Annotated in this window: 38 protein-coding genes (2 of these 38 running past the window's edge); 10 read left to right on the plus strand and 28 right to left on the minus strand. The window is 58.6% G+C overall.

Features of this window, described 5'->3' with window-relative positions:
• From ccoN (AC3IUA_RS09975) to ccoN (AC3IUA_RS09995), 5 genes are all read right to left on the minus strand, one after another.
• Positions 1–921 carry the 5' portion of a cytochrome-c oxidase, cbb3-type subunit I gene (ccoN, locus tag AC3IUA_RS09975; RefSeq protein WP_489360461.1) on the minus strand. The gene continues 522 nt to the left of window position 1, outside the view, so the window shows 921 of its 1,443 coding nt (coding positions 1–921); it begins with the start codon at positions 919–921; its stop codon lies beyond the left edge, outside the window.
• Between the two features lie 483 nt (positions 922–1,404).
• Positions 1,405–2,358, minus strand: a complete 954-nt coding sequence (gene ccoP, locus AC3IUA_RS09980) for a cytochrome-c oxidase, cbb3-type subunit III (RefSeq protein ID WP_489360463.1) — start codon at positions 2,356–2,358, stop codon at positions 1,405–1,407.
• Positions 2,355–2,564: a cbb3-type cytochrome oxidase subunit 3 gene (locus AC3IUA_RS09985; protein WP_489360465.1), complete on the minus strand. Its 210-nt coding sequence runs from the start codon at positions 2,562–2,564 to the stop codon at positions 2,355–2,357. The genes ccoP and AC3IUA_RS09985 overlap by 4 nt, the downstream gene beginning before the upstream one ends.
• Positions 2,565–2,567: 3 nt before the next feature.
• Positions 2,568–3,176 carry a cytochrome-c oxidase, cbb3-type subunit II gene (gene ccoO / locus AC3IUA_RS09990; RefSeq protein WP_489360467.1) on the minus strand — a complete coding sequence of 203 codons (609 nt, stop codon included), beginning with the start codon at positions 3,174–3,176 and terminating at the stop codon, positions 2,568–2,570.
• Positions 3,177–3,186: 10 nt separating this feature from the next.
• Positions 3,187–4,611, minus strand: coding sequence for a cytochrome-c oxidase, cbb3-type subunit I (ccoN, locus tag AC3IUA_RS09995; RefSeq protein WP_489360469.1), 1,425 nt, complete (start codon positions 4,609–4,611; stop codon positions 3,187–3,189).
• A gap of 100 nt (positions 4,612–4,711) precedes the next feature.
• Between ccoN (AC3IUA_RS09995) and AC3IUA_RS10000 the strand changes: the two genes are divergently transcribed.
• Positions 4,712–5,401, plus strand: coding sequence for an alpha/beta family hydrolase (locus AC3IUA_RS10000; RefSeq protein WP_489360471.1), 690 nt, complete (start codon positions 4,712–4,714; stop codon positions 5,399–5,401).
• 569 nt (positions 5,402–5,970) lie between these two features.
• Here AC3IUA_RS10000 and AC3IUA_RS10005 read toward each other — a convergent pair.
• Positions 5,971–7,536, minus strand: a complete 1,566-nt coding sequence (locus AC3IUA_RS10005) for a methyl-accepting chemotaxis protein (protein ID WP_489360473.1) — start codon at positions 7,534–7,536, stop codon at positions 5,971–5,973.
• Between the two features lie 594 nt (positions 7,537–8,130).
• On the opposite strand from AC3IUA_RS10005, the gene AC3IUA_RS10010 reads away from it, so the two are divergent.
• The 3 genes from AC3IUA_RS10010 (at position 8,131) to AC3IUA_RS10020 (ending at position 17,995) form a co-directional block, all read left to right on the plus strand.
• A complete protein-coding gene (locus AC3IUA_RS10010; protein WP_489360475.1) occupies positions 8,131–15,705 on the plus strand; it encodes an SDR family NAD(P)-dependent oxidoreductase in 7,575 nt (2,524 codons plus the stop codon).
• Positions 15,706–15,713: 8 nt separating this feature from the next.
• The gene (locus AC3IUA_RS10015) at positions 15,714–17,063 is read left to right on the plus strand and encodes an aminotransferase class I/II-fold pyridoxal phosphate-dependent enzyme (protein ID WP_489360477.1); all 1,350 of its coding nucleotides are present in this window, start codon (positions 15,714–15,716) and stop codon (positions 17,061–17,063) included.
• A 473-nt stretch (positions 17,064–17,536) separates the two neighbouring features.
• The gene (locus AC3IUA_RS10020; RefSeq protein WP_489360479.1) at positions 17,537–17,995 is read left to right on the plus strand and encodes an REP-associated tyrosine transposase; all 459 of its coding nucleotides are present in this window, start codon (positions 17,537–17,539) and stop codon (positions 17,993–17,995) included.
• Between the two features lie 976 nt (positions 17,996–18,971).
• Here the strand turns inward: AC3IUA_RS10020 and AC3IUA_RS10025 are convergent.
• From AC3IUA_RS10025 to AC3IUA_RS10055, 7 genes are all read right to left on the minus strand, one after another.
• A complete protein-coding gene (locus AC3IUA_RS10025) occupies positions 18,972–20,993 on the minus strand; it encodes a capsule polysaccharide biogenesis protein (RefSeq protein WP_489360481.1) in 2,022 nt (673 codons plus the stop codon).
• 11 nt (positions 20,994–21,004) lie between these two features.
• On the minus strand, positions 21,005–21,616 hold the full coding sequence (locus AC3IUA_RS10030; RefSeq protein WP_489360483.1) for a GNAT family N-acetyltransferase: 612 nt from the start codon (positions 21,614–21,616) through the stop codon (positions 21,005–21,007).
• Positions 21,609–23,108, minus strand: coding sequence for an LTA synthase family protein (locus tag AC3IUA_RS10035; RefSeq protein ID WP_489362295.1), 1,500 nt, complete (start codon positions 23,106–23,108; stop codon positions 21,609–21,611). The genes AC3IUA_RS10030 and AC3IUA_RS10035 overlap by 8 nt, the downstream gene beginning before the upstream one ends.
• A gap of 58 nt (positions 23,109–23,166) precedes the next feature.
• Positions 23,167–23,943 (minus strand): SDR family NAD(P)-dependent oxidoreductase, encoded by a 777-nt coding sequence (locus tag AC3IUA_RS10040; protein WP_489360485.1) that lies wholly within the window; start codon positions 23,941–23,943, stop codon positions 23,167–23,169.
• Complete coding sequence (locus AC3IUA_RS10045; RefSeq protein WP_489362297.1) at positions 23,940–25,163, minus strand: capsule polysaccharide biogenesis protein; 1,224 nt, start codon at positions 25,161–25,163, stop codon at positions 23,940–23,942. Before AC3IUA_RS10045 ends, AC3IUA_RS10040 begins: the two co-directional genes overlap by 4 nt.
• A 35-nt stretch (positions 25,164–25,198) precedes the next feature.
• Complete coding sequence (locus AC3IUA_RS10050) at positions 25,199–27,232, minus strand: capsule polysaccharide biogenesis protein (RefSeq protein WP_489360487.1); 2,034 nt, start codon at positions 27,230–27,232, stop codon at positions 25,199–25,201.
• 296 nt (positions 27,233–27,528) lie between these two features.
• The gene (locus AC3IUA_RS10055; RefSeq protein WP_489360489.1) at positions 27,529–28,584 is read right to left on the minus strand and encodes a phosphotransferase family protein; all 1,056 of its coding nucleotides are present in this window, start codon (positions 28,582–28,584) and stop codon (positions 27,529–27,531) included.
• A gap of 270 nt (positions 28,585–28,854) precedes the next feature.
• Here AC3IUA_RS10055 and AC3IUA_RS10060 point away from each other — a divergent pair, with 270 nt between their 5' ends.
• On the plus strand, positions 28,855–29,790 hold the full coding sequence (locus AC3IUA_RS10060; protein WP_489360491.1) for a KpsF/GutQ family sugar-phosphate isomerase: 936 nt from the start codon (positions 28,855–28,857) through the stop codon (positions 29,788–29,790).
• A gap of 148 nt (positions 29,791–29,938) precedes the next feature.
• On the opposite strand, the gene AC3IUA_RS10065 is transcribed toward AC3IUA_RS10060, so the two are convergent.
• From AC3IUA_RS10065 to acnA, 11 genes are all read right to left on the minus strand, one after another.
• Positions 29,939–31,504, minus strand: a complete 1,566-nt coding sequence (locus AC3IUA_RS10065) for a hypothetical protein (RefSeq protein WP_489360493.1) — start codon at positions 31,502–31,504, stop codon at positions 29,939–29,941.
• The gene (locus AC3IUA_RS10070; RefSeq protein WP_489360495.1) at positions 31,501–31,872 is read right to left on the minus strand and encodes an HAD-IIIC family phosphatase; all 372 of its coding nucleotides are present in this window, start codon (positions 31,870–31,872) and stop codon (positions 31,501–31,503) included. Before AC3IUA_RS10070 ends, AC3IUA_RS10065 begins: the two co-directional genes overlap by 4 nt.
• Before the next feature lie 30 nt (positions 31,873–31,902).
• Complete coding sequence (locus AC3IUA_RS10075; protein ID WP_489360496.1) at positions 31,903–32,619, minus strand: glycosyltransferase family 2 protein; 717 nt, start codon at positions 32,617–32,619, stop codon at positions 31,903–31,905.
• A gap of 15 nt (positions 32,620–32,634) precedes the next feature.
• Entirely contained in the window at positions 32,635–34,680 is a 2,046-nt protein-coding gene (locus tag AC3IUA_RS10080) for a hypothetical protein (RefSeq protein ID WP_489360498.1), read from the minus strand.
• A gap of 13 nt (positions 34,681–34,693) precedes the next feature.
• Complete coding sequence (locus tag AC3IUA_RS10085) at positions 34,694–38,143, minus strand: HAD family hydrolase (protein ID WP_489360500.1); 3,450 nt, start codon at positions 38,141–38,143, stop codon at positions 34,694–34,696.
• 203 nt (positions 38,144–38,346) lie between these two features.
• Positions 38,347–39,423: a polysaccharide biosynthesis/export family protein gene (locus AC3IUA_RS10090; protein WP_489362299.1), complete on the minus strand. Its 1,077-nt coding sequence runs from the start codon at positions 39,421–39,423 to the stop codon at positions 38,347–38,349.
• A gap of 40 nt (positions 39,424–39,463) precedes the next feature.
• The gene (locus AC3IUA_RS10095) at positions 39,464–40,570 is read right to left on the minus strand and encodes a KpsE/RkpR family capsule polysaccharide export protein (protein WP_489360502.1); all 1,107 of its coding nucleotides are present in this window, start codon (positions 40,568–40,570) and stop codon (positions 39,464–39,466) included.
• Between the two features lie 47 nt (positions 40,571–40,617).
• Entirely contained in the window at positions 40,618–41,271 is a 654-nt protein-coding gene (locus AC3IUA_RS10100) for an ABC transporter ATP-binding protein (RefSeq protein ID WP_489360504.1), read from the minus strand.
• Between the two features lie 13 nt (positions 41,272–41,284).
• Entirely contained in the window at positions 41,285–42,079 is a 795-nt protein-coding gene (locus tag AC3IUA_RS10105) for an ABC transporter permease (protein WP_489360506.1), read from the minus strand.
• A 291-nt stretch (positions 42,080–42,370) separates the two neighbouring features.
• Positions 42,371–43,162 carry a CPBP family glutamic-type intramembrane protease gene (locus tag AC3IUA_RS10110; protein ID WP_489360508.1) on the minus strand — a complete coding sequence of 264 codons (792 nt, stop codon included), beginning with the start codon at positions 43,160–43,162 and terminating at the stop codon, positions 42,371–42,373.
• A gap of 373 nt (positions 43,163–43,535) precedes the next feature.
• Positions 43,536–46,277, minus strand: a complete 2,742-nt coding sequence (gene acnA, locus AC3IUA_RS10115) for an aconitate hydratase AcnA (protein ID WP_489360510.1) — start codon at positions 46,275–46,277, stop codon at positions 43,536–43,538.
• A gap of 217 nt (positions 46,278–46,494) precedes the next feature.
• Between acnA and rlmM the strand changes: the two genes are divergently transcribed.
• Together rlmM and tusA are read left to right on the plus strand one after the other, a co-directional pair.
• Positions 46,495–47,568: a 23S rRNA (cytidine(2498)-2'-O)-methyltransferase RlmM gene (gene rlmM / locus AC3IUA_RS10120; protein WP_489360512.1), complete on the plus strand. Its 1,074-nt coding sequence runs from the start codon at positions 46,495–46,497 to the stop codon at positions 47,566–47,568.
• A gap of 271 nt (positions 47,569–47,839) precedes the next feature.
• Complete coding sequence (tusA, locus tag AC3IUA_RS10125) at positions 47,840–48,091, plus strand: sulfurtransferase TusA (RefSeq protein ID WP_489360514.1); 252 nt, start codon at positions 47,840–47,842, stop codon at positions 48,089–48,091.
• Here the strand turns inward: tusA and AC3IUA_RS10130 are convergent.
• Positions 48,088–49,497 (minus strand): MATE family efflux transporter, encoded by a 1,410-nt coding sequence (locus tag AC3IUA_RS10130; RefSeq protein ID WP_489360516.1) that lies wholly within the window; start codon positions 49,495–49,497, stop codon positions 48,088–48,090. The two genes, tusA and AC3IUA_RS10130, sit on opposite strands and share 4 nt — an antisense overlap.
• Positions 49,498–49,893: 396 nt before the next feature.
• On the opposite strand from AC3IUA_RS10130, the gene pdxB reads away from it, so the two are divergent.
• Positions 49,894–51,036, plus strand: a complete 1,143-nt coding sequence (gene pdxB / locus AC3IUA_RS10135) for a 4-phosphoerythronate dehydrogenase PdxB (protein ID WP_489360518.1) — start codon at positions 49,894–49,896, stop codon at positions 51,034–51,036.
• A gap of 207 nt (positions 51,037–51,243) precedes the next feature.
• Here the strand turns inward: pdxB and AC3IUA_RS10140 are convergent, their stop codons facing one another.
• Positions 51,244–51,423 (minus strand): PA1571 family protein, encoded by a 180-nt coding sequence (locus AC3IUA_RS10140; RefSeq protein ID WP_489360520.1) that lies wholly within the window; start codon positions 51,421–51,423, stop codon positions 51,244–51,246.
• Between the two features lie 258 nt (positions 51,424–51,681).
• On the opposite strand from AC3IUA_RS10140, the gene AC3IUA_RS10145 reads away from it, so the two are divergent.
• Both AC3IUA_RS10145 and AC3IUA_RS10150 read left to right on the plus strand, forming a co-directional pair.
• The gene (locus AC3IUA_RS10145; protein WP_489360522.1) at positions 51,682–53,469 is read left to right on the plus strand and encodes an ABC transporter transmembrane domain-containing protein; all 1,788 of its coding nucleotides are present in this window, start codon (positions 51,682–51,684) and stop codon (positions 53,467–53,469) included.
• A 301-nt stretch (positions 53,470–53,770) separates the two neighbouring features.
• Positions 53,771–54,826, plus strand: coding sequence for a Fic family protein (locus AC3IUA_RS10150; protein WP_489360524.1), 1,056 nt, complete (start codon positions 53,771–53,773; stop codon positions 54,824–54,826).
• A 194-nt stretch (positions 54,827–55,020) separates the two neighbouring features.
• Here the strand turns inward: AC3IUA_RS10150 and AC3IUA_RS10155 are convergent, their stop codons facing one another.
• Positions 55,021–55,992, minus strand: a complete 972-nt coding sequence (locus AC3IUA_RS10155) for an IS110 family RNA-guided transposase (protein WP_489355766.1) — start codon at positions 55,990–55,992, stop codon at positions 55,021–55,023.
• A 749-nt stretch (positions 55,993–56,741) separates the two neighbouring features.
• On the minus strand, positions 56,742–57,671 hold the 3' end of the coding sequence (locus tag AC3IUA_RS10160; RefSeq protein ID WP_489360525.1) for a transglycosylase SLT domain-containing protein. It continues 999 nt past the right edge of the window; 930 of the gene's 1,929 nt are visible here — the last part of the coding sequence; the start codon falls outside the window, past its right edge; the stop codon is at positions 56,742–56,744.

Below are 57,671 nucleotides of genomic sequence, written 5' to 3' on the forward strand. Positions count from 1 at the left end.
GATCGGGTCGGTGCGCAGCTTATGCCAGGCGCCCGACAGGGTCATCATGCCGTTGATCATGCCGCCCCAGCTTGGCGCCAGCAGGATGATCGACATCGCCATGCCCAGCGACTGAGCCCAGTCCGGCAGCGCGGTGTAGTGCAGGTGGTGCGGACCGGCCCAGATGTACAGGGTGATCAGCGCCCAGAAGTGCACGATCGACAGGCGATAGGAGTAGATCGGACGCTCGGCCTGTTTCGGCACGAAGTAGTACATCATCCCCAGGAAGCCGGTGGTCAGGAAGAAGCCCACGGCGTTGTGGCCGTACCACCACTGGATCATCGCATCGGTCGCACCGGCATAGGCCGAGTAGGACTTGAAGAAGCTGACCGGCAGCGACGCATGGTTGACGATGTGCAGCATGGCCGTCACGACGATGAAGGCACCGTAGAACCAGTTACCCACATAGATGTGCTTGGTCTTGCGCTTGACGATGGTGCCGAAGAACACCAGACCGTAGGTGACCCAGACGATGGCCAGCAGAATAGCCAGAGGCCATTCCAGTTCCGCGTATTCCTTGGTGGTGGTGTAACCCAGCGGCAAGGTAACGATCGCGCCGACGATCACCGCTTGCCAACCCCAGAAGGTGAAGGCGGCGAGGCTGTCGGAAATCAGTCGCGTTTGGCAGGTTCGCTGCACGACATAATAAGAAGTGGCAAACAGAGCACAACCACCGAAGGCGAAAATCACCAGGTTGGTGTGCAACGGGCGTAAGCGTCCAAAAGTCGTCCACGGCAGGCCAAAATTCAATTCCGGCCATACAAGCTGTGAGGCGATGAAGACACCGAGCCCCATGCCAAGGATCCCCCAGACCACCGTCATGATGGCGAACTGGCGGACTACCTTATAGTTATAAGCAGTCGGACTGATTGCTGTGCTCATTCTAAGGTTCCACGGTTTGGGTGTTTTATTAGGAGTAAAAAATCGGTCGCAAGTATGGAGAAAGCAGGGTGTCATTGCAACGCGCCATGACCTCGGTCAATTCTTTCCGGCGCTGATTCTGCGGCCTTTCCATGCTCCGCGTAAGGACAAAATTGTCCTTGGACAATTGTCGCAGTGGATGAAAAAAGACCAAGGCTACGGGGTAGATGTAACCGGGTGTGTTGAAGCCAGGGAGTAGCTGACAGGTGGCAACCTGCACGGTAGCCGGTATAAACCGGCCTTTACGGCCTGTCATCGAGCAGAATCGTTGAACGCAGCGGTGACAGTTGGGCTGTGACCGGCGCGTGCGAGTCCACCAACGGGAAAGCTTAGACCCGAATCCTGAGACTGGGAAGGCGGACTATCGGAGGGTGCGACACTTGGTCGCGTAGAGGCAGGGAACTGCCGCATCCTGAGCGGATGCGGCAGCAAAGCAATTGACCCTTACTGGATTTTACCCTGGGCAAGTTTCTGTTCGTCGGTAGCGTCGCTAGACAGGCTGTACACGTAGGCTGCCAGCAGTTGCACCTTGTCGTTACCGAGCAGCTCGGTCTGTGCTGGCATATGGCCTTGACGACCATGGCGAATGGTCTGTTGCAGCTGTGCCAGGCTGGTGCCATAGATAAAGCCCGCGGGCTGCGTCAGGTTCGGCGCGCCCATGGCCTGGACACCTTGCCCGGCAGGGCCGTGGCACGCGACGCAGGTGCTGCTGAACGCTTGCTGTCCGGCGTGCAGATCGGCGCTGCTGTCGGCCGGCAATGGCAGGCCGGCCAGTTCATGGCGCACATAAGCCGCGACATTCTTCACGCCGTTTTCACCGAGGATTTCGCCCCAGGCCGGCATCGCCGCCATGCGTCCACCCATGATGGTCTCCTTGATGGTGTCGGCACTGCCGCCCCAGCGCCAGTTGCTGTCGGCGAGATTCGGGAAGCCGAACGCGCCCTTGGCATCCGAGCCGTGGCAAACCGCGCAATTGGAAGCAAACAGACGACCGCCCATTTTCAGCGCTTGCGGGTCTTTGGCCACCTCTTCCACGGGCATGGCCGCGAATTTGGCGAAGATCGGCCCGAACCTGGCGTCGGCCTTGTCCATTTCCTTTTCCCACTCATGGGCGCCGGTCCAGCCGTTTTCATAGCCCGGCAGGATGCCTTTCCAGTTGCCCAGGCCGGGATAAAGCACCAGATAACCCACGGCAAACACCAGGGTTCCGGCGAACAGCATGAACCACCACTGCGGCAACGGGTTGTCGTACTCCTCGATGCCGTCGAAGCTGTGGCCCATGGTCTGGTCGACGCTGCCCTTGGTCTCGCCCTTGCGTGTGCCGATCAGCAGCCAGGTCAGACCGATCAGGCTGCCGATGGTCAGTACGCAGATCCACGTACTCCAGAAGGTGGTCATGGCCGAATGCTCCTTGTTGCAGGTTGGGCTTCATCAGGTTGAAGGGCGCTCGCCAGAGGTTCGTCGGCAAACGGCAGCAGCCGCGCCTGGGCGAACCCGGGGTTGCGTTTGGCGTTGAACACCCAGAGCGACAGGCCGATGAAGGCGATCATCACCACCAGCGTGCCAAGGCCGCGGATCATTCCAGTATCGAGTTCAAAACCCATGGCTCACCTCTTGCTCTTGATCGCAGTGCCAAGCACTTGCAGATAAGCGACCAGTGCGTCCATCTCGGTCTTGCCCTTGAGCGTGTCATTGGCACCGGCAATGTCGGCATCGGTGTACGGCACGCCCAGGGTGCGCATCACCCGCAGCTTGGTTTCGGTGTGGCTGCTGTCGACCGCTGCCGTGACCAGCCATGGGTAGGCGGGCATCTTCGATTCCGGCACGACGTTGCGCGGGTTGTACAAGTGCGCGCGGTGCCAGTCATCCGAGTAGCGGGCGCCGACCCTGGCCAGGTCCGGACCGGTACGCTTGGAACCCCAGAGGAACGGGTGATCCCAGACGCTTTCCCCGGCGACCGAGTAGTGCCCGTAGCGCTCGGTCTCGGCGCGGAACGGACGGATCATCTGCGAGTGGCACTGGACGCAGCCTTCGCGGATATAGATGTCGCGGCCTTCAAGCTGCAGCGCGGTGTAGGGCTTCATGCCTTCGACCGGCTTGTTGGTCACGTCCTGAAAGAACAGCGGGACGATCTGGGTCAGGCCGCCGATGCTCACGGCCAGCACCATCAATAACAGCAGCAGGCCGACGTTTTTCTCGATTGTTTCGTGTTTCATGGCGGACTCCTCAGGCCATCTGCGCCGCAGCGGCGACTTCGGCAGGCTGGGCTGCGCGCACGGTGCGCCAGGTGTTGTAAGCCATCAGCAACATGCCGCTCAAGAAGACCGCGCCGCCCACCAGCCGCACGACGAAGCCCGGGTGGCTGGCCACCAGGGTTTCGACGAAGGAGTAGGTCAGCGTGCCGTCTTCGTTGACGGCGCGCCACATCAGGCCCTGGGCGATACCGTTGACCCACATCGAAGCGATGTAGAGCACAGTGCCGATGGTCGCGAGCCAGAAGTGCGCGTTGATCAGGCCGAGGCTGTGCATGGCCGGGCGGCCGAAGATTTTCGGGATCATGTGGTACAGCGCGCCGATCGAGATCATCGCCACCCAACCGAGAGCGCCGGCGTGTACGTGGCCGATGGTCCAGTCGGTGTAGTGGGAGAGGGCATTGACCGTCTTGATCGCCATCATCGGCCCTTCGAAGGTCGACATGCCGTAGAACGCCAGGGAGACCACGAGGAAGCGCAGGATCGGGTCGCTGCGCAACTTATGCCAGGCGCCCGACAGGGTCATCATGCCGTTGATCATCCCGCCCCAGCTCGGCGCCAGCAGAATCAGCGACATCACCATGCCCAGCGACTGTGCCCAGTCCGGCAGCGCGGTGTAGTGCAGGTGGTGCGGACCGGCCCAGATATACAGGGTGATCAGTGCCCAGAAGTGCACGATCGACAGGCGATAGGAGTACACCGGACGCTCGGCCTGTTTCGGCACGAAGTAATACATCATCCCGAGGAAGCCCGCGGTGAGGAAGAAGCCCACCGCGTTGTGGCCGTACCACCACTGGACCATGGCATCGGTCGCACCGGCATACGCCGAGTAGGACTTGGTCAGGCTGACCGGCAGTTCGGCGTTGTTGACGATATGCAGGATCGCCACGGTGATGATGAATCCACCGAAGAACCAGTTACCGACATAGATGTGCTTGGTCTTGCGCTTCATCAAGGTGCCGAAGAACACCACCGCGTAGGCGACCCAGACGATGGTGATCAGGATATCGATCGGCCATTCCAGCTCGGCATATTCCTTGGAACTGGTGTAACCCAGCGGCAGGCTGATGGCCGCCAGCAGGATCACCAGTTGCCAGCCCCAGAAGGTGAACGCGGCGAGTTTCGGCGCAAACAGTTGCGTCTGGCAGGTGCGTTGGACCGAGTAGAAGGACGCGGCGAACAGTGCGCAGCCGCCGAAGGCGAAGATCACTGCGTTGGTGTGCAACGGACGCAGACGGCCGAAGCTGGTCCACGGCAAATTGAAGTTGAGTTCGGGCCAGACCAATTGAGCAGCGAGAAAAACCCCGAGCCCCATGCCGACGATGCCCCACACCACCGTCATAATGGCGAATTGGCGGACCACCTTATAGTTGTAGGCGGTACTGATAGAAGTGTTCATGGTTCCCCATCCACGGTTCAGCTGAAGTGAGAGCGATGGCGCACGGCAATGGCGCGCTCACTTCTTCTGGAGTTATAGGCAGACTAAAAGCGAGGCAAGCATGGACAAAGAGCACAAGGCCAGTATTGACGGGGATCAATGGCTGCGGTGTGTGACGGACCACGGCTGGCTGTGGAACGCCGCGCAATCAGCGGCTGCGACAGGCGAGCCGCGCACGCTGATCCTCGCCCACGGTGCCGGTGCGCCGATGGACAGTGACTTCATGAACGACATGGCTGCACGCCTTGCCGCGCAGGGGGTCAGCGTGTTGCGTTTCGAGTTTCCCTACATGGCGCAAAGACGCCTGGACGGCGGCAAGCGCCCACCCAATCCGGCGCCGAAACTGCTGGAATGCTGGCGGGAGGTTTATGCCCGGGTGCGGCGTCATGTCGCTGGGCGCCTGGCCATCGGCGGCAAGTCCATGGGCGGGCGCATGGCGAGTTTACTGGCGGACGAATTGAAGGCGGATGCGCTGGTATGCCTGGGGTATCCGTTCTATGCGGTGGGTAAACCCGAGAAGCCGCGAGTGGCGCATCTGGCCGAACTCAAGACCCCGACCTTGATCGTGCAGGGCGAGCGGGATGCGTTGGGGAATCGTGCAGCGGTAGAAGGATATGAATTGGCGCCGAGTATCGAGGTGTATTGGCTGGTGGCGGCTGATCATGATTTGAAGCCATTGAAGGCATCGAGTTTTACCCATGAGCAGCATTTGACGTCGACGGCCAATAGGGTGTCCGGATTTCTCCTGTGAGATCCCGCATCGCGAGCAGCCATCGCAGATCAAGATCAAAAGATCGCAGGCTGCGCCAGCTCCTACGCCGACCGGGTGCACCCGCCATGGGGTGGGTTTACACAAACCCCCCGTAGGAGCTGCCGAAGGCTGCGATCTTTTGATCCTGATCTTCGGCGGTCTTCAAATCGTCAAAAGATCGCAGGCTGCGCCAGCTCCTACGCCGACCGGGTACACCCGCAATATCTGGGTGAATGTCGAACCCTCGGCTGCACGCACACGAATTTCACGGATTCACCCAATCCCCCGGGTAGGAGCTGCCGAAGGCTGCGATCTTTTGATCTTGCTTCTGGCAATCTCCAGAACCGTCAAAAGATCGCAGGCTGCGCCAGCTCCTACGCCAACCGGGTGCACCCGCAATATCCGGGTGAATGTCGAACCCTCGGCTGCGCGCACACGAATTTCACGGATTCACCCCATCCCCCGGGTAGGAGCTGCCGAAGGCTGCGATCTTTTGATCCTGGAGGATGCCCACAAAAAAACCGGAAGTTTAACGTTCCGGTTTTTTCTATTAACACCTGACCACCCTGTTACCGATTAAACCGCTCCACCAACGAATACTGGGTATTCGACGTGCGCGTCAGTTCTTCGCTCAGCAGTGCAGAGCTTTGTGCCTGTTCCGAAGTCTGATCGGCCAACAGCGCAATGGTGCTGATGTTGCGGCTGATTTCTTCGGCCACTGCGCTTTGCTCTTCGGTGGCGGCGGCGATCTGGGTGGTCATGTCGGTGATGTGGGCCACCGCTTCGCTGATCCCCACCAGGGCCTGGTCGGCCTCGAGTACCCGGGCGACGCCTTCTTCGGCCTGGCGATGGCCGGCGTCCATGGTTTGCACGGCGGTGCTCGCGGTCTGTTGCAGCTTGGCGATCAGGCTGTGGATCTGCCCGGTCGACTCGCTGGTGCGTTGCGCCAGTTGCCGCACTTCATCGGCGACCACCGCAAAGCCGCGGCCCATTTCGCCGGCGCGGGCGGCTTCAATAGCCGCGTTCAGCGCCAGCAGGTTGGTCTGGTCGGCGATGCCTTTGATCACATCGACCACGCCGCCGATTTCGTTGCTGTCCTTGGCCAGTTGAGTCACGGTGTCGCCGGTTTCACCGACCACCACCGACAGGCGCTGGATGGCTTCGCGGGTTTCGCCGGCAATGTCGCGACCGCGACTGGTCAGGCGGTTGGCTTCCTGAGTGGCGTCGGCGGTGCGCTGTACGTGGCTGGCAACTTCCTGGGTGGTGGCCGCCATCTGGTTGACGGCGGTCGCCACTTGCTCGGTCTCGACCCGCTGGCGCTCAAGCCCGGAAGAGCTCTTGTGCGCCAGAGCATCGGATTGCCGTGCCTGGTCGTTCAGGTGCTCGGCAGTGTCCTGCAGCCGGGTCAGGCAGGTTTTCAGGCGGGCTTCCTGGCTGAGGATCGACATCTCCAGGCGTGCCTGGGCACCGCGGCTGTCGGTGTACATCTGGGCGATCAGCGGGTCCGAGGTGGTCTGTTCGGCCAGGCGCAGCAAGCGCTTGAGGCCGCGCTGCTGCCAGCTCAGGCCGATCAGGCCCAACGGCACCGAAAGCCCCGCCGCGAGGGCGAAGCCCCAGTGCGAGTCGAGCCAGATACCAATCAGGAAGCCCAGCTGGCTGACCAGAATGAACGGCAACCAGTCTTGCAGCACCGGCAGCCATTTGTCGCTCTGCGGGACCGCCGACTTGCCCTGGTTGATGCGTTGGTAGAGCGCTTCGGCGCGGCGGATCTGTTCGGCGCTGGGTTTGACCCGTACCGATTCGTAACCGACTACCTGTTTGCCATCGAAAACCGGTGTGACATAAGCGTTGACCCAATAGTGGTCACCGCTTTTGCAGCGATTCTTCACAATGCCCATCCATGGCAAGCCTTGCTTCAGCGTACTCCACATGTGAGTGAACACTGCGGCCGGGACGTCAGGGTGGCGTACCAGGTTATGCGGCGCGCGGACCAGTTCCTCGCGGGTAAAGCCACTGATTTCAACGAACGCATCGTTGCAGTAGGTGATCACGCCTTTAGCATCGGTAGTGGAAATCAACCGTTGCTGAGTGGGGAAGGTGCGTTCACGCTGGGTAATGGGCTGGTTGTTACGCATGTTTTTATCAATCCGCAAGGTTTTGTTAGGTTGTCGGCAGTGACAGGGTTTTATTGAGAATATTTTTCAGTCGTCGCCGGGGGGAGCGCGCGCTGAAGTGCACGGGGAACTTGCAGCTCGCCGGGTAAAACGCCGCTGGGGCGATCATGCACTGTGTGCGGCTGATTAGATTGATCAATATTTGATCGCTCGCTGTTCAGCGAGTATATAGAGGCAACCTCGGCACTGAGTTGGACTCAATCAGTGCTTGCATTTTTCGCCGCGTTTGCACCTCGCGAAATTCCACGACCCGGACATCGTGAGAAGGCCGGTTTTGTCCAGCTCCACGGCTTTTCAGGGTTCCCCTTTACGGGCTTGACAGCGTATGATTGCGTCAATCAAATCAATACTATAGACCCTGAAAACAGCAGGTGGGTATTTTTGCGGGTCTGAAGAAATATTGTTTGTCCAGTGTTTATTAGAATCATCAGAGTCAAAACTTATTAAATGTAGATAACTTTCCCAGCCATCGGGTCAATGGATGTTGACTGTCGTTCAGCCATCATACGAAGTGATGGTCTTATCGCCGGGAATTTAAAAAGGGTGGATTTAGCAATGCACAAGAAAGTTGCAATTATAGGGGCTTCGTTCCGTTTTCCAGGCTCCACTTCTGCAACTTTTTGGCCGGATTTGCTGGCGGGGCGAAATTTCATTACCGAGGTGGATTTTTCTCGTTGGTCCAAAGACGAGTTCTTGCACCCGGACAAAGCCCATCCCGCGACTTCCTATACCTTCGCCTCGGGCTCCCTGGGTGACATCTCCACCTTCGACGCCGGCTTTTTCAATATTTCTCCCCGTGAAGCGGCGGTCATGGATCCGCAGCAGCGCCTGCTGCTGGAACTGGGCTGGGAGGCGTTCGAGAACGCCGGGGTCAAACCCTCGAGCATGCGCGGCAGCGACTGCGGGGTGTACCTGGGGATCGCCAGCACCGATTACGCCTATCGCCTCGCCCACGACCTGGGCACGATTGAAGCGGCTACCGCCACCGGCAGTACCTTAAGCATCGCGGCCAATCGCCTGTCGTTTTATTACGATCTGCAAGGCCCGAGCATGGCCATCGATACGGCCTGTTCTTCTTCGCTGATTGCCTTCCACCAAGCGTGCCAGGCGATTCAGAATGGCGACATCGACCAGGCGATTACCGGCGGCATCAGCCTTCATCTGCACCCGTTCGGCTTCCTGATCTTTTCCAAGGCCTCGATGCTCTCGCGCACCGGGCAATGCCACGTGTTCGACGAGTCCGCCGACGGTTACGTCCGCTCCGAAGGGGCCGGGCTGTTCTTCCTCAAGGATTACGACAAGGCAATCGCCGACGGTAACCAGATCCTCGCCGTGGTTGCCGGCAGCGCGGCCAACACCGACGGCCGAAAGTCCAGCCTGACGGTGCCGAGCGCCGATGCGCAGATTGCCCTGATGACCCAGGCCTATGCCACGGCAGGCATTGCCCCGACCGACATCGATTACCTCGAAGCCCACGGCACCGGTACCCCGGTCGGCGACCCGATCGAAAGCCGGGCCATCGGCGAAGCCCTGGGCCAGCAGCGCCCGGCGGATCAACCACTGCTGATCGGCTCGATCAAAAGCAACATCGGTCACCTGGAGGCGGCCTCCGGGGTCGCCGGTCTGATGAAGGCGCTGTTCTGCGTGATTGAACGCAAGGTCCCCGCGACCATCGGCATCAACAAGCTGAATCCGAAGATCCCGTTTGCCGAGCTCAATCTCAGCGTGGTCACCGAGACTCAAGCGCTCAAGCCGAGTGGCAAGCTGGTGGTCGGGGTCAACTCCTTCGGTTTCGGCGGGGCCAACGCCCACGTCATCCTGCAGAGCCATGAAACCCCGGTCGCTGTCCAGGCACCCGTTGCCAGCGCTCGTTCGGTGCCCTTGATGGTCACTGCCAAGGACAGCGCCGGGTTGGCCGCCACCGCGGAACAACTCGCGCAGTTCATCAGCGAAAGCACCGAGGCAAACCTCTACGACGTCGCCCATCAGGCGCTGTTTGGCCGGGATTTGCATCCGCGGCGGCTGGTGGTTTTCGGCGCCGATGCGCAGGAGAGCGCCCAGGCACTGGTGGATTTCGCCGCGGACCCCGCGGTCTCGGCTTTGTCTTCGGTGGTCGAAAGCGGCACCGCCCTCGAACAACCCAAAGGCCCGGTTTTCGTCTACTCGGGCAATGGTTCGCAGTGGCAGGGCATGGGCAAGTCATTGCTCGCCGACAGCGTGTTCCGCGCCGCGGTTGCCGAAGTCGACGGGATTTTCCAGCCGCTGTCGGGTTACTCGCTGCTCGCCGAACTGGCGGGCGAGAATGGTGACGAACGCTATAGCTTGACCGAGATTGCCCAGCCAGCCTTGTTCGCCCTGCAAGTGGGCGTCACCCGCATGCTCGCCGAAAAAGGTCTGTCGCCGGTGGCTGTCATCGGCCATAGCGTCGGCGAAGTGGCGGCCGCCTGGGCCTGCGGTGCACTGACGCTGCACGACGCGACCCGGGTTATCTACCATCGCAGTCGCCTGCAAGGCTTGACCAAAGGTTGCGGGCAGATGTCCGCGGTGGGCTTGTCCGGTGCGGACACCGCAAACCTGTTGCAAGAGCTCGGCCTCGACAGCGAACTGGTGGTCGCCGGTGAGAACAGTTTCAAAGGCGCTACCGTCGCCGGCGCGGTTGCCGGCCTCGAGCGTCTGGAACAGGCCCTGGGCGAGCGGCAGATCTTCGTCCGGCGCCTGGGCCTGGACTATGCCTTCCACTCGCCAGCGATGAATGTCATTCGCGACCGGGTCATCGATGCGTTGAGCGACATCGCCCCCGTTGCCAGCCATATCCCGATGTATTCGACCGTGACCGGCGGCGTGCTGGCCGGCGAGCGTCTGGACGCCGAGTACTGGTGGCAGAACATCCGTAACCCGGTGCTGTTCCAGTCCGCCAGTGAAGGGCTGACCGAGCTCGGCTACAACGTGTTCGTCGAAGTCGGTCCACACCCGATCCTGCGTTCCTACGTCACCGATGCCCTGGCCCGTCACGAACTGCAAGGCGCGGTCATTGCCACCTTGCTGCGTACCGAGGAATCGCCGCAGTTGATCGATCGCACCGTGGCGAAGGTCTTGATCGCCGGCGTCGAGACCGATTTGCAGTGCCTGTTCCCGCGCAGCGGTCGTTTCGTGCAGCTGCCCAATTACGCCTGGCAACGCGAGCGTCATTGGTACGCCGATACGCCCGAGACTTCCGGCAAGCTGTTCCGCGACCGCGTCCATCCGTTGTTGGGCTATCCGGTGCCGGGGCACGAGCTGACCTGGGAAAACCGTCTGGACACCCAGCTGTTCCCGTCACTGGGCGATCATATGGTCGGCGACGCCGTGTTGTTCCCGGGCGCCGGTTTCACCGAGGTGGCGCTGGCAGCGGCGCTGCAGTACCAACCTGGTGAGTACGTAGAAATCGAAGAGCTGGAAATCCACAGTCCGCTCTTGCTCCATCCGGATTCCAGCAAGAAACTTCGGGTGCAGATCGACAACGCCGATGGCGCCGTTTCCATCGAGTCGCGCAGCACCTCGCAGGTCGAGCAGTGGGTCCAGCACGTCGTCGCCAGACTGCCGGGCGAAGCGCGCGGCGGGATGCTTGCGCGCAGTGCTCCAGAGCTGCCGACCCGCGCCGTCGATTTCACCTCGGCCGAGCACCTGGCGCTGACCCGGGCGGTCGGCCTCAATTACGGTCCGGCGTATCAGGCGATCGACGGCGGCTGGATCGATGGCCATCAAGTGTTGGCGCGGTTGAACTTGCCAAGCGTGATCGAGACCGAACTGCCGACCCTGAATCTGCATCCGGCGCTGCTGGACAGTGCCTTCCAGTTGATCACCCAGCTGCTGAGCAAAGACCTCAGCAACCGCAAAGGCCTGGCCTTTATCCCGGTGAAACTCGGGCGGATCACCTTCGCCGCCGGCAGCCAGCCGCCTTGCCTTGCCGAAGTTCAGCTGGTGCGCCGCTCGGAACATTCACTCCTGGCCGACTTCACCTTGTATGACGCTCAGGGCCAGGCGGTCATCAGCATCAAGGATGCGCGTTTCCGCGGCGTGCGCCTGCAGAGGGACCGCAGTGGCGACCTCAAGCTGGTGGACTTTGTCGGGATTGCCAAACCCTGGTCGGTCGCCGGTCGCGCATTGCCGCTGGCCGATTCGCTGCTGGGCGCAGCGCTGCAACAGCACCTGGCGGCGGTGGCCGATGATCCGGCGCTGCTGCGGTATGCCAATGAAATCGATCCGCTGCTCGACAGCCTGTGTGGCAGTTTCCTGTTGGAAGCCATCGAACAGCTCGGCGGTGAACTGACTTCGCAGCAACGCTCGACCTGGTGCCAGGAAGCGCAAGCGCTGTCCGGTTATCTCGATCACCTGCTCGAACAGGCACTGGAAGATGGCAGCCTGGTCGCGGTCGGTGACGGCTGCTGGCGCGTGGCTGACCAGGGCGAGCGCCCGAGCGCGCAGGAAATCTGGCAGGAGCTGTTCCGCAGCTACCCTGAACACTTCCAGATCATCCATTCGGTAGGCCGGATCGGCACCCATCTGCTGGCACTGCTCAGCGGCCAGGTGAACATTGCACAGCTGCTGCCTCGGGAAACGTCGCCAGCGCTGCTGACCCGCCAGGTGCTCGGCGCCAGTGGTTATCACGCGCTGTTGGCGTCGGTCCGGGCGCACATCGCCCAACGCTTGAGCGTGCTGCCCGAAGGCCAGCGCCTGCGGATTCTCGAACTCGGTTTTGGCGGAGCACCGCTGGCGGTAGATATCTGCGCGAGCCTCGATTTCGACCGGGTCGACTATCAGTACTGCGCGCAAGATCTTGATCAGGTGTCGATGCTCCAGGCCGACTTCCCTGATCTGCAAATACTCAATCTGGCCGAGGCTGCGCAATTGCCCGCGCTGCCGGGCAACAGCTTCGATCTGGTCCTCGCACCGACCGACCTGGCGCCGCTGGAAACCATCAGCGCAGGGCTGCGTCATGGCGCCGCCCGGCTTTGTGCCCAGGGTGAACTGCTGCTGTTGGCGCAACACCCCGCGCTGTGGGCCGATTTCACCTTCGGTGCCGAGCCGGGCTGGTGGCTTGCCGGGCCTGCGCAGCAGGCGCTGTCGGTGCAACAGCGGCCGGATTTCTGGCAACAGGAATTGCGTCGCCACGAGCTGAAAGTCTCCGAGCCTCTGGAGTTCATTCCGCACTCGGCGTCTGGCAGCTATGTGCTGGTGGCCGCGGCGGACCCGGAGAAAACCTTCGAGGCCGAGGTTTTGCCCCGGCAGAACTGGCTGCTGGTCGCCAGCGAGCAAGGCCCGGAAGCGCCATTGGCCCAAGGCCTGGCCTCGGCGCTGCGCGAGCAGGGTCATGAGGTGGCGTTTATCGCTGCGGGTTCGGCAACGTCGCTGGCCGCGCAATTGCGTCAAGGTCCGGCGGCACCGCAACATATCGTGATGCTGTCTGGCTTGTTCGCCACCCAAGGGCTCAATGCCCAGGCCGACCGCTGCATGCTGGCCGCGGCGATCACCCAGGCCTGCGAATCCGTGGGGATAACCCCGGATTGCTGGTTGCTGACTTCTGGCGCCGCCGCCCAGCTGTTGCCGCGCAGCGCTCAGCGCCACGGAAGCGTGCAAGGTTTTGCCGATTCGGCCCTGTGGGGCTTCGGTCGGACCCTGGCCAACGAAGCGGTCGGTTGCCGCGTCCGGCTGCTCGACCTGGCCGAAGGCGCGGGCGTCGAAGCCCTGCTGCCGGCACTGCTGAATGCCGATCAAGAGACCGAATTCGCGATCACTGCCACCGGCGAGCGCTATGTTTCGCGTCTGCGAATCCAGCCCGATGAACTGACAAGCGCTGCCCTTGAAGGAGCGCCGGAGCAGGTCAAACTCGGCTTCGATCTGCCCGGACAACTGCGTAATCTGCGGTGGGAAGCCCGAGCGCCACTGGTGCCGGCAGGCGATGAGCTGGATATCGAAGTCCAGGCCACCGGTCTGAACTTTCGCGATGTGATGTACGCACTGGGCCTGCTCTCCGATGAAGCCATCGAAAACGGCTTCTCCGGTCCGACCCTGGGCTTCGAATTTGCTGGTGTGGTACGCGGCAAGGGCGCTCAGGTCGAAGGCGATTTCCAGCCGGGCGACCGGGTCGTCGGTTTTGGTCCGTCGAGCTTCGCCAACCGCCTGATCACCAATGCCAACGCTGTGGCGCGGATCCCTGAAGGCATGTCCTTCGAAGCGGCCGCGACCATCCCGAGTACCTTCTTCACGGTCTACTACGCGCTGCATTACCTGGCGCGCCTGGAACCCGGCGAGAAGATCCTCATTCACGGCGCGGCGGGGGGCGTCGGCATTGCCGCGATCCAGATCGCCAAATGGGCCGGGGCTGAAATCTACGCCACCGCCGGCAGTGACGAGAAACGCGACTTCCTGCGCCTGCTCGGCGTTCAGCATGTGTTCGACTCGCGCTCGCTGGCGTTTGCCGATGACATCCTGGCGGTCACCGGCGGACGCGGAGTGGACGTGGTCCTCAACTCCCTCGCCGGTGAGGCGATCAACCGCAACCTGCGGGTGCTCAAGCCGTTCGGGCGGTTCCTCGAACTGGGCAAGCGCGACTTCTACCAGAACACCAAGATCGGCCTGCGGCCGTTCCGCAACAACATCAGCTACTTCGGCATCGATGCTGATCAGCTGATGAGCGAGCGTCCGCAGCTGACCCGGCGCCTGTTCGGCGAAATGATGGAGCTGTTCCGCGACGGGATTCTGAGCCCGCTGCCGTATCGCGCCTTCGACGCCAATGACGTCGTCGAAGCCTTCCGCTACATGCAACAGGCACGGCAGATCGGCAAGATCGTCGTCACCTACCGCACGCCGATCCAGCACGTATACACCGCGCCGGCCAGTCAGCCAGAGACCCTGCAGCTGTCTGCCGCAGGGACCTATCTGGTCACCGGTGGCCTCAGCGGCTTTGGCCTGCGCAGTGCGCAATGGCTGGTCGACAAAGGCGCTCGCCACCTGGTGCTGCTTGGCCGCCGTGGCGCGGCGACGCAAGAGGCGCAGCCGATGCTTGCGGCATGGAGCGAGCAGGGCATCGAAGTCCAGGCGCTGGCGTGCGACATCACCGATGCCGCGCAACTGGCGGCGGTCATGGCGCGGATCGAAGCGGGTGGCAACCCGTTGCGAGGCGTGGTGCATGCGGCAACCGTGTTCGATGACGGGCTGATCCGTAACCTGACCCAGGAACAACTGCAACGTGTCTTGGAACCCAAGGCCAAGGGCGCGCAATACCTGCATGAGTTGACCGCGCAGCTGCAACTGGAATTCTTCGTGTTGTTCTCCTCGGCGACCACCTTGTTCGGCAATCCCGGGCAGGCCAACTACGTCGCGGCCAACCATTGGCTGGAAGCCCTGGCGCGCCATCGCCTGGCCCATGGGTTGCCGGCCACCAGCGTGCTCTGGGGCGCGATCGACGACGCCGGTTTCCTCGCGCGCAACCAGGACATCAAGGACGCTTTGCAAAGTCGCATGGGCGGCGCCGCATTGCAGTCGCAAGTGGCCCTCGACACCCTTGAGCGGCTGCTGTTGCAGCAGCGTTCCGGGCTGGGGGTGCTGGAGCTCGACTGGAAAGCCCTGTCGCGCTTCCTGCCGGCCGCCGGATCGCCGAAGTTCAGCGAACTGGCCCGGTTGCATGGCGGCGAGCAGGACGACGAAAGTGACGTGGATGACATCCAGCGCCTGCTGGCGGAAATGGATGACCAGGAGCTGACTGAACTGTTCGGCGAAATGCTCAAGCAGGAAATCAGCGAAATCCTGCGCTTGCCGACCAGCAAGCTGGACATCAACCGCCCGCTTCAGGAACTGGGCCTGGACTCGCTGATGAGCGTCGAGCTGGTAGTGGCCGTCGAGGAACGCTTCGGCATTCGCTTGCCGGTCATGGAATTGAGCGAAACCTCGAGCATTGCCAAATTGACCGGGCGGATTCTCGAGTTGCTTCGCGGCAACCAGGAGCATGACGCGCAACAGGATGCCGGGACCAACCTGCAGTTGCTGGCGGCCGATGCACTGTCGCGCCACGGTGCCGAGCTTTCCGGGGAGGACCTCGCCCAACTGAGCGATGGCCTGCGTGACTTGAAACCTACTCGATTGATTAACTGATCCGGACTATGACCACTAAAACTTCGCCAGGGCTTGCGACTTCGATGAAAGACAAGCTGATCCAGCAAGCCCTGGAAAAGCGCATGCGGCAGACCAGCACTGTCACCCCGGCCGCTTCGCTGCAAGGGGTGAAAGGCGCCCTGCAGGAGGTGCCGGAACAGTTTTATCGCTTCGACAAGCATCCCGGGTACCAGCAGTTGCGCGTCATGCTCGATGGTGCGGCGCGCTTCGGGCTGGCCAATCCGTTTTTCAAGCTGCATGAAGGCCTGGCGGGCGCTGAAACCGTTATTCGAGGCAACAATTATGTGAATTTCGCCAGCTACAACTACCTGGGGTATTCAGGGCATCCGGTTGTGGCTGAAGCAGCCAAGGCGGCCATCGATCAGTACGGGACGTCTGTCTCGGCCAGCCGTCCGGTCTCGGGCGATCGGCCGATCCATCGTGAGCTGGAGCGCGAGCTTGCCCAGCTCTACGAAGTGGAAGAGGCCATTACGTTCGTCAGCGGCCATGCGACCAATGTGACCACCATTGGTTACCTGTTCGGCCCGCGTGACCTGGTGCTGCACGATGAGCTGATTCACAACAGCGTGCTGCAAGGGATTCAGTTATCCGGTGCGCGGCGGTTGAGCTTTGCCCATAACGATTGGGAAGCCGTGGACCGTTTGTTGAGCGATCAACGTCAGCATTTCGAGCGGGTATTGGTCGTGCTCGAAGGCATCTACAGCATGGACGGCGACTATCCCGATCTGCCGCGTTTCGTCGAACTGAGGAAAAAACACCGGGTGTTTTTGATGGTCGATGAAGCTCACTCGCTGGGCGTCATGGGCGAGACCGGCAAAGGTATCCGCGAGCACTTCGGCCTGGCCGGAACGGATGTGGATATCTGGATGGGCACCCTGAGCAAATCCCTGGCCAGCTGTGGCGGCTACATCGCGGGCGAGGCGGCGCTGGTCGAGCACCTGAAATTCCTCGCCCCGGGTTTTCTCTACAGCGTCGGCATGCCGGCCCCGGTTGCCGCCGCCGCGTTGGCGGCCTTGCGTTGCCTGCGTGAGGATGGCGAGCGGGTTGCCACCCTGCAGGCGCGTGGCCGGCAATTCCTGCAACTGGCCAAAGAGGCGGGGCTGGACACCGGAACCAGCACCGGTCTGGCGGTGATTCCGGTCATTACCGGCAGCTCGCTGAAGGCCACCCAGTTGTCTGGCGCATTGTCCCGCCGTGGTATCAATGCCCAGCCGATTCTTCACCCGGCGGTGCCGGAAAAAGCTGCCCGTGTGCGTTTCTTCGTCTCGTGCCAGCACACCGAACAACAAATCGCCGAAACCGTGATTGCAGTGGCCGAGGAGTTGAAGCGATTGTAGGTTTTGATCCTGATCCTGTGGGAGCAGGCTTGCCCGCGACGGCGGCCTGACTCTCACGCATGACACCGATCCCCCGGGTAGGAGCTGCCGAAGGCTGCGATCTTTTGATCCTGATCTTCGGCGGCCTTCAAATCGCCAAAAGATCGCAGCCTGCGGCAGCTCCTACGCCGACCGGGTACACCCGCCATATCTGGCTAACGCCATTCCCCCGACCGGGTACACCCGCCATATCCGGCTAACGCCATTCCCCGACCGCGGCATCCCGAATTTCACGGATGCACCCAATCCCCCGACCGCGTCCCCCGGATTCACGGATTCACCCAACCCCCCCGTAGGAGCTGCCGAAGGCTGCGATCTTTTGATCTGCCGACAATTTCGAATAGATACGACATATCCTGAAAATGGTTTCTCAGACCAACGCTCTAGAACCAGCTAGTTTTGTCCGAGTCATAGACCATCAGGAGGGCAATGGATTGCCTATCGCCGCCAATGGATGTCGTTTGCGTAAAGCACGTCTGTCCGAAGTCAATCGTATTTATCTCCTGACCGCTGTGGTCTATCAGCGTCAACCCGTGTTCAGCGACTGGCGCTCGGGGCGTCTGGTGGTCGATCAATTCAGGCAAGCGGACGAAAGTCAGCTGGCTACGTCGCTGGCGTGGGTGGTGATGCCTGATCACTTTCACTGGTTAGTGCAACTGCATCACGGCACGCTGGCTGAGCTGATGTGCCGGGTAAAGTCGCGCAGCAGTCTTGCGATCAATGCTCTGAATCGATGTAGCGGTCGAGTTTGGCAGCGGGGTTATCACGACAGGGCGCTGCGCCGGGATGAGGATGTGAAAGCGGCGGCCCGCTACATAGTGATGAACCCGCTACGCGCCGGGTTGGTAAACAAGGTGGGTGATTACCCGCTTTGGGATGCCGTGTGGCTTTGAGCGTTGTCCCCCGGGTAGGAGCTGCCGCAGGCTGCGATCTTTTGATCCTGATCTTCGGCGGCCTTCAAATCGTCAAAAGATCGCAGGCTGCGCCAGCTCCTACGCCGACCGGTTACACCCGCCATATTCTGGTGAATGTCGATCCTTCGGTTGCGGGCACACGAATTTCACGGATTCACCCAATCCCGGACTGCGCGCACCCCGAATTTCACGGATTCACCCAATCCCCCGGACTGCGCGCACCCCCGGATCTCACGGATTCACCCACCCCCGTAGGAGCTGCCGCAGGCTGCGATCTTTTGATCCTGATCTTCGGCGGCCTTCAAATTGTCAAAAGATCGCAGGCTGCGCCAGCTCCTACGCCGACCGGTTACACCCGCCATATTCTGGTGAATGTCGATCCTTCGGTTGCGGGCACACGAATTTCACGGATTCACCCAATCCCCCGGACTGCGCGCACCCCCGATCTCACGGACTCACCCAATCCCCCGGACTGCGCGCACCCCCGGATCTCACGGATTCACCCACCCCCGTAGGAGCTGCCGCAGGCTGCGATCTTTTGATCTGATCTTCGGCGGCCTTCAAATCGTCAAAAGATCGCAGGCTGCGCCAGCTCCTACGCCGACCGGGTACACTCGCAATATTCTGGTGAATGTCTATCCTTCGGCTGCGGGCACACGAATTTCACGGATTCACCCAATCCCGGACTGCGCGCACCCCGAATTTCACGGATTCACCCAACCCTCCGGACTGCGCGCACCCCCGGATCTCACGGATTCACCCACCCCCGTAGGAGCTGCCGCAGGCTGCGATCTTTTGATCTTGATCTTCGGCGGCCTTCAAATTGTCAAAAGATCGCAGGCTGCGCCAGCTCCTACGCCGACCGGTTACACCCGCTATATTCTGGTGAATGTCGATCCTTCGGTTGCGGGCACACGAATTTCACGGATTCACCCAATCCCCCGCCGACCGTAGGCTAATCCTGTTGTACCTGGCCAACGGCAAACATCCCTTTGAGGTATCGGCGTACCTGGTGGTAGCGCGCAAAGGAGCTGTCCTGGGCCGTGCTGTGTTCGAGGGCCTGCCAGGCGCTGCAGGGCAGGTTCATGCGTCGGTCGGTGTAGCGCGGGTAACGCAACAGCGCGGCGGCGACCAATTCATCCAGGGTGATCCGGCGGGTGCGGCGGGGCAGGGGGTGGTGGTCTTTGGTCAACCCCCAGCCGGCATAGAACGGCGCGCCATAGGTCACCACTTCGCGTTCATGCAGCAAGGCTTCGAAACCCGCCAGCGAATCCTGCGTATGGACTTCATCAACTTGCGCAAACAGGTGCGCGACATCCCCCTCGGGCACCAGCTGATCGGCAAACTTCATGACCTGCTCGCGAGCCTGGTTACCCAGGCGCTTGCCAGTCGCCGGCTGGTAGGCAATCCAGGCTTGCGGTGCAGCGGCGCGTACCTGTTCAAGTAGCTGCAGGTCGCTGAGCAACGGGTCTTCAAGCTGACCCGCAACCAGAATTCGTCGCTGCCCTGACGAGGCTGTAACCTGCTCAGCCATCGGCTCGACCCTGGCAACAATTCGCTCACGCAACCGACGCGCCTGCGCAAGAACGGCCGGATCAAAATCCCCCTGCTGCAGATCGGTTTCCAGATCGCTCGGGCGACTGGCCTCAAAGTGAATCCCGCTTCGGTCCAGAACCAGCGACCCGGCTCGCGCACCTTTGACGCGCAGGAACCCCTGTTCCAGGCGCCACAGCGGCAGGCCATGGGCATCGGCCCGGGCCTGCAGGTTGTGCGCTTCGGCCGTGGCCCATACCAGCAATTTACCGCCCTGGCGTGCGACCTGCGGCATCAGCTCGCTACGGTCCCGGGCAAAATCCAGACTGCCCCACCGACTGGTGAGGAAACGCCGGACACTCGATTGCTTGCGCCGAGGCACTCCCAGCACGGTCAATGGGCCGGCAAACAGCGTGTCCTGTGCCTTTTGTCGGGCCAGCTGATGGGCCACGGTCATCACATCGCAGAGTTGCTCGGTCAGTGGATCGACGTACCGGCAATAGCGAATGTAGGCCGCCGCCACCAGTTGCTCCAGGCTGGGCCGGGCTTGCCGGCGCGGCATGGCCAGGCGGTCATCGGTCAAACCCCAGCCGGCATAGAAGGGCAGGCCGAAACAGGTCACCGGAACGCCCTGGATCAACGCCTCCAAGCCAGCCTGGCTGGTGGCGATGTAAACCCGCGCGGCGCGTCGGGCCAGCGAAGCCCAGGACAGGTTGCGGCTTTCCAGGGTTACCCCGCGCTCAATCGCGGCGTCCAGCAGGCAGCTTTTCTTGTGCCCGCTGAGGCAATCCGGATGGATCCGTACCCGCACGTCGGCGCCCGGATTTTCCGCCAGCGCGGTGTCGAGCATGCGGATGAAATCCGCCTCACAGAGGCCACCGCCGGGAATCGAAAAATCGCCATAGGTCTGGTCCACCACCAGAATCAATCGCGACTCGCGCCCCAGCGGATCGTCGTCGCTCAGGTCTGGTGCATTGTTGTATTTGCCGATGCCACTGCTGCGCATCAACGCAATCAGTTCCGCTGCCGTCGCCAGTTCGGCGGCGCTCAGTTGCTCAGGCTGCTGCAGGATGTTTTCCAGTAGCGACGGTCGATCGGCCAGGTAGTGGATGCCGATCGGATCGACCACCATCGACATCGGCGTATCGCCTTCAACCCCGAGCGAAGACGAGCGCAGAAAGCCGTCTTCCAGCGCGATGTAAGGAATTCCCCAGCGCTTGCAGAGCACACGGGCATGATCCGATGAGCGCTTGTAGCCAATCCCGGCAATGCCCTTGAGGCCTTTGGGCGGCTTCTGGCCTCGGCGCCACAGCCAGAAGGGCGCGCCTTCCGGACCGAGAAACTGAGTCAGGTGAAAGACTCTCCAGAGCACCCACTGCGACATGATCCCGACCCAGCCCGGGCCCGGCACCAGCGATTCGACAACGGCGGTGGATCGATTCATCTCAGGGCGGCTCATGGTCGAGAAGTCAGCGAACGGCGCATGTTGATCACCGCCGGGAAGGGCAGCAGGCGCGCGAGCCAGTTCACCGGGGTGGTGCGGACTCTGATGAAACCCTGCTGTAGGTAGAGCTGTTGTGCCGAGTGGTTTTTCAGCTGGACCTCCAGCTCGACTTTCTCATACCCGGCTTGCCGCGCCTGGGTGAAGGTCTCTGCCAGCAGCGCGGTGGCGATACCTTGCTGGCGTGCCGGCTTGATCACGCGCAAGCCATGCAGATAAAACCCGTAGTACCACTCGCGGCTCTCGGCGATGCTGAACAGCGCGTAGCGCCATACGCCCTTCAGCCAGCCGAACTCCCGCCGGAAAGGTTCCAGCCCCGGCGAAAAGGGCCCGCGCCGGTGGTGCTTGAACGAGGCATAACCCAGAGCAGAGGAATCTCGATACGCCAGCAGAATCCGGTCCCAATTGATCGACCGGGCCAGCAAGCGGTAGCGACAGGCTTCATCGCCGAGGATAAACGCCAGCGAGCCGCGCCCCGAAGTGATCAGCCGCGCAACCGCTTCGTCGCGCTCCAGCAGGCTGGAGCCGAGGACGATCCGTAGCGGCGCGTTCGCCTGTTCAGTCATGGGATTCTGTCTGGGCCTGGCCCGCGTGTTTGACGACGCTCTTGCCTCGACTCAGCTGCTCGACGAAGGTCTTGGCCAGATGTTCGACTGCCATGGCCTTGGGGGCGCTGGCAGTGCGCGCGGTATTGCTCCAGATGAAGTACTCGGTATCGCCATCGGGAGCGCCCAGCGCGGCATAGACATCCGGAAGAATCGGCACATGGTCGCCAAAGAAGCACAGCCCGACCGGATGGGTCTGAGCCAGCAAGTGGTCGCGCAAGCGGCCGAGCATCCGGTCGGCATTGCCCAGGTGTCGCACATAGGGGCCCAGATCACGCATGCCATCGAGCAGCGGCCGATCGAACCAGCTCGGCAGCTCGGCCGCGTCGAGGTTTTCCAGGTGCAGCGGGCCGTGGTTTTCCATGGTCACCGCGTGGATGTACAAGGGTTGAGTGCGCGAGCGGTCGCCCAGCAACTCGATGATCTTCTCGGCCACCGCGCAATCGCCGATAAACGGCCCGGCCTTTTGCGCGTCATTGAAGCTGCGGACATCAATGAACTCATCGAAGCCCAGCGCCGGCAGCACCTTGTCCCGACCGTAAAAACTGCCGACGTAAGGATGAACGCATACGGTGCGATAACCCCTGCGCTTCATCTCGCTGGCGATGCTCGGCAAGCCTTGGCGCGCCAGGTGGCGGTAAGGGTTGAAGCGATGGACGCCGAGCTTGTCACCGGCAATCCCGCAGAGAAAGGCGAACTCGGTGCGCACGGTATTCGCGCCCCAGGCCGCGACCTGCAGGCGGCCCTGGGCCAATGCCTCGTCGCGCAACAGGTCATAGTTGCCCAGCACCTGCTCACGAATGCCCGGCCACAGCCGACGAACATCAAAAAACGATTCGCTCTGGATCGAGACCAGGTCGGGCAGTGCCGCATTGGTCGAAGGCGTATTCGCGTGACGCGGATCGAGGGCAAACGGCGAGTGCAGTTCGTCGATGACCACCTTGCGCCGCGCCGCGCAAAAGTAGGTCCACAAACTGCCGGCCAGGCCCCAGCGAGTCAGATCCAGGCTGGCGTCGTAACTCGGTTGCAGCGGCTTCCAGCCACCGAGGACCAGCAGCACCACGCCGCCCAGCAGCACGGCCGCCGCCACCGGCAAGGCATCCGCGGCCGCCGGCTCGAAATACAGTCCGCAGGCCAGGTAGGCGATAAACCCCAGCGCCAGAACCGCCGCCTTGCCGATGCCGAAGAACGGCAGGTACAAGCGCGGATAGCGCACCGCATCGCTGAAGTACTCGAAGTCGGCGCAGACGAAAGGCTCGCGCAGCGAGTGGTATTTGGTGTTGCTCACCAGCACGATCAACAGCCAGAGCGCGAGCACATTTACCGCGCTGAAAAACGGCCGCCCGGTGATGGCGTAGAGCGCGGCCACCGCGAAACACCAGGCGCCGGCATGCAGCAACCAACTGCGCAGGGGCCTGCGCAAAACGGGCCGCGGCACCAGCAACATTTCCATCGCGCAGGAGATCAGGAACCCGACCGACAACACCCAGCAAAAAGTACCGTTCAAGAAATCAAGCACCGTAATCCAGCCACCGCAAAATAACCGAAGACATCCTTGGCGGAATCACCCCAAGCGCCCAGCACCCGAGGTTCAACGGGAAGGGGAAACTGATCCGCGGCTGGTTCGCAGCGAGCCCGCGACGAATACGCCTGGCGGCTTTGTCCGGGGTCCACAACTGCGGTTTTGGCCCAGGCATCTCGAAGCACATTTTCGATTCGACATAGCCCGGCATGATCACATTGACCTTCACCCCGTGCGGGGCCAGCAGGTCGCGCATGGCTTCACCGTAAGCCTTCATCGCCGCCTTGCTCGCGCTGTAGCTGGGCGTCGCGGGCAGCCCGCGCCAGCCGGCGAGGGAACTGAACAGGGCAATCTGCCCCTGCTTGCGCGCACGCATCGCCGGCAGTGCCGACTGCACCGTGGCCATCGCCGCGAGCACGTTGACTTCGATCAGCGCCTCGGACAGCTCCCAGACTTCGCCTTCGGCGTTCGCCCCGGTAGAGGTGTTGAGCCCGGCACCGACAATGATCAGGTCCGGCTGCTCGGTGTCACTGATGCGGCTGATCCACTCGCGCAAGGCGTCCAGGTCCCGCACATCGAGGGCTTGCAGGATCACCCTGGCGCCGGCGGCACGGCACTGTTCGGCCATTTCTTCGAGGCGGTCGAGGCGCCGGCCCTGGAGAATCAGGGTCACCCCGGGCGCCGCATAAGCCGGCGCCAGGGCACCACCGATTCCGCCCGTGGCGCCGGTGATGAGAATGCAGCGAGGAGTCTTGTGCAGCGTCATAGGTATCGTTCGATCTTGGAGGTTTTGGCCATCAGCACTTCCAGTGAATTGTTCACCGCCATGTCGATCCCGCAGCGGGTATAGAAGCCGCCATTGACCTGGGTAGTGTGGATGACCGTGCTGCGAAAACGCTGGAACAAGGTGGTGTCCGGTGGCTCGGGCGTGCGCCAGAAATCCTCGAGACTGCCCTGGTGGGTCAGACCCTTGAGGGCATAGATCGGATTGCTCAGGGCCAGGGTCGGCACGTTGTGCATCAACGATGAACCGCCGACGGTGCTGTTCACCGTGACCACGCCGGCAACGTGGGACAACAGGGTCGGCATATGCCCGCTTTCGAGGAAGTCGACCCGATCGGCGATCGCGTACTTCGCCGCCAGCGCGCGGGTGATGCGGTGGTAGTCGATGATGCCGGGCGTCAGCGGATGGTTCTTCACCACCAACCGGGCATCGCCGGGCGCGCTAACCGCGAAAGACCCCAGCACATGCTCGAGCACCTCGCTCATGTTCGAGAACTGCGAGTGATCGCGGATCTGCGCATCGCTGTCGAGCTGCAATGGCAGCAGGAAAGTCGGCTGACGATTGCTCGCCACGTGACTGATCACCGCGGCATCCCGACTCCTGGCGCGAGTCAGGCGGATACCCTGGCGAATGTACCCGGCGTATTCGACCGCCGCGTTATACGGCGCGTGGGTGCGGTAGTGCGGGAAGCAGATTTTGTTCAGCGCGCCGCCCATGTGATACATCACATCGTGAAAGGCCCGCGAGGCGAACGACAGGCGGAACGCTTCACCGTTGTGGTAGCGCGGAATGTGCTTGCCGACTTCCCGATACCACTCCGGATCACGCGGCAGCAACGAGTGATTATTCACCCCGCCACGCTCAAGCGTGATCCAGTAAGGCCGGAAATAACCCTCTTCGAACACATGCACGCGGATGCCGAGGCTTTTCGCCAACAGCACCGCCGGCTGATGCACCGGCCGGCAATCGCCGAACAGCACCAGGTCGGTAATGCTGTGGGCTTTGAAGCACTGGCTATAGAAGTCGGCGAGCTGCTCGGGTTTGGCCGAGTAAAATACCCGCGAGCCTGAGCCATACAGGGTATCGCCCATGTTGAAATTGACCGAGCGGACCCACTGTCCTTCCGCGCGCAGGGCTTGCGCCAAGCGGGCAAAAAACGGCGAGCTGACGCCTTGCAGGAACAGGAACGAGTTGCGCGGCATGGCCGACAGCACTCGTCTGGTACCAACAGCAGGGGTCACGAATTCTTGAGCGGTTTTCTCAAAGCGATGTGGAGCAAACGCCGAATCATCTCTCGCCATGCTGAACTCCTTCCTTGCGTAGGTACTTCATCCCAGTTTTTCAGCTCTAATAACGTGCGTTCAGGGGTGGTAAATTTTTGAGTAATTCGACTGACATACACCGGGTAGCGAATCAAGGTCCCGGCCACCAGTTCATCGAGGCTCAAGCGCCGGGTGCGGCGAGCCTGGACCTCGGGGTGCAAATCTTCATCGGTGGTCAGGCCCCAGCCGGCATAAAAGGGCTGGCCGTAAGTCGTGACCGGCACCCCGCGCAGCAAGGCTTCGAAGCCGGACTGGGAGGTCAGTACATGCACCTCATCCACCTCAAGCAGCAGTTCGTGAAACGGCACATCACCCACGACCTGATTGCACCAGTTGCCGGTCAGGGCTTCGTCCTGCCCCTGCGCGCGGGTGCCGGCCAGCACCTCCGGATGCGGCTTGTACAGCAGCCAGGCCTGCGGATGGCGCTGACGCACCGCCCGCAACAAATCGAGGTTGCGGCGGATGCGGTGTGCGCCGTATTGGATCGAAGCATCGGATTCCACCTGGCCGGGCACCAGAATCACCCGCTGCACCCCGGCAGGCCGTTTCCACTGCGAACCCGCCAGGTTGTATTTGGTCACCCCGGCCGCGCAAATCGCCTCGCGCAATGCGCCGGCGCGGCTCAACAAGCCGCTGTCCCACGGATCATTTTGCAAGATGTGTTCCAGACGCGAGGGCCGGGTTGCGTCGTAGTAGATGCCCAGGTCATCAACGACCCACGACAGCGGTCGGGTTTTCCTCGCGCCCAATCCGACTGAACGCAGAAAGCCGTCTTCGACCCGGCCGATGTGGTTGCTGTCGACCTGCTTGAGCAGTGCCGCGTCATGCTGGCAACCCCAGGTAACGACCGCTGCGGTTTTGTTCACACGGGTGAGACTGTCGATGAACTGAGTCGACGAGCCGTTGAAGAAATCAACCACCAGCGGGTGCTTCCATTTGGTGAAGCCAAACATCTGCAGGTTTTCCGGCAAGCGACTGCGCATCCGCCGCTGCAGACCCAGCCAGGCCAGTACCACTTCAGGTGTACAAGGCTGACCGGACTCCGGGTCGACATAACGCGGGTATTCAACCAGCGCCGCGTGCAGCAATTGCTCCAGGCTCACCGGTTGGCGCCGCGCAGGGGCGGGCAGGGCATCGCGGGTCAGACCCCAGCCGGCATAAAACGGCATGCCGAAGGTGTGCACGGGCACCGCCCACAGCAGCGCATCGAAACCCAGTTGCGAGGTCATCACATAGACCGCCTGGACTTCGCTCAGCAACTCGGCCGGATGCACATTGCGGCTGATGATCTGCACCCGCGGCCGTCGGCTCAGCGCCGCCAGATCGAAATGTCCCTGCTTGCGTCCGGCAACGACATCCGGGTGGACCTTGACCACCACCGTACTCTGCGGATGTTCATCCAGCGCCGCCTGGAGCATGCGCTCGAAGTCCGCCGCGCCAGCGCCCTGGAGCGAGGCATCGCCTTGGGTCTGATCGGCGACCAGCACGCAAGGCTGCGGCAGTGGGCAGGGTTCGATTCGAGCGTTGTTGTATTTCGAGACCCGCTCGCGGCACCAGCTGGCTTGCAGAGTTTGGGCTCGGAGTGTCTGTGCCTGGCTCAGCGGCTCGGCGATGAGCCTTTCCAGGCGCGACGGAGTGTCGGCTTCGTGATAAATGCCCAGGTCATCGACGATCAACGACAGCGGCGGTTCGTCCGCCCCAAGACCTACCGAGCGTAAAAAACCGTCTTCCACCGTCAACACAGGAAGACCGGCTTTACCGGCTTCGCGCTGGGCGATCAACGCACTGGGTTTGCGCCCCCACGCCAGCAGAACGTCGGCTTGAGCGACGTCACGCACCGAGCCAGAGACCAATCGATAGTCTGGCAACAGTGCGGGCAGGGTCGAAATCTGCTGAGCGCCTTTGGACAGGATCAGCAAGCAGGGGCGAATCGGAAAATCATTATCCATAAAAAAACAACGGGTATCCGTAACGAACGCACTCTGCTGCGAGACGCGGAAAAATCCGTCGCGTCCCAAGAAAGGGTCAGCCTAATTTGAGGCCGGATGATAATACAAAACCGGAAGTTTTTAACGATAAAAACGGGAAAGTCCTACAGATTTTTACATTTGTATAGGGTAGGCAGCAGTATGTGACACTTGATCGAGCAAGGGTCCGTAGTTTGGAAATAGAGACTAAGGCGTCACGAGCTGCCGACAGCTGCGTTCGTGCAGCTGTCGACAGGTGTTGTGACTGACTTTTATGATCAGTTGCAGAGGGGAAGTGCCAAGAGATAGTCGTACTTCTCGCGAAGTAGTGGAAGTTTGCCTTTTTTCTGGTACTCGGCAATGGTCTTGGGTCGCAGGCAATGCCATAACGAATTCTGCAGGAAAAAATAATCGAGGTTGCGCAGCGCTGCTTGCCGGTCAAAGCGAACATCCAGTTCCGCGAGATAGATGTTTAAAAACTCCTCACGAACCTTGGAAAAACGCGGCATGTCAGCCCGCCGAAACACCGCGCTCAGGTAGGCGCCGCCATCGAAACCGATTCGCCCGACCTTGACTTCGCTCCAGTCAATCATCTGCAAACCCTCGGGTGAGAGGAAAAAATTCTTGCGCAGATAATCCATATGGCAAAAACAGCGCTGACTGCTTTTGGCTCCATCGGCCGCCTGGCGTAGCGCTGGCCTCAATGCCCGCAAACGCTCGGCCAGACCGGTAAACGTCGCATCATCGCGAGCCAGTTCTTCCAGGGAACCCACATAACGCTCGAAATTGAAGCGCGACCGCAGCAGATACCAGGGCCGGAAAAAATCCATTTCCCAGAACTTCCAGGCTTGCCGCCACGAAGTCGGCTGCAGGTGCCGGTTGGAGAGGTTTTCGATTTCGGCTATGCCCCGTGCCACCTTCGTGGCAATAGCCGCCATCGAGGGTGGGGTTCCCTCCACCAACTGGGTAAAAATCAGGCTTTCCCAAGGGGTCTCGATTGTCCCCAGGCAAGCCGGGTGCTTGAAGTGAACACTGTCGGCCAGCACGTCCCGCTCTCTATAGAAGCGCGATTCCAGACTGGTAATAAACAGCATTTTGCGAATCGACTTCTCGACCACGTCCCGCGTGGCGCCGGTGTCGAGATCGGTCAGGCGGTGACGACGAACGTAATTGACAAAAGAGGCGTTGGACGAGAGGTCAGTGGTGGTGATGCTGAACCTGTCCGCACGGTACTCGGGCAAGAGAAAACCCAAGCGTTTTTCCAGGGTGGCCTGGCTCAACCAGAAAGCATTTCTATCGCTGGTCAATGCGTCTGTATTTGATTCGGTACTCATGCTATCCAACTGTAAACAACAACTCGATTTCTGGCCTGACACGCAAGTGAAGGGCGGAGCGATCCTCGCCCTATATCGGTAACAGTCGATCAGATGAGGCCGTGATGGTACGGATTCCATCGCTCCATTGCCATGATGATGAGCGATAAAAGGTGAAGGGTTGGAAAAATCTCCTACATATTGCTGGGAATTATCGGTTATGAAGTTTCCATCCGGCTCCTTGAATCGTTAACATACGCGCCAATTAAATCAAGGAACGATCGCTTCCCCATGAATCACCTTCCAATCGCTAAAGAAGCACTCTGTGCCCAGGCGCAAGCCATCAGCCAGCTCGCAGAACGCCTCGATGGCGAGTTCCAGCGTGCAGTAGAACTCATCCTGGCTTGCAAGGGCCGTGCAGCGGTCTGCGGCATGGGCAAATCCGGGCTGATCGGCCAGAAAATGGTCGCGACCTTCGCCTCCACCGGCACCCCGAGCCTGTTCCTGCATCCCGCCGAAGCCTTCCATGGCGACCTCGGCATGATCAAGCCTATCGACGTGCTGATCCTGATCTCCTACAGCGGCGAAACTGAAGAAGTCATCAAGCTGATCCCGAGCCTGAAATCCTTCGGCAACAAGATCATCGCCATGACCGGTAACGGCAAATCGACCTTGGCCAAACATGCCGACGTCTGGCTGGACATCTCGGTCGAGCGCGAGGTCTGCCCGAACAACCTGGCACCGACCACCTCGACCCTCGCCACCATGGCCATGGGCGACGCACTCGCTGTGGCACTGATTACCGCGCTGGACTTCAAACCGATGGACTTCGCCCGCTACCACCCAGGTGGCAGCCTCGGTCGCAAACTGCTGACCCGCGTCAGCGATGTCATGCACGTCGGCCTGCCCAAAGTGTCCCTCGCCACCTCGTTCCATGACTGCCTGCTGGTCATGACCTCCAGCCGCCTCGGCCTGGCCCTGGTGATGGAGCAGGACAAACTGGTTGGCATCGTCACGGATGGCGACTTGCGCCGCGCACTGCTAAGCAACCCTGGTGTCGTCAATGAAAGCGTTTCGAGCTTTCTGACGCCGAACCCACACACCGTCAAAGCCTCTGCTCAGTTGTCTGAAGCTGAAGCTTATATGCTGGAACGCAAGATTCGGGCGTTGCCGGTCACTGCGGATGACAGTGATGAGGTGGTGGGGGTTGTGGAGATATTTGATTAGGTTTTTAGTCTAAATCATGTACAGGTGTTTAAGCGCCAGCAGTAAATAAACCCGGTTGAACCACCAATGGAAGGGCTGTTTCAACCGGGTTTATTCAATTCCGCCGAAGCCTACCTATAGCTTGCAGCCCATACACAAGATCGAGTATTCAAATCACATACTCAGCATAAAGTCGAAGAGCATTGATGAGCATTGCTTCTTGTCGCTCCGGTCGGTCGGCGTGCAACGGCAACATTGACAGAAACAGCAGCACAGTCAGCGGCATGATGCTCTGGACGGTTACTCCGGGGAGCAACTGACTCTCCATGAAAATGCTTTGGATGCTGAGCAGGCGTGCATCGGCGCTGAAGCGGATGCTGGCTCCTTCATGGGCTGGCCGCTCAATCTGGTAGCGTCCGGCGATGATGAAGTCGTAGAGTCCGATAACCGAATGACAAGCCTTGGCGAGGTCATACTTTTGATCGCCCAAGAGAGTCATTTCATGCTTTTGATTCAGCCCCCGAGGGTCAATGACTTTGATCGCACCACCGCGAGAATCAAACAGGATGTTGCTGAAGCAGAAATCACCATGCAGAACAGTAGGAATGATTGGCAGCGCGAGCGTACGAGCAATGCAGTCCTCGGCGATTTGTCTGATGCTGGGGAGCTCAATGTCGGCGTATGCAGTTGATATATCCAAGTCAATACCGCTGCAGGCCGCATGATCTTCTAGACGAACATGGGTTTTGTTTTCATACAACTCTACGGCATCGTTATGAATGTCTGTATGAATTGGACTATTTGGCTCCAGCTCTAGGCATTTGCGGGCATCATTAAGGAAACAACCCATTAAATTGAACACGCGCTTCCAGAAAAAATCTGGATTCCTGCCATGCACGAAGACTTCATTAAGCGGACTGCAAGGGAGATATTCCAGCATGTAATAGGCTCCACCGGTCTCCTTGTCGACGCCGCTATCGATCAGCTGGGGGGTATAGCGGCGTAGTGTAACCGGCAGGTTCTTAAACCATTCACCTTCGGCAATGATTTTCTGTTGCGGGGTGCCTGACTTCCAAACCACGCCGTCGTCGATGCGCAGTGAGTTGAACACCCGCTGTGTAGTGATCCTGGAGCGGGAAACGAAGTACGTATTGACGTGACCAAGGTCATGCCAACCACTGACCTGAACCATAGAGACGACGTTCTGTGATGAATACAACCGAACGGCTTTGACGAAGTTACCTTGAGCGAGTGCAAGAGAACGGACAAACGCCTGGGTGGAGGCGAATGCAAAGTATCCGCACCAGACAACTTCAAGGCCTGGGGCTACAGCTTCCGTTTCCCAGCTGTAATCATCTTCTGTTGCTGCTATGCCTATCAGGTCTACGCCTTTGGGGATACCTTCGAGGAGCGTATCGCCATGTAATAATCGTAGCGGTTCGCCGGGCTCACCGACAGTGTTAAGTACGTAAAGCAGGGCCTCTGCCAGAGTGAAGTCCACTGGGACAAATACGGCCTCTATATTCAGATCAGAGAAAAGCCGTTGCTCATCGATGGTCAATTCGTAGCCTGCCGGCAGGGAAACGATGATTCGCTCATCGTAAACCTTGCGTAGCATCGGCACCTGATACTCCACCAGCTTACGATTGCCTATCGGCAACAGGCAGGGAGGTATGCGCCCAAATTCAGCCCGGAACTCAGGCACGACATAGGCTGCCGAATTGATAACAATCATCCCTTGATACCCGTCAGTGTTTTGATTTCTTCGTAACTAAGCTTGGCAAATTCATCTGGACGAATTGATCGATCGTCCACATAGAAACCTTCGTGGCCGCACCAAGGTTTACCAACGTAGATTTCGTCATAGGGTACTTCATGGCGATTTAACCAATCCATGATGATAGGCAGCGTATTCGCGGTAATTTTTCCAATATTTCCGGAATAAGTACGCATGTTGCGGCTGGTGCTGATCACTATTTCAAAACCAAGCGACTTGTAGTCGCGAAGCTTCTGTATGATCTCTAGGTTAGGCGTCGATTCGGCATAGTTTCCCGCCTGCGTTGAGCAAATGGTCTCGTCAAGATCCATGATAATTCTTTTCAACTTGCGCTCCCTAATGTTAGCTTTGCTCGGTCAGTTTGACTGGCGGTCCAGCAGTAATTGATATTCTTCCGGCGTGCCGCAGAAGTCAATCTGATCTAGTTCTATTACGTCATACTTTACTGTTGCGCCACGTGCGATTAATTCATTGTAGAGTGGTGCAACATAGTATTCGCCGCGTACGGTTTTTTCATTCTCGAGAGCGTCTAGGAACAGGGACTCGAATACGGTTTTTTGTTTGAAGTAATAAAGGCCGTCACTGCATAAGTCTGAAATTCGATCTTTTTCAGTGGTTCTCACTACTTCTTCCGGGCCATTGGGTAGAACGAAAGACCAATGCTCACCCTCGGCACGAAAGACTTCAAGATAGCCATCGCACTCATCAATGAAGGCAGGTTTTTCGTAATTGTGACGGAACGTATCGATGTTGAATATGTAAATGGGGAAGTCGCCAGGAAACTCCTTCGTGGCCAAATATGCAGTCTCGGCTTGCCCGCGAGTTTCATCATCAAGGGTAATGATTTTGAAGTCTTTGATGCCCAGTTTTTTTGCTTCGTTTTCTACAAACGTAGGTGTGTCGTAGACACTGCGAACGACAAAGACAAAAGTTTCACAGTTAAAGTAGTTTTTGAACGAGAGAATTGAGTGAGCGAATACAGAAGCTCCGTCCAGTTCGAGTTGGTATTTGGGGAGTAAGTATCCTGCTTTGAAAAAACGACTGCTTAGGCCAGCCATGGTAATTAAAATCATTTTTAGAGCTTCCAGTTAAACAAATACTGTTTTTGTATTGCGCATTTCAAGATATCTATTTTGGAATGCTTCAAGTAGAGGCTTTAGTTCGCTCGTGTGGAGATCGCCTGCAAGATCGTCCTTGATGTCGGCGGCATTTATGGAGAACATTGTCGTAAAGTAAGCTTTTTCTGGTTTTATTAGTTTTACATCAATGCCACTAAAAAATAGATGATTTGCTGTCAGTGACTCTCCTGCGAAAGAGGATACTTGTGGGTCGAAAGATTCTGAATATTTAAATTGCTTTTGTTTCCAGATTTTTTCCCATACGGAAGCATATACATCCATGGCTTTCTTCGATCCTATTGCAAACTGGTCGCCATATCCTAGGGCGGTGATATAGCTGACGTATATAACATTTGGATTTTTATAGGCGGCCTCAATGTATTCTTTAATGTTAGGAAAGCTAATTTCAAGATCAGGTCTCGTTCGAATTACAACATCAAACTCGATTTCGTTGTCAGATGAATATGTATCGATTAGTTCTTGGCATTTTTTTATCTTGTAGAACATTTTTGCTTGGTTGAGATTGCCTCTAAGAGTAAGCTTTGGTGCATTTTTGGTTACTGTGCTTTCAAAAATATTTTCATCTTCAATTCTGATAATGGATTGAGGAAGATACTCGTGAACATATTCAGGGGTTACTATTTTAGTGATGGGGCTAGTAAGTTTTTTTGTGGTAAGTGGAAGGTATTTCCTGAAGCCGTCGGGCATTTTTACTTCTGCAGGCAACAACTCCCAAAGTTCATTTCCTATTAGGCGTTGTACCCTTGTGAAGGTTGGGAAGTTAGACCTTTGAGTTTTCCATGTGTCGACAAATAGATGGCCTTGGGTCTGGCTTACTAAATCATTAATTATGCTTTTTGAGCTTTTTTCTATGCCGCGAAGCTGGCCAGATATACAAATCGCCACTTTCAACACGGCGTTTTTTTGAATTGGCGTTTTTTGGCGGACAATTGAAAGTGGTGAGTGGGGTTCTAAACCACTCGTCTGAGCCAGTTTTCGGTAATGCAGTTCGTCGTCGGTGTTGCCGGAGAGAACAGATTTGCAGAATTTTCGATGTAAGGAATAGTTATAAAAGTTACGATCAGGGTTGCCCGAGCTGAATGCGGGTACTAAGGTTGTCGCTGAGTCACCTAAAACAACAGACGCTCTTGCATTGAGGTGCAGAATTTCAGTATTTACTACAGAGTTTTCGATTGCTCTGCTCGTTATCTCATGGGCGGAGCTAACTTCACCGGTGTACAGGAAAGTTCTTGCGCCATAAGCAATAAACTTTGGATTTTTGTTAAAGGTTCTTGAAGCTTCTATTCTGAAAAACATCACTCTGGCAGAAGTGTCTAACTCAGTTTCTAATGGTTTGCAAACGGCATCAAAAAAGGCTTCTGATCTCTCTCCTGCACCATAAGCGAGCCAGCTGAACTCCTCCGCGATCGAAAATTTCTTTTCGGCGACATAATTTAAATACAACTCGCTGGCTTTGATTTTGTTTTCGCGTAGTTGTAATGTTTTGTGGCTTGTTTCGGCTTTTAATGCTTCAATTTCTGGAGATTGCAAACCGAGAATATCATAAGCAAAAGTATTTTTTGTTATTTTTGCAAGATCAATAACGGATCTTGTAAAGCCGCTATTTTCTCTAAGGTTTTTTAGTGTGTCTTCAGAGCATGATGAGATTAGTTTTAGTGCGCTGCTGTAATCGCGTGTTGTAATATGGCGAGTTACGAGGCGAGCGACTGCAAGAGGATGATGTCCAATTTGAGTCAAGCATAAATTTAAGATAGCTATTGAATCGCCATCAAATCCTAGTTTGTAAAGGCTGTCGTATGCGCTTAGATATCCGCGTGCTTTCATTGGGAATTTTTGGATATAGCAACAGCCAATAGCAACCAGTTTTAGTGGGTTGTTTTCATGTGTTTTTAGTAATGTTTCAAGTTTTTCTGTTGATGGATCTGAACCTAAAATTTCAAAATAATAGTTGTTGATGAAGTCGACAATTGGATCGTTTTTTTTAAAGTGGATCACGAAATATTCTCGATTAATTATTCGCGCGGAACGTGTAGATGCTGCCAAGCAATCTCACATGTGCAGATTTTGAGTCTGCAAAAAAACTATCAGGGGTAAGTTCAAATTTTTTGAACTTTCTATCGTTCGAGGTCTTTTTAACTATCCAGCGAATAAATCTATGCTCTATATAATTCTTTTTTTCTTCGCGATGGGCAGATGATGCGGTCACTAGGTCTGCTGCGGAGTTTGCAGGAGTTTGATGTTCTTGCGTAGTTCCTTCCAGTACCTCTGCGCCGACCTTCCAAACGCAATTAGCCTTGAGATTATTTTCGGTAGGCAGGATCGTCTTCAGACCCGCACCGCCATAGGCGTCCTCAAATACCAGACCAGTGAACATGCGCGCATCAACTGGGTGAGGTTCGCTGAAGAATTTTTCCAGTACGCGTAACGATTTGACAGGTTCGATATCCAGGCTTTTCAAGTGGCTGCCAAAAATGCGTGCTGCATCTTCAATAAAGCTCAGGGCGCCTTTGTGTATACGGTGAACCACGTCCTCGCGTTTTGCTTCACCTGGGAGGCGGTCCATGAATATCGGTGTCAGGTGACCATTCCAGTCACGATCCATGCGTACAAATGACGTGTCCACACTACTGAAAAGAGTTTCATAGAGGGGAACGTTGCGACAGAACGGGTGGTGGGTGTCGTGACGATCCACGAACTCACCCAGGTAACCTTTGATCGGCATGCCATAGGCATCTACGCGTTTTAGGGCTTGGCGGAAGGTCATCAGATAGTACCCGCCGAACAGCTTCTGGCGATCAGTCAAAAGGTACAGGGATTCTTGCATGGTTCCGGCATAGCCGATGTCCACTAGAGCAACTTCCCCATCATCAAGCAGACCGGTGCCTTGCAGGTATTCGAGGTAATTAGCGCGCTCCTTGCTTGCTGCGCTGACGATCAATGGTAGAAGTTCAAGGAAAAGTGGCTTAAGCATCTCCCTATGTTTATTGGTGACTATCGTTTCGAGCGTTAGGTTGTGCCTGGCGAGGATTTCGACTGGAACATTTGCCGGGTAGATACCAAATCGAGAGAAGAGCAAATGTTGGATTGTAGTCCGTGCATAGTCCACTTCCAGCAGGTCCATCACGCCATGTTCGTCGCGCACCTTGGCTAGGTTCACAGCTCTGCGCGAGCAGAGCAGGTAGTGGCTGCTTGGGGCATCAGGGTAGTTCGGAGCAATGCGGTCGTATGCCTCCTTCATGATTAAGCCATCACGAGAAAGGAAGTAGAGACGCTTCACTCCGTCGCGAATGGCTTTTTCCATCAGCCATTTACTGTAACCAAGAAGCATAGGGCCTTGACCGTAGTACCCCAGACGCCATGGATCGCCGCAGAACAAGGTTCCACGTCGGTGAGGTAGGTACGGATTGTCATGGAATCGGTTGCCTGCAACCGCGAGGATCATTTTCCAATCGAGACTATGGCGCTCTTCATCGCGTAGCCAAGGCCCCTTAAAGCTGTCGCACTCAGCAAACACTTCGGATGCCTTTACCAAGTGGAAAGGTTTGATTCCGCGCTCCTTCGCGCGAACCACATCAGCCGCAACGTTGTCACCAACGTGCAGGATTGTCTTCGGATCTACCTTGAGGTCTGCAAGGACGTGATCGAACAATCTGCCGTTGTGTTTCTTGACACGGGCTTCAGACGATACATAAAAACGGTCGTAGCCTTCATAGCCATTTTTCTTGAGAATTGCTTCAAGGAAATCGCGGGGCAGATACATATCAGAAATGATGATGATTCGCTTGCCCAGGCTTCGGGCTTCGTTGAATGCCTTGAATCCGGACAGCCTTGGATAAAGGATATCCATTTCCATCTGCATTTCGAATTGCTTGACACGCTCTGCAAGTTCTGGGGTTACGCTGGTTTGTTCTGCGAAAGCTTCGTAAATTTCATCAATGTGGGACTCGCCGTCGCCACGGGCAATAGCTGCTTCGAAAGCGGCTTTTTCTGCAGCGCGCCTAGCTACGCGGAAATCTAGAGATGGCAGATTGCAAATCAGGCGAACCTTCTCCGACATGAACTCAAACATGTCTGAAGGTGATTTGAACGGGCGATACAACAGCGTATCAAATACATCGAACGAAATGATGGGATGCCGCAAAATCTGCTGTGAGAGTTCCCGACAATGGTCCATTGAAGATTCTTCGCGTACTTGATTGAAGTAGCCCAGCTGCTTCAGATATTCAGGTTCGCGGCGCAGCTCCCCGAGTGTTTCGGCAAGTGGTTCCTCATCGGTCCAGCGTGGAAAGTCGCCCGCTGGACGGGATGCTACTTCTTGCAGCCAGCCTGCATATCCTTTGCCGTTTTCTGCGAGCATCTGAGCGGGCAAGTGGCGTGTGCTGATGGTTGAAATGATCAGGTCATCGCGCACGATCGGGGTGCCAGCAGTGACCTGTTCGAAGAATTCGTTCCAGTCATTGGCTGTTGCGAACGGTGTTATGTGACTGGCGCCGAGCGTGAGCAAAGGCTTCTGCCAGAAGGCGGCCTGATAGCCAAGGGAAGAGGAGATGGTAATGACCCCATCCATTTCCGGTACCAACAGTTGGGACACCGACGGTATTTTGTCGAAGTTCTCGAAGTAGGCGAAATTGGGGAAACGCGAACGCAGGTAGTTGATGTTGTCTGGCGTCAGCACCGCACTGCGGGTTTGCCCGGACCAGTAATTGGTCACCACCAGGGCCTGGTTGGCCGGAATGCGATTCATGATGTCTACCAGCACATCGAATTGGCTGCGACGCCCGAGTACCGAGTCGATCATGAAGTAGCCGTCGATCTGCAGTGGCAACAAGACCAGGCTACGAAAGCGTAGTTTCAGGTCGTTGATCTGTACCTGCGTCGGGCTCACTGAGCTTAGGAACCGAGCTTCATGCTCTCTCAGGTTACCGAGAGCTTCTATTTCTGCAGCGCTAACAGATCGATCGGTGGGGGAGGTGCTGTCACCAAGCAGGCCGGTATCAAACGCCACCAGTGATGCGAAGGGCGTGCGGGAGAAAAAGCCAGGCATCTGATAGATGATGCGCGCCTTGGGGAAAACCTCCCCAAGGAATGACATAGGAGATTCCCAGACAATAATGATGTCTGGTTCGAATCCAGTCGGGATGCCTGCTTTCAGCAGATCGCCAAGGCGTGTGTATTCGCCATCCTTATAGTTTTTGGCTTGATGTCTGAGCGAACGCTCAAGGGTGTTTTCACCCTCGGTCCAGGTTAGTGGATCTATCGTCGATAACGACCCGAGCGCTTCGACGTGTCCATCGCGCAGGGCGCGTTCGGCAATGACCTGGCTTACGATGCTATGGACGTTGACGCCAGCACTGCGTAAAGCGGTAACCTGTGGAACGATGGAGCTGCGTAGCGTAGCGTAGCGGAACTCAGGATTTCCCAGCTCAATGGCGGGCTCCAGGTAGAAAAGGACGTTCATTTTAATTCCTTGAAATCTACTGGAGTGTTTCTTGCCGGGGCAATCCTTGAGTCAGCTTATAGAAAGATCAGAATGTGACATCCCTGTCTTTTAATTTGTTAGAGCTGTACAAAATTCACTGTCCCAACAAACACTCCACTTGAGATAAATATTGGTTTGGCTGTCGCCTTAATACTGTTGATGGCGACGGTTACGTCTGCTGATTAGTTAGGCCCTACACCCACCGCTCGGCCAAGTACGAGTGTCTGTACAATTGGGCCGATGATTTTTTGCCATTCATACACCGCAGCATTTGTCACATAAATCGTGTCGTCTGGTTTGAGCATGACTTGCCGAGCATAAAAAATCGCAGCAGGGTCGCGCATATCGATACGCATGACGATTGGTTTGGCTGGTTGTGACGAGGTGGCGTCATTCATGCGAAATACGAAAACCCCTTTAGGGTTCGCATTTGCCTCTTTCAAACCACCGACGGAGCCCAGAGCGTCCAACAAGTTGGTGTTTTGGGCAGGTAGATCATGCAAGCCAGGTTCACCCACGGCGCCCATTGCCACGAAGCGTTGGCGTGAACGGTCCAGAATCACTTCTGAATTGGGTTTCAGAACGAAGTTGTTGCCAGCCAGCACCTCTTCATAGTTGAGGGTGGTGACCTGGCTACCGTTACGCACGGTCACGTTGACCAGATGCGGTTCCATCACCGGGCCGCCGGCCTGGTTGATGGCATCAAGCAATGTTAGCGGACTTTGCAGGGTAGAGAAGCGGCCCGGTGCTTTCACTGCTCCCGCGACCAGCACTGAACCCGAGAGATCTCCGACCAGATCAACATGCGCCTGTACGTCCGAGGTTACCCCTTTCAGTTTTTGACGAATCATGTCTTCGACCTGAACCAGGGTCATGCCCGCAACGAACTGGTGGCCGACGTAGGGCAGAGAAATCATCCCTTGGGAGTCGACGCGTACCTTCAGTTGAGTACCGCCGGTGGAGAGTGGAGCGAACAGGCCTGAGCCTTCCGGCGCATTGTCAGTTATAAGCACGTTGATCACGTCGCCACCCATCAGTCGCACAGTCTGCGCCTGGGGGCTGGTGATGTTTGCCGCAGCTGCTTTAGGCGCTGGGCGCATAAAGGGGGCGATGGTGCTTGCGTTGATGTCTACCAAGTCATAAGAAGTGTTCTTGCTTTCAATATCGCCCTTGTAAGGGCCTGCACCGGACAATGTATTGCTGCAGCCGGAAAGGGTGAGGGTCACCAGCAACAAACCCGCGACAGCACTGTTTCGCATGCTCAAGTTCAGGGGGCGAAGTGGCAGGCCAGAGATGGATTTAATCACGATGATCCTCGATCGATGCAATTAGGAAGCGAGTGATGCCGTAAAGCATAAGGAGGGCCAGGAAGATGGTCGCCAGGTTGTACCAACGCTGTGGGTAGATGGCAATTTCCGGAGTGTTGGGGCTGACCACGGTGACCAGGGTACGAATCTTCTTGCTGGCCTCTATGCGAGCGTTGTCGAGTGCCGCGACGGCGGTCTTGTAGGTTTCTTCGGCGATGCCGCCATCCAGGGTCAATTGCTGGAAGCGTGAAGCGACCACGTTGAGTTGGTCGCCATCAGGTGCCGAAACCAGCAAGCGCTTCTCGGCTGCCAGTTGTTCGCGAATGGCGCTCACCCGTTGCTTCTGTTGCTTGACTTGAGGTGAGTCCGCGCGAAGCTTGTAGAGCATTTCGGTGGCGACGGCCTGCTCTTTGGAGTACTCACTTTCCAAGGCGCCAATGATGGTGGCGCGGCCCTGGGCCGAGCTTCCTCCATCCAGTACCTTGTTCACGTTCTGGAAGCGCAACAACTCTTCCTTGCGTTTGGTGTAGTTGGTTTTTGCGCCTTCCAGTTCGCCTTGGGCAAAGCGCATCTGCTCACGGGCGATGCTGTGGGACACTTCGTTAACGAAGTGTTCGCTGGCTTCCAGAATGGTCTTGACCATCTGCTCGGACAATTCCGGGCTAAACGCCTCGACTTCGACCTTGAGCAGGCCAGTGGTCTCGTCATAGTGGGCGGACACCATGCGCTGGTAGTACTTGAGCAGGTCTTCTTTAGGTGTGTCTTTGCTCAGCCAGAAGAAAACATCGCCGCGTTGCTGGGCGTATTGCTCGACCCAGTGCAGGCGTTGTTCGAGTAGTTCCATCATGTCCATGGAGATGATGTATTCGCGCAGGTAGAGGGTTTCTTCCCGGGAGGCCGGGTTAGTGCCGCTCAGCAGCATGCTCAAGCCTGGCAGTTGGGCGCCCGGATTGCTGCCTTCCTGTCGGACCACCACTTGCGCGGAGCTGACAAAACGGTCCACGGCAAAAAAGGTGTAATAGACGATGGCCAGGGCCAGCGGTATTACGACCATTCCGATTGTCAGGCGCCAGCCCTTGAATTTACCCGTACTACTCATATGCAAACGCATCCTTGAAATGAAACTGTCACGCCACGGTCAGGTGATCAGGTGTTGTAGGCTTTGATGCCTTCCGCTACATCGTCATAAATCTGCACCCCGCCATCGCGCACCAGCAGCACGACATCGCAGAGCTTTTGAATTTCTCCCATGTTGTGGGAGACCAGCACGACTTTGGATTTCTGCAGCCTTTGTTCGAAGACATCGGCACACTTGCGTTTGAAGTGCGCGTCACCCACCGACATGACTTCGTCGATCAGGTAGTAATCGAAGTCGAAGGCCATGCTCAGGCCAAAGGCCAGGCGCGAGCGCATGCCCGAGGAATAGGTCTTGACCGGCTCGTCGATCCAGTCGCCGATTTCGGCGAAGTCCTGCACGTAGCTGATCTTCTCGCGCATGGCTTCGCCGACGGCGCCATAGACGCGGCTGACGAACTTGATGTTCTCGCGCCCGGTCATGCTGCCCTGAAATCCCCCGGACAAACCCACGGGCCAGGAGATGCTCTTGTCGGTGGCAACGGTGCCGGAGTCAGGGACGTCCGCTCCGCCCAATAGGCTCATAAGAGTGGTCTTGCCTGCGCCGTTGCGGCCGATCAGACCGATATTTTTGCCTGCCGGGATTTTCAGCGACAGGTCACGAAAAACGTAGCGGCGCCCTTTAGGGGTCAAGTACGACTTGGTGATATTTCTGAGCTCGAACACGGGAAGCCTGTAGTTAGCCGTTCTTGGTGGAAATAAGATGCAGTCGGCGAACTCGGTAGGTACCCAGTGAGACGAACAGCAAAGCTAGAGTGCAGACGATCACGTACTGAATTGATACGCCATCTACGGGTACGTAGTACGGGAATATTTCCCCACGGATCAATTCAACCAGATGCAAGAATGGATTCAGCAACAGCAGGGGCAGCATGGCATGCGGAAGGTAGGCTGCCGGGACGAGTACGCCCGAGATGAAATACAACGGGAAAAACATCATCCGAATAAAGACTTTGCTGCCGGGAATGGCATGGGCAATCAGCGCGAGCAGCATGCCCAGGCCGAAGGAGAACAACAGACCAAGAATGATCGTTGATACCCATTCGATAGGGGCTTTGATCGACATATCAAAGCCGTACCAGGCAAAGCCAAACACGATGACGGCGTAGACAGTGGCAGCGATGCAGGACTCTACCAGCACTCGGGCGATGAAGGTGTCGAGCGGCTTGATCTGTTTATAAGCAAACAACGCACGGTTTTCCTTCGGGCTGTCCATCAGCCGCAGCGCGGTATTGCGGAACAGCAGGAACGGTGCCATGCCTACTAGAACGAATACCGGGAAGTCGATGCCGGCCACTGTTCTGCCGCGGATCAGGGTGAACAGCACGCTGAAGATCAGCAGGTGGCAGATAGGCTCGAGTAACATCCATACCGCGCCCATACGGCTATCGCCAACGCGCGCGCGCGCTTCACGCAGCACCAGAGCAAAAATGACTGACTTCTTAATTTGAAGGGGGGAACGAGGCTTTAGCATGATTTACCGCACAGCACAACGGCGCGATAAACGCGTTGCTTGAATTCATTTTCAGAGGACTATCTGTCGATGTAGGACAGATCGCTTCCGTACGTGGGGCGGGAGGTTAAACGTTGGGGCAGACAAGAGTCAAGCCACTTAGTTCCCTAACGGAGTTTGACGAAGAATAACTCTGAGGCTTGGCTGTCAGCTTATCAAAAGCCCTTCAATGATAGCATTTTGGAGTTGTGATTTTTATTACATTCCCATCGATCGGAGTGCTGGACGGTACTTGTTTTATCTAGCGGGTTATTACCCCGCCAACATCGGGTAAGTAAACAACCCGAAGTGCAGCAGGTTCAACCCAAAGTGCGTGGCCACGGCCGCTCCCAGCCCACCAAAACGGTACGCCAGGCCGTAACCGACCCCGGCAATGCTTGCCAGGACCACCCATTGCCATCCGGCACCCAGGTGAGCCAGGCCGAACAGCAGCGAGGCGAGTAGCAGGGCGAGGTGTTCGCCGTAGGGCAGGTGTTTGAAGCGATCGCTCAAGCCGCCCTGTATATAGCCTCGAAACAACGCCTCTTCGACCAGGGTCACCAGTAGCAAGTTGTTCAGCATCCAGAGTTGGGTCTGCTCGGGCCATTTTGGTGCCCACTGGATGATTCCCAGCAGGAGTGCACCGCCGAGGGCCGCCGCGGCGGTCACGCTCAGGGCCAGGGCGCTGACGTATAGCGCGTGAAGCAGCGAGTGGCGGCCGATGATCCATGGGCAGACCAGTAGCAGCCAGAAGCCTATCAGCGGTTTGTCGAGATTGAGGTACATCGAGAACGGCACGGCGTCCGCGGTGAAGCGTTCGGTGTCGATAAGCCGGGCGTTGTAGAAGCCCGGCAGCCAATGCAGGGCGAGGGCCAGTGCCAGGAGCACAAACACAGTGTGACCGAGGTAGCGGCCATACCAGTATTTTTGTTGCAGGACGGCCAAACCTGCGAGCAGCAGCAGGGTGATGGCGATGATCGCCTGGACACCCAGTTGTCCGTAGGTGAGTGCGAGGACATAACCGGCAGTGAGGAATGTCAGGTACGGCCAGGGCAGTGCGAGCATGGGGTCATCCTTGTTGGGGGAGAGGGCTTGCCTCGGTGCCCGTCTGTTAAGCGTATATGTGTTTGGAGGCTGTGATGATTTGGTGTGGGGAGGTGCGGGTGATGCTTTGTTTGCTTGTGATGCGTCGGGGGCGGGCTTGGCTGCCGAGGTTTATCAGGTGAACCGCGTTATCGTTCATCGCGAGCAGGCTCGCTCCCACATTATTGGATTTTTTGTTTGCTGTGGGATTGTGTGCGATATCGGGGTGTGGGGGGCGCTCAATTTTGTTGCAGGATAGTTATTGCAGTGGGGCGCAAGTATATCGGGAGGGGATTTATTTACCCGCTGAAACTAAAACACCGTCCCGGAGGACGGTGTTTTAGTTGTAACGTTTTTATGAAGCAATCAATTGCCGCAATACGTAGTGCAGGATTCCGCCGGCCTTGAAGTATTCCACTTCATTCAAGGTATCGATCCGGCACAGCACTTCGATTTTCTCGCTGCTGCCATTTTCGCGGGTGATGACCAGGGTCAGGTTCATCCTGGGTGTCAGCTCGACGCCGGTCAAACCCTGAATGGCCAGGGTTTCCTTGCCGGTGAGGTTCAGGCTCTTGCGGTTCTGGTCTAGTTTGAATTGCAGCGGCAGTACGCCCATGCCGACCAGGTTGGAGCGGTGGATTCGCTCGAAGCTTTCGGCGATGACTGCTTTGACGCCCAGCAGGTTGGTGCCTTTGGCTGCCCAGTCGCGGCTGGAGCCGGTGCCGTATTCCTGGCCGGCGATCACCACCAGGGGTGTGCCGCTGGCTTGATAGCGCATGGCGGCGTCGTAGATCGGCAGTTTTTCTCCGGTGGGAATGTAGAGGGTGTTGCCGCCTTCTTCGCCGCCGAGCATTTCGTTGCGGATGCGGATGTTGGCGAAGGTGCCGCGCATCATCACTTCATGGTTGCCCCGGCGTGAGCCGTAGGAGTTGAAGTCCCGCGGTTCCACACCTTTTTCCCGCAGGTAGTGGCCGGCCGGGCTGTCGGCCTTGATGTTGCCGGCCGGGGAGATGTGGTCGGTGGTCACCGAGTCGCCGAGCAGCGCGAGGATTCTTGCGCCCTTGATGTCGGTGATCACCGGCAGGGGGCCGGTGATGTCTTCGAAGAATGGCGGATGCTGGATATAGGTGGAGTCTGGCTGCCAGACGTAGGTCGCGGCTTGCGGGACTTCGATCGCTTGCCACTGTTCGTCGCCGGCAAAGACTTCGGCGTATTCCTTGTGGAACATTTTGGTGCTGACCTGGGCCACTGCGTCGGCGACTTCCAGGCTGCTGGGCCAGATGTCGCGCAGGTACACCGGCTGGCCCTGGTTATCGGTGCCCAGGGGTTCGCTGCTGATGTCGGTGCGCACGGTGCCGGCCAGGGCGTAGGCGACCACCAGCGGCGGCGAAGCCAGCCAGTTGGTTTTCACCAGCGGATGCACCCGGCCCTCGAAATTGCGGTTGCCGGACAGTACCGAGGCGACGCTCAGGTCCGACTGTTGAATGGCTTTTTCGATCGGCTCCGCCAAGGGGCCGGAGTTGCCGATGCAGGTGGTGCAGCCATAACCGACCAGGGCAAACCCGAGTTGATCGAGGTAGTGGGTCAGGCCGGCGGCCTTGTAGTAGTCGGTGACGACTTTGGAGCCGGGGGCGAGGGAGGTCTTGACCCAGGGTTTGCACTTGAGGCCTTTCTCCACGGCTTTTTTCGCCAGCAGCCCGGCCGCCATCATCACGCTGGGGTTGGAGGTGTTGGTGCAGGAAGTGATGGCGGCAATCACCACTGCGCCGTTTTTCAGGCGATAGGTCTGGCCTTCGTAGTGGTAATCGACTTCACCGACCATTTCCGCGCTGCCCACCGCGACACCGCCACCGCCTTCGCTTTCCAGGCGGCCTTCTTCTTTACTGGTGGGTTTGAATTGCAGGCCGAGGAAGTCGGTAAAGGCCTGGGCGACATTGGGTAGCGAGACTCGGTCTTGCGGGCGTTTCGGCCCGGCCAGGCTGGCCTCGACGCTGGTCATGTCGAGCGCCAGGCTGTCGGTGAAGACTGGCTCTTTGCCGGGCAGGCGCCACAGGCCCTGGGCTTTGCTGTAGGCCTCGACCAGTTTCACGGTTGCTGTTGGCCGACCGGACAGGCGCAGGTACTCCAGGGTTATTTCGTCCACCGGGAAGAAGCCGCAGGTGGCGCCGTATTCCGGGGCCATGTTGGCGATGGTCGCGCGGTCGGCCAGCGGCAGGTCGGCGAGGCCGTCGCCGTAGAACTCGACGAATTTGCCGACCACGCCTTTCTTGCGCAGCATCTGGGTCACGGTCAGCACCAGGTCGGTGGCGGTGATGCCTTCCTTGAGCTTGCCGGTGAGCTTGAAGCCGATCACTTCCGGGATCAGCATCGACACCGGTTGGCCGAGCATCGCCGCTTCCGCCTCGATGCCGCCGACGCCCCAGCCGAGCACGCCGAGGCCGTTGATCATGGTGGTGTGGGAGTCGGTGCCGACCAGGGTGTCGGGGAAGGCGTAGGTGCGGCCGTCCTCGTCCTTGGTCCAGACCGTGCGGCCGAGGTACTCGAGGTTGACCTGGTGGCAGATGCCGGTGCCCGGTGGCACCACGCTGAAGTTGTCGAAGGCGTTCTGGCCCCAGCGCAGGAACGCATAACGTTCGCCGTTGCGCTGCATTTCGATGTCGACGTTCTGTTCGAAGGCGCTGGAACTGGCGAACTTGTCGACCATGACCGAGTGGTCGATCACCAGGTCCACCGGCGACAGCGGGTTGATCCGCTGTGGATTGCCACCGGCCTTGGCCATGGCGGCGCGCATGGCGGCCAGGTCGACCACGGCGGGCACGCCGGTGAAGTCTTGCATCAGCACCCGCGCCGGGCGGTACTGGATTTCCCGGTCGGAGCGACGCTCCTTGAGCCAGCCGGCGATGGCCCTGAGGTCGGCGCCGGTGACGGTTTTTTTGTCCTCCCAGCGCAGCAGGTTTTCCAGCAGGACTTTCAACGACATCGGCAGCTGGTCGAGGTCGCCGAGGGACTTGGCGGCCTCCGGGAGACTGAAGTAGTGATAGGTCTTGTCGTCGACTTCTAACGTTTTAAGGGTTTTCAGGCTATCGAGGGACGGCATTGAATGACTCCTTTATGTCCACACGGCTACGGAGCTACGGGACGGCAGAGCATTAAACCTAGCTCTGTTTGGTGCTTGTGGCTAATAACCGGACGCTATGGGCAGGTCCAGGGTGAAGAACTCGGCTATCATGCGCCGGTTTTCGTGACAGGCTTTGCTTCAGGGCAAGTTTGGGCACGCAGTGGCTGAATTTCTCGCCAACTGCCCAGGAGTATTAATGAACACCCTCTTTATGCATTGCCGGCCGGGCTTCGAAGGCGAAGTCTGCTCCGAGATCTCCGAACACGCGGCGCGGCTGAATGTCGCCGGTTATGCCAAGGCCAAGACCAACAGCGCCTGCGCCGAGTTCGTCTGCACCGAAGACGACGGTGCCGAGCGGCTGATGCGCGGCCAGCGTTTCGCCGGGCTGATCTTCCCGCGGCAATGGGCCCGCGGGATGTTTATCGACTTGCCGGAAACCGATCGCATCAGTGTGATCCTCGCGCAGATGGCGGCGTTTCCGACCTGCGGCAGCCTGTGGCTGGAGGTGGTGGATACCAATGACGGTAAAGAGCTGTCGAATTTCTGCAAAAAATTCGAAGGCCCGCTGCGCAAGGCGCTGACCGGTGCCGGCAAGTTGGTGGAAGACGCCAGCAAGCCTCGGCTGCTGCTGACGTTTAAAAGCGGTCGTGAAGTGTTTCTCGGGCTGGCGGAAAGCAACAACTCGGCGATGTGGCCGATGGGCATTCCGCGCCTGAAGTTCCCTCGGGAGGCGCCAAGCCGTTCGACCTTGAAGCTGGAAGAGGCCTGGCACCACTTTATCCCGCGCGATCAGTGGGACGAGCGCCTGCACAGCGACATGACCGGGGTCGACCTTGGTGCGGCACCTGGCGGCTGGACCTGGCAGCTGGTCAATCGCGGCATGCTGGTGACCGCCATCGACAACGGCCCGATGGCCGAGAGTTTGATGGACACCGGGCTGGTCCAGCATCTGATGGCTGACGGCTTTACCTTCAAGCCCAAGCAGCCGGTGGACTGGATGGTCTGCGACATCGTCGAGAAGCCCGCGCGCAATGCTGCGCTGCTGGAGACCTGGATCGGCGAGGGGCATTGCCGTGAAGCAGTGGTCAACCTGAAGCTGCCGATGAAGCAGCGTTATGCCGAAGTGAAGCGTTTGCTTGAACGCATTGAAGAGGGCTTCAAGGAGCGTGGTATTCGGGTCGAGATCGGCTGCAAGCAGCTGTACCACGACCGCGAAGAAGTGACCTGCCATTTGCGTCGGCTGGATGTGAAGAGGCCGAAGTCTCATTGAGGTCAGTTGCCCCAAAAGATCGCAGCCTTCGGCAGCTCCTACGCCGACCGTTGTACACCCGAAATGTCGAGGGTGCCTGCAAACCCCACGCCGGCTGATGTGGTGGGTGGCTGCCATCTCCCTGTAGGAGCTGCCGCAGGCTGCGATCCTGGCGGTGCAGCCTTCGCTGAATAGCTTGAGGCATGTCAATGTCCTGCCGGTATCTGCTGACTGGCGGGTGACCAAACACCCCGCTTTGCGCGACAATGCCGGTCAGTTTCAGGAGTGAATCATGAGTGAAATGCTTGATACGCCGGTAGACGGCACCCTCGACGCCACTGGCCTCAATTGCCCGGAGCCGGTGATGATGCTGCACCAGCACATTCGTGATCTGGTGCCCGGCGGCTTGCTCAAGGTGATCGCCACCGACCCCTCGACCCGTCGCGATATCCCGAAGTTCTGCGTGTTTCTCGACCATGAACTGGTCGGGCAGCAGGAAGAGGCAGGCACCTACCTCTACTGGATTCGCAAGAAGCTGGTTTAACCCGCCGCGCGGCTGATGCGGATTCGCTTGCGTGCGCTGCGCGTCAGGCGGATCGACAGCATCAGCGCCGCGCAACTCAAGCCGACGATCAACCCCTGCCACAACCCGCTCGGGCCGCTGGGCGTACCGAGCCAGTCGGTCAGGCCGAGGGCGTAACCCACCGGCAAGCCAATCCCCCAGTAGGCGAACAGCGTCAGGATCATCGTCACCCGGGTGTCCTGATAGCCGCGCAAGGCACCGGCCGCGGTCACCTGGATCGCATCCGAAAACTGGAACAGCGCCGAGTAGATGATCAGCATCGATGCCACCTGAATCACCATTGGGTCGGCGGTGTAGATGGTCGCGATGTGCTCGCGCAGCAACAGCATCGTGCTCGCCGAGATACAGGCATACGCCAGCGCCGTGCCCATCCCGACGCCCGCGGCAAAGCGTGCTTCGCGCGGTTGTTCACGGCCCAGTGCCTGGCCGACTCGCACGGTCACGGCCATCCCCAGGGAGTAGGGGATCATGAACACCAGCGAACTGAAGTTCAGGGCGATCTGGTGCCCGGCGACCACGGTGGCGCCAAGGCTGCCGATCAACAGGGCGATCACCGCAAAAATGCTCGACTCGGCGAACACCGCGATGCCGATCGGCAGGCCGATGCCCAGCAGGCGTTTGATCACTGCCCATTGCGGCAGATCGAAACGGCTGAACAGCTGACTCGATTGATAGGCCGGCGCCCAGCGGGTCCAGCCGGCCATGCCGAGCATCATCACCCACATCACGATCGCCGTGGCCCAGCCGCAGCCGACCCCGCCCATGGCCGGCACGCCGAAGTGGCCATAGATGAAGATGTAGTTCAACGGAATATTCAGCGCCAGCCCGCACAGGCCCAGGACCATGCTCGGACGGGTGCGACCCAGGCCGTCGCTGAAGCAGCGCAGCACATGGTACAGCGCAACGGCCGGCAAGCCGCTGGCGATCCCGCGCAGGTACTCCATGCAGGGGCCGATCAGTTCGGGATCGACCTTCATCACTTGCAGGATCGGCTCGGCATTGAACAGGATCAGCGTCGCCAGCAAGCCGACCACCAGGGCCAGCCACAACGCCTGGCGGACAATCGGGCCGATCTCGCCGTGAGTGCCGGCGCCGAAGCGTTGCGCGACTTTAGGGGTGGTGGCCAGCAGGGTGCCGGTCATCAACAGGAACACCGGCACCCAGATCGAGTTGCCCAGCGCCACCGCCGCCAGATCCCGCGGCCCGACCCGCCCGGCCATCACCGCATCGACAAAGCCCATGGCGGTGGTCGCCAGCTGCGCGATCATGATCGGCAGGGCCAGGCTGAGCAGGTTGCGCAGCTCGAGGCGAACCCGGGCAGGGCGGTTCAGGGCAGTAGCGGCGGGGGTGTCGGTCACGGAATTCACAGGCGAAGCGTCCAGGGGTATTGATGCGCGAGGCGGCGCATTCTACGCCTTGACGCAACAGTCAGGAAAATTCCTGTGTTGGGGATTTGTAAGTGGCCAGCCTTGGCACCGATCCCTGTACCCCCCGGGATTGATCGGTTCTACACACCCCCCCTGTACTCGGTCGGCGTAGGAGCTGGCGAAGCCTGCGATCTTTTGGCGGACAATGCGTTGCCCGGCCGGATGCCAGGATCAAAAGATCGCAGCCTGCGGCAGCTCCTGCAGGGGATGGCAATCACCCACAACATCGTAGGTGCATGCAGCCGACGCGGGGGATTGCAGACTCCCGCGATATTGCAGGTGTACGCGGGTGACGTTATGTACGCTTATACTGCGGCTCCGCGAAAGGAGCCTGCCATGTTGATTGTTGCCGACGAAAATATCCCGCTGCTCGATGCCTTCTTTGCCGGTTTCGGCGAGATCCGCCGTCTCCCCGGCCGCTCCATCGACCGTGCCGCCATCGAGGACGCCGATGTGCTGCTGGTGCGCTCGGTGACAAATGTCGACCGCGAGCTGCTCGAAGGCAGCAAGGTGCGGTTTGTCGGCACCTGCACCATTGGTACCGATCACCTGGATCTCGATTATTTTGACCAGGCTGGCATCAGCTGGTCGAGCGCTCCCGGGTGTAATGCCCGCGGGGTGGTTGATTACGTGCTTGGCAGTCTCCTGACCCTGGCAGAAATCGAAGGCGCCGACCTCACTCGGCGCACCTATGGCGTGGTTGGAGCCGGTGAAGTGGGCGGGCGGCTGATCAAGGTGCTGCGAGCCCTGGGCTGGAACGTGCTGGTCTGTGACCCGCCACGCCAGGCGGTGGAAGGCGAGGGCTATGTCAGCCTGGAGCAGATCATCGAGCAGTGCGACGTTATCAGTCTGCACACTCCGCTGAGTAAAACCGGCGACCAACCGACCTGGCACTTGTTCGATAAAACCCGTCTGAACCAGCTCAAGCCCGGCACCTGGCTGCTCAACGCCAGCCGTGGCCCGGTGGTGGATAACGCCGCGCTGCGCGAAGTGCTGTTGCAGCGCGAAGACCTGCAAGCGGTGCTGGATGTCTGGGAGGCCGAGCCCCAGGTCGATGTGGCGCTGGCGGAGCTGTGCGTGATCGCCACTCCCCATATCGCCGGTTACAGCCTCGATGGCAAACAGCGCGGCACGGCGCAGATCTATCAGGCGTTTTGCACCTTCCAGGGCCGGCTGCCTCAGGTCAGCCTCGATGACCTGTTGCCTGCACCCTGGCTGGCGGAAGTCAGCCTGAATGCCGACAGCGATCCGGCCTGGGCATTGGCCATGTTGTGCCGCGGCGTCTACGACCCGCGCCGTGATGATGCGGACTTCCGTCGCAGCCTGGTGGGCACTGTGCAAGAGCAGCGCAGCGCGTTCGACGCCTTGCGCAAGCATTATCCGCAGCGGCGGGAGATTGATGGATTGAGCGTAAGGATCAAGGGCGAATCGCAAGCATTGCAGCAGATGGTGGCGGCGCTTGGGGCTATGGCGATCTGACCCGTAGCAGCTGGCGCAGCCTGCGTTCGGCCGCAGCAGTCGTAAAATCAGGCACTGCGGTCTTTCAGACGAACCCTGTGCAAAGGGTTTACGACCGCTGCGCGGCCGAACGCAGGCTGCGCCAGCTGCTACGGGGAATCTCGATCGATGGGTCGGCAATAAAAACCCGGCATTAAAACCGGGTCCAGGAAGAGTTGAGGCTATCTATCAGTCTTGCTTCGCAGGTTTGACCAATCGCTTTTCCAGTTCGCGGCAAGCGTCCTGGATCATGCCTTCAGTGATCGGTACTTCGCGCCCTTGAGCGTCAATTATGGCGCAACCCAGAGACTGGTCTGGCTGGGTGCGGATCACTTCTATCTTGTCATCGCTACTGTGGTGCAAGGACATGGCCTGTCTCCTCATCAGGTTGTGCTCTTACTATAAAACCGCTAAGTGACCACACTGTGACAACTCCCTACAGGGCAGCAAAGCGGCATTACAAGTCCACCAGAAATATCCATTTACTTCCAGTCAGACTTTAGACCAAAAACATCTAGGCTCCAGTTGAGCGGTCATATTTAACCTCATTCATTATGATTTACAGAGTTCATGCCGATGAGCGGGTGTAGGCTTGGCTGCGCTTATCCCTTCTGGCTGTGCTTTTGGATGGTTTTCATGCTCTCTGCCACTCAACGCCGTGCATTTCGCGTGGCCACTCATTTTGTCGCGCCGTATCGCTGGCATGCCCTCGGTGCTTTGCTGGCATTGATTGTCACGGCCGGGATCACTTTGTCGATGGGGCAGGGGATCCGGCTGCTGGTGGACCAGGGGTTCATGACCCAGTCGCCGCAACTGCTCAATCAGTCCATCGGCCTGTTTCTGATGCTGGTCGTGGGGTTGGCGGTGGGCACCTTTGTGCGTTTTTATCTGGTGTCATGGATCGGCGAGCGCTGCGTGGCGGATATCCGTCGGCAGGTGTTCAACCATTTGATCTACTTGCACCCGGGGTTCTACGAGAACAACCGCAGTTCGGAAATCCAGTCGCGGTTGACCGCCGATACCACACTACTGCAATCGGTGATCGGCTCGTCGCTGTCGCTGTTTTTGCGTAACGCCTTAATGGTTATCGGCGGTATCGTGCTGCTGTTTATCACCAACCCCAAGTTGACCAGTATTGTGGTAGTTGCCTTGCCGCTGGTATTGGCGCCGATCCTGATTTTCGGTCGACGGGTGCGCAGCTTGTCGCGCTTGAGCCAGGACCGCATCGCCGATGTTGGCAGCTATGTGTCGGAAACCCTCGGCCAGATCAAGACCGTGCAGGCTTACAACCATCAGCCGCAGGATGAGCAGCGCTTTGCCGTGACCGTGGAAGAGGCCTTTGTCACCGCCCGCCGCCGCATCCTCCAGCGCGCCTGGCTGATTACCCTGGTGATCGTGCTGGTGCTGGGGGCTGTCGGGGTGATGCTCTGGGTTGGCGGCATGGACGTGATCGCCGGGCGGATCAGCGCCGGCGAGCTGGCTGCGTTCGTTTTTTACAGCCTGATCGTCGGCAGCGCTTTCGGCACCTTGAGCGAGGTGATCGGTGAATTGCAGCGAGCGGCCGGTGCAGCCGAGCGGATTGCCGAATTGTTGCGCTCGGACAACATCATCCAGGCGCCAGCCACCGGCGTGATCACGTTACCCGCGCGGGTCGAAGGCAATCTGCAGTTGGAGGATCTGCGTTTTTCCTATCCGTCGCGGCCGCAAAGCTATGCCATTGATGGTCTGAGCCTGACCATCAAGGCCGGCGAAACCCTGGCGCTGGTCGGGCCTTCCGGAGCGGGCAAGTCGACCATCTTTGACCTGTTGCTGCGTTTTTACGATCCGCAGCAAGGCCGGATACTGCTCGATGGGCGTCCCTTGACCCACCTCGACCCACTCGACCTGCGTCGCTGCTTTGCCTTGGTCTCGCAAAGTCCGGCGCTGTTTTTTGGCAGCATTGAAGAGAACATTCGCTACGGCAATCCATTGGCGACCTTGGCCCAGATCGAAGAGGCCGCACGGATTGCCCACGCCCACGACTTTATCCTGCAGATGCCCCACGGCTACCAGACCCACCTCGGCGACGCCGGCCTCGGTCTCTCCGGCGGCCAGCGCCAACGCCTGGCGATCGCCCGGGCGCTGCTGGTCGATGCACCGATCCTGCTGCTGGACGAAGCCACCAGCGCCCTCGACGCCCAGAGCGAACACCTGATCCAGCAAGCGCTACCCAGTCTGATGAAAAACCGCACCACCCTGGTCATCGCCCACCGCCTGGCCACCGTGAAAAACGCCGACCGGATCGCGGTGATGGACCAGGGAAAACTGGTGGCGATCGGCACCCATCAGCAATTGATCGCCAGCAATGCGTTGTACGCACGGTTGGCGGCGTTGCAATTCAATGACAGTGATTTGCCCGACAGCCCCCCATCGTAGGAGCTGCCGCAGGCTGCGATCTTTTGATCCTGGCGGTGGTGGTGTCCGCCGAAAAGATCGCAGCCTGGCGGCAGCTCCTACGCCGACCGTGTGCACCTGCAACGTCGAGGGTGCGTGCAATCCGCTCGACCGCGTACACCCGCAATCTCATGGTTATCCGCATTCCTCTGGAGCTGTCTCAGGCTGTGATTTTTTGAGGCCTGGAGCGAGGACCAAAAATGCACGCGGGCTGAATGAAGGCTGCTGAACACCGCCGCGTTCGGGCATGATGTCAGCCTGTGTTACTTGCCTGGATGAGGATATGAGTCGATACCAGCCACCGTTGACCCTGACCACCAGGATGCTTGCGTTGATCGCCGAGATCAGCGAGCAGATCGGTCAGCTTTCGGCTGTGGACGATACACGACAGACTCCCCAGCTGCGCCGTGGAAACCGGATTCGGACGATTCAGGCTTCGTTGGCGATCGAGAACAACACCCTCAGTGTGGAGCAGGTGACAGCGGTCCTGGCAGGCCAGCGGGTACTCGGTTTGCCCAGGGAAATCCAGGAAGTGCGCAATGCCTTTGCCGCCTATGAGGCCATGCCGGGATGGCGGTCGAGCGCTCGGGTCGATCTGCTGCGGGCCCATGAATTGTTGATGCAGGGCTTGATCGATGATGCCGGGCGATTTCGTCAGGCGGGGGTGGGTATCTATCGTGGCGAGCAGTTGGTTCATATGGCGCCGCCGCCGAGTCGCGTGGCGCATTTGATTGACGACTTGCTGGAGTGGCTTGGCAGTTCTGACTGGCATCCGCTGATCATCAGCTGCGTATTCCATTACGAATTCGAGTTCATTCACCCGTTTGCTGACGGCAACGGTCGCATGGGTCGTCTCTGGCAGACCTTGATACTCAGTCAGTGGCGCCCGGTTCTGGCCTATTTGCCGGTCGAGGCGGTGATTCGCGCACAACAGGACGATTATTACGCAGCGCTGTCGGCTGCTGATCAGCGGGCCGAAGCGACGCCTTTTGTTGAATTCATGTTGCAGGCGTTATGCCTCGCTCTTGAAGAAGCCATTCGTAGCGAGCCTGTAACCGACCAAGTAACCGACCAAGTAACCGACCAAGTAGCACGCTTGCTGCGGGTGCTCGATGGGAGTTCCGCGCTGAAGGTCAACGAGTTGATGGCAGAGGTGGGATTGACCCATAAGGCAACCTTCAGGGCCAACTATCTCAAGCCGGCACTTACCGCCGGGTTGATTGAAATGACTGACCCGGCATCGCCCAACAGCCCTGTTCAACGATACCGATTGACCGAGCGTGGCAAGCAGTCTGTGAAAAGATTCCCCCCGGAGCTGCCGCAGGCTGCGATCTTTTGATCCTGGCGGTGGTGGTGTCCGCCGAAAAGATCGCAGCCTGCGGCAGCTCCTACGCCGACCGTGTGCACCTGCAACGTCGAGGGTGCCTGCAAACCCTCGGCTGCGTATGCCTGCAATGTCGAGGGAGTCTGCAATCCCCCAGGCCGGACGATGGCGCGGGTGATTGCCATCCCCCGTAGATACCGTCTTAACCCTCACCGGGCAAGCGCAAGTTTCGGGTCAAATGGTTGGCCCGATTTGATCACTCCAAAGATGATGTGCAGCAGCTTGCGCATCGCTGCACAGATGATCTGCTTGGGGGCCTTGCCGTTGGCTTTCAATCGCTCTTTGAGCGCGATAATCGCTTCGTTATGCTGCATCGCCACCAGACCTGGCATGTAGAGCCCGGTGCGGAGTCGCGCTGATCCGATTTTCGAGATAAAGGTGCGGCCCTTAAGCTGGCCAGACTCTTCCAGCTTTGGATTTAAGCCCGCCGCCGCCACCATTTGTCGAGGATTCGAATACTTTCGCAGGTCGCCCAGCTCGGCAAAAAGCATCTGCGCCGATTTGTCGGCAATGCCATCAATGGTCACCACCAAGTCGCGCATTTGGCGCATGTCCGGGTCGTCATCAATGTGTTTCTTCAGCGCCTTTTTGGTTTCGGCAATCTCTTTCTGGATGTGGTTGATGACGGAATTGATCGAAACCTTGACGCTGTCGTCGGACACGTCCAGACGATTACGTTCCATTTGCAGCATTTCCTGAAGGTCATTCAGGCGACGAACCATGGCCTTCACCTGTCGATACTTCAGTGGCTCCGGCGCCCACAGCGTTAGCTTTTCATGCTTTTCCTTGGCGAAATCGGCGATTAGCTTGGCGTCGGTCTTGTCTGTTTTGACCCGTTGCAAATCACTCCTGGCATGGGCTTTGGTCTGCGCAGGATTGACGACACAGACCCGATAGCCCTTGTTGTACAAGAACTCGGCCAGCGCTTCGTGGTAGATGCCGGTGGCTTCCATCACGATTAAGGCTGAAGGCTCGACGTGCTTCTGCAGCCAGGCGTGGAACTCCTCGAACCCCTTGATTGCATTGGGCAATTTTGCTTTGGTTTTATGTTTGCCGTTAGGCAGGTATTTGGCGATGTCAAAGGTGTGTTTAGCGGCGTCGACGCCAACATAATCGGACATGATCGTCTCCCAATTGAATCAATTGTGATCATCACTGCACTCTGTCCAACCTTGCGAATGCGGGCTCTCGCCAGAGACGGGCCCAAGATACCGTTCGAACTATATGAGTGAGTGTGGAGGGTTGGAGCACGATCTACGTCGCAGGCTCTAGGCCTAAGGAGCTGCACGGCTTCCAAATCCCTCCCTCGATGATCAGTCGAGAACTATCGCTCCTGGCGGAGCGATAGTCGAGATACAAGGAGCTGCCGCAGGCTGCGATCTTTTGATCCTGGCGGCGGTGGTGTCCGCCGAAAAGATCGCAGCCTGCGGCAGCTCCTACGCCGACCGTGTGCACCTGCAACGTCGAGGGTGCGTGCAATCCCTCGGCTGCGTATGCCTGCAATGTCGAGGGAGTCTGCAATCTCCCAGGCCGGACGATGGCGCGGGTGATTGCCATCCCCCGTAGGAGCTGCCGCAGGCTGCGATCTTTTGATCCTGGCGGTGGTGGTGTCCGCCGAAAAGATCGCAGCCTGCGGCAGCTCCTACGCCGACCGTGTGCACCTGCAATGTCGAGGGTGCGTGCAAACCCTCGGCTGCGTATGCCTGCAATGTCGAGGGAGTCTGCAATCCCCCAGGCCGGACGATGGCGCGGGTGATTGCCATCCCCCGTAGGAGCTGCCGCAGGCTGCGATCTTTTGATCCTGGCGGTGGTGGTGTCCGCCGAAAAGATCGCAGCCTGGCGGCAGCTCCTACATAACCGGCATTACCGGTCATTGATCATCAAAATACCGCTCATGCCAGTCCACCAGCGGTTGCGGGGAGTTGAGTTTCTGGCCGTAGATCACCGAGTAGGACAAGACGTTCTGCACGTACTGGCGGGTTTCGTCGAAGGGGATGCTTTCGACCCAGACGTCGAAGCTCAGGTGGTCGGCTCCGCGCAGCCATTGGCGTACACGGCCGGGGCCGGCGTTGTAGGCGGCGGAGGCGAGCACGCGGTTGCCGTTGAACTGGCTGTGGACCTGGCTCAGGTAAGCGGCGCCGAGCTGGATGTTTTTGTCCGGGTCCAGCACTTGCTGCGGCGAGGCCAGGGGGATGCTGAATTTGCGTGCGGTTTCCCTGGCGGTGCCGGGCATCAGTTGCATCAGGCCGGTGGCGCCGACGCTGGAACGGGCGTCGGCCATGAAGGCGCTTTCCTGGCGGGTGATGGCGAACACCCAGCTGGAATGCAGGCCACGGACCTTGGCTTCGCGCACCAGGGTTTCGCGGTGGGCCATCGGGAAGCGGATGTCCAGGTCATCCCAGTATTTAGCCTGGCTGATGGTGCGGATCGCCGGGAAATACCATTTCAGGTCGTAGGCCAGTTTCGCCTGGGCAACCATTTCGTCCCGGTTGAAATGCCGGCTGACGTGGTACCACTCGCGGCGGCCATCGACGATTTGCCCGCGGGCATGGAATTCCAGGGCGCGACGCACGCCCGGCGTATTGCGCACCTTGTTGATCAGCTGCTGGCTGAGCACCAGTGGCGAGTTGTTCAGCTGGTAGGGCGACTGAGCGCGGTCGGCGGCCAGGAAGCCGTAGAAGTCACGTTCCCGGGCCAGGCCTTTATAGAGCACCTGCGCCTCTGGGTTGCGCGGTTGCGCCAGCTCCAGGCTGCGCGCCTGCCAGTAACGCCAGCGATTGGTGGTGGCGAGGTCCTGGGG

This window comes from Pseudomonas sp. KH_050, assembly GCF_057838875.1.

Excerpts from the sequence above, each read along its gene's own strand:
- ccoP (WP_489360463.1), bottom strand. The coding sequence starts at position 2,358 with ATGACCACCTTCTGGAGTACGTGGATCTGCGTACTGACCATCGGCAGC.
- AC3IUA_RS09985 (WP_489360465.1), bottom strand. The coding sequence starts at position 2,564 with ATGGGTTTTGAACTCGATACTGGAATGATCCGCGGCCTTGGCACGCTG.
- ccoO (WP_489360467.1), bottom strand. The coding sequence starts at position 3,176 with ATGAAACACGAAACAATCGAGAAAAACGTCGGCCTGCTGCTGTTATTG.
- ccoN (WP_489360469.1), bottom strand. The coding sequence starts at position 4,611 with ATGAACACTTCTATCAGTACCGCCTACAACTATAAGGTGGTCCGCCAA.
- AC3IUA_RS10000 (WP_489360471.1), top strand. The coding sequence starts at position 4,712 with ATGGACAAAGAGCACAAGGCCAGTATTGACGGGGATCAATGGCTGCGG.
- AC3IUA_RS10005 (WP_489360473.1), bottom strand. The coding sequence starts at position 7,536 with ATGCGTAACAACCAGCCCATTACCCAGCGTGAACGCACCTTCCCCACT.
- AC3IUA_RS10010 (WP_489360475.1), top strand. The coding sequence starts at position 8,131 with ATGCACAAGAAAGTTGCAATTATAGGGGCTTCGTTCCGTTTTCCAGGC.
- AC3IUA_RS10015 (WP_489360477.1), top strand. The coding sequence starts at position 15,714 with ATGACCACTAAAACTTCGCCAGGGCTTGCGACTTCGATGAAAGACAAG.
- AC3IUA_RS10025 (WP_489360481.1), bottom strand. The coding sequence starts at position 20,993 with ATGAATCGATCCACCGCCGTTGTCGAATCGCTGGTGCCGGGCCCGGGC.
- AC3IUA_RS10030 (WP_489360483.1), bottom strand. The coding sequence starts at position 21,616 with ATGACTGAACAGGCGAACGCGCCGCTACGGATCGTCCTCGGCTCCAGC.
- AC3IUA_RS10035 (WP_489362295.1), bottom strand. The coding sequence starts at position 23,108 with ATGGAAATGTTGCTGGTGCCGCGGCCCGTTTTGCGCAGGCCCCTGCGC.
- AC3IUA_RS10040 (WP_489360485.1), bottom strand. The coding sequence starts at position 23,943 with ATGACGCTGCACAAGACTCCTCGCTGCATTCTCATCACCGGCGCCACG.
- AC3IUA_RS10045 (WP_489362297.1), bottom strand. The coding sequence starts at position 25,163 with ATGCCGCGCAACTCGTTCCTGTTCCTGCAAGGCGTCAGCTCGCCGTTT.
- AC3IUA_RS10050 (WP_489360487.1), bottom strand. The coding sequence starts at position 27,232 with ATGGATAATGATTTTCCGATTCGCCCCTGCTTGCTGATCCTGTCCAAA.
- AC3IUA_RS10055 (WP_489360489.1), bottom strand. The coding sequence starts at position 28,584 with ATGAGTACCGAATCAAATACAGACGCATTGACCAGCGATAGAAATGCT.
- AC3IUA_RS10060 (WP_489360491.1), top strand. The coding sequence starts at position 28,855 with ATGAATCACCTTCCAATCGCTAAAGAAGCACTCTGTGCCCAGGCGCAA.
- AC3IUA_RS10065 (WP_489360493.1), bottom strand. The coding sequence starts at position 31,504 with ATGATTGTTATCAATTCGGCAGCCTATGTCGTGCCTGAGTTCCGGGCT.
- AC3IUA_RS10075 (WP_489360496.1), bottom strand. The coding sequence starts at position 32,619 with ATGATTTTAATTACCATGGCTGGCCTAAGCAGTCGTTTTTTCAAAGCA.
- AC3IUA_RS10085 (WP_489360500.1), bottom strand. The coding sequence starts at position 38,143 with ATGAACGTCCTTTTCTACCTGGAGCCCGCCATTGAGCTGGGAAATCCT.
- AC3IUA_RS10090 (WP_489362299.1), bottom strand. The coding sequence starts at position 39,423 with ATGCGAAACAGTGCTGTCGCGGGTTTGTTGCTGGTGACCCTCACCCTT.
- AC3IUA_RS10095 (WP_489360502.1), bottom strand. The coding sequence starts at position 40,570 with ATGAGTAGTACGGGTAAATTCAAGGGCTGGCGCCTGACAATCGGAATG.
- AC3IUA_RS10105 (WP_489360506.1), bottom strand. The coding sequence starts at position 42,079 with ATGCTAAAGCCTCGTTCCCCCCTTCAAATTAAGAAGTCAGTCATTTTT.
- AC3IUA_RS10110 (WP_489360508.1), bottom strand. The coding sequence starts at position 43,162 with ATGCTCGCACTGCCCTGGCCGTACCTGACATTCCTCACTGCCGGTTAT.
- acnA (WP_489360510.1), bottom strand. The coding sequence starts at position 46,277 with ATGCCGTCCCTCGATAGCCTGAAAACCCTTAAAACGTTAGAAGTCGAC.
- rlmM (WP_489360512.1), top strand. The coding sequence starts at position 46,495 with ATGAACACCCTCTTTATGCATTGCCGGCCGGGCTTCGAAGGCGAAGTC.
- tusA (WP_489360514.1), top strand. The coding sequence starts at position 47,840 with ATGAGTGAAATGCTTGATACGCCGGTAGACGGCACCCTCGACGCCACT.
- pdxB (WP_489360518.1), top strand. The coding sequence starts at position 49,894 with ATGTTGATTGTTGCCGACGAAAATATCCCGCTGCTCGATGCCTTCTTT.
- AC3IUA_RS10140 (WP_489360520.1), bottom strand. The coding sequence starts at position 51,423 with ATGTCCTTGCACCACAGTAGCGATGACAAGATAGAAGTGATCCGCACC.
- AC3IUA_RS10145 (WP_489360522.1), top strand. The coding sequence starts at position 51,682 with ATGGTTTTCATGCTCTCTGCCACTCAACGCCGTGCATTTCGCGTGGCC.
- AC3IUA_RS10150 (WP_489360524.1), top strand. The coding sequence starts at position 53,771 with ATGAGTCGATACCAGCCACCGTTGACCCTGACCACCAGGATGCTTGCG.
- AC3IUA_RS10155 (WP_489355766.1), bottom strand. The coding sequence starts at position 55,992 with ATGTCCGATTATGTTGGCGTCGACGCCGCTAAACACACCTTTGACATC.